At 71.8% G+C, this 50,812-nt stretch carries 40 protein-coding genes and 2 pseudogenes; 27 read left to right on the top strand and 15 right to left on the bottom strand.

What is annotated here, in order from left to right; genetic code table 11:
* Positions 1 to 51: 51 nt before the first annotated feature.
* Entirely contained in the window at positions 52 to 1,239 is a 1,188-nt protein-coding gene (locus tag UWG_RS0108960) for a macrolide family glycosyltransferase (RefSeq protein ID WP_016906866.1), read from the bottom strand.
* A gap of 357 nt (positions 1,240 to 1,596) precedes the next feature.
* On the opposite strand from UWG_RS0108960, the gene UWG_RS0108955 reads away from it, so the two are divergent.
* From UWG_RS0108955 to UWG_RS0108940, 4 genes are all read left to right on the top strand, one after another.
* Positions 1,597 to 2,463 carry a HalD/BesD family halogenase gene (locus tag UWG_RS0108955; protein WP_016906865.1) on the top strand — a complete coding sequence of 289 codons (867 nt, stop codon included), beginning with the start codon at positions 1,597 to 1,599 and terminating at the stop codon, positions 2,461 to 2,463.
* A gap of 34 nt (positions 2,464 to 2,497) precedes the next feature.
* On the top strand, positions 2,498 to 3,301 hold the full coding sequence (locus UWG_RS0108950) for a class I SAM-dependent methyltransferase (RefSeq protein WP_016906864.1): 804 nt from the start codon (positions 2,498 to 2,500) through the stop codon (positions 3,299 to 3,301).
* On the top strand, positions 3,298 to 5,166 hold the full coding sequence (locus tag UWG_RS0108945) for a choline/carnitine O-acyltransferase (RefSeq protein WP_016906863.1): 1,869 nt from the start codon (positions 3,298 to 3,300) through the stop codon (positions 5,164 to 5,166). Before UWG_RS0108950 ends, UWG_RS0108945 begins: the two co-directional genes overlap by 4 nt.
* Before the next feature lie 121 nt (positions 5,167 to 5,287).
* Positions 5,288 to 6,511 (top strand): helix-turn-helix domain-containing protein, encoded by a 1,224-nt coding sequence (locus UWG_RS0108940; RefSeq protein ID WP_016906862.1) that lies wholly within the window; start codon positions 5,288 to 5,290, stop codon positions 6,509 to 6,511.
* Positions 6,512 to 7,111: 600 nt separating this feature from the next.
* Here the strand turns inward: UWG_RS0108940 and UWG_RS0108935 are convergent.
* Complete coding sequence (locus tag UWG_RS0108935; RefSeq protein WP_016906861.1) at positions 7,112 to 9,331, bottom strand: NADP-dependent isocitrate dehydrogenase; 2,220 nt, start codon at positions 9,329 to 9,331, stop codon at positions 7,112 to 7,114.
* Positions 9,332 to 9,724: 393 nt separating this feature from the next.
* Between UWG_RS0108935 and UWG_RS0108930 the strand changes: the two genes are divergently transcribed.
* From UWG_RS0108930 to UWG_RS0108885, 10 genes are all read left to right on the top strand, one after another.
* Positions 9,725 to 11,974: a heavy metal translocating P-type ATPase gene (locus UWG_RS0108930; RefSeq protein WP_016906860.1), complete on the top strand. Its 2,250-nt coding sequence runs from the start codon at positions 9,725 to 9,727 to the stop codon at positions 11,972 to 11,974.
* A 274-nt stretch (positions 11,975 to 12,248) separates the two neighbouring features.
* Positions 12,249 to 13,898: an ABC transporter substrate-binding protein gene (locus UWG_RS0108925; protein WP_016906859.1), complete on the top strand. Its 1,650-nt coding sequence runs from the start codon at positions 12,249 to 12,251 to the stop codon at positions 13,896 to 13,898.
* The gene (locus tag UWG_RS0108920) at positions 13,895 to 14,848 is read left to right on the top strand and encodes an ABC transporter permease (protein ID WP_016906858.1); all 954 of its coding nucleotides are present in this window, start codon (positions 13,895 to 13,897) and stop codon (positions 14,846 to 14,848) included. Before UWG_RS0108925 ends, UWG_RS0108920 begins: the two co-directional genes overlap by 4 nt.
* Positions 14,845 to 15,714 (top strand): ABC transporter permease, encoded by an 870-nt coding sequence (locus UWG_RS0108915; RefSeq protein WP_016906857.1) that lies wholly within the window; start codon positions 14,845 to 14,847, stop codon positions 15,712 to 15,714. Before UWG_RS0108920 ends, UWG_RS0108915 begins: the two co-directional genes overlap by 4 nt.
* The gene (locus tag UWG_RS0108910) at positions 15,711 to 16,691 is read left to right on the top strand and encodes an ABC transporter ATP-binding protein (protein WP_016906856.1); all 981 of its coding nucleotides are present in this window, start codon (positions 15,711 to 15,713) and stop codon (positions 16,689 to 16,691) included. Before UWG_RS0108915 ends, UWG_RS0108910 begins: the two co-directional genes overlap by 4 nt.
* On the top strand, positions 16,688 to 17,695 hold the full coding sequence (locus UWG_RS0108905) for an ABC transporter ATP-binding protein (RefSeq protein ID WP_016906855.1): 1,008 nt from the start codon (positions 16,688 to 16,690) through the stop codon (positions 17,693 to 17,695). Before UWG_RS0108910 ends, UWG_RS0108905 begins: the two co-directional genes overlap by 4 nt.
* A 36-nt stretch (positions 17,696 to 17,731) precedes the next feature.
* Positions 17,732 to 19,519 (top strand): gamma-glutamyltransferase family protein, encoded by a 1,788-nt coding sequence (locus UWG_RS0108900; protein WP_016906854.1) that lies wholly within the window; start codon positions 17,732 to 17,734, stop codon positions 19,517 to 19,519.
* A 277-nt stretch (positions 19,520 to 19,796) separates the two neighbouring features.
* Entirely contained in the window at positions 19,797 to 20,000 is a 204-nt protein-coding gene (locus tag UWG_RS0108895; protein ID WP_016906853.1) for a cold-shock protein, read from the top strand.
* 291 nt (positions 20,001 to 20,291) lie between these two features.
* The gene (locus UWG_RS0108890; RefSeq protein WP_016906852.1) at positions 20,292 to 21,782 is read left to right on the top strand and encodes a DEAD/DEAH box helicase; all 1,491 of its coding nucleotides are present in this window, start codon (positions 20,292 to 20,294) and stop codon (positions 21,780 to 21,782) included.
* A gap of 47 nt (positions 21,783 to 21,829) precedes the next feature.
* Positions 21,830 to 22,252, top strand: coding sequence for a GNAT family N-acetyltransferase (locus UWG_RS0108885; RefSeq protein WP_016906851.1), 423 nt, complete (start codon positions 21,830 to 21,832; stop codon positions 22,250 to 22,252).
* A gap of 75 nt (positions 22,253 to 22,327) precedes the next feature.
* On the opposite strand, the gene UWG_RS0108880 is transcribed toward UWG_RS0108885, so the two are convergent.
* A complete protein-coding gene (locus UWG_RS0108880) occupies positions 22,328 to 23,770 on the bottom strand; it encodes a glyceraldehyde-3-phosphate dehydrogenase (protein WP_016906850.1) in 1,443 nt (480 codons plus the stop codon).
* Between the two features lie 632 nt (positions 23,771 to 24,402).
* Here UWG_RS0108880 and UWG_RS0108875 point away from each other — a divergent pair.
* From UWG_RS0108875 to UWG_RS0108860, 5 genes and pseudogenes are all read left to right on the top strand, one after another.
* The gene (locus UWG_RS0108875; RefSeq protein ID WP_016906849.1) at positions 24,403 to 25,509 is read left to right on the top strand and encodes a tetratricopeptide repeat protein; all 1,107 of its coding nucleotides are present in this window, start codon (positions 24,403 to 24,405) and stop codon (positions 25,507 to 25,509) included.
* A complete protein-coding gene (locus tag UWG_RS0108870; RefSeq protein ID WP_016906848.1) occupies positions 25,506 to 26,573 on the top strand; it encodes a polyprenyl synthetase family protein in 1,068 nt (355 codons plus the stop codon). The genes UWG_RS0108875 and UWG_RS0108870 overlap by 4 nt, the downstream gene beginning before the upstream one ends.
* A gap of 95 nt (positions 26,574 to 26,668) precedes the next feature.
* Positions 26,669 to 27,134: pseudogene (locus UWG_RS32065) on the top strand (iron chaperone).
* A 334-nt stretch (positions 27,135 to 27,468) separates the two neighbouring features.
* On the top strand, positions 27,469 to 28,254 hold the full coding sequence (locus tag UWG_RS0108865) for an ArsR/SmtB family transcription factor (RefSeq protein ID WP_016906847.1): 786 nt from the start codon (positions 27,469 to 27,471) through the stop codon (positions 28,252 to 28,254).
* A 745-nt stretch (positions 28,255 to 28,999) separates the two neighbouring features.
* Complete coding sequence (locus tag UWG_RS0108860; RefSeq protein WP_016906846.1) at positions 29,000 to 29,185, top strand: hypothetical protein; 186 nt, start codon at positions 29,000 to 29,002, stop codon at positions 29,183 to 29,185.
* Positions 29,186 to 29,194: 9 nt separating this feature from the next.
* Here the strand turns inward: UWG_RS0108860 and UWG_RS0108855 are convergent, their stop codons facing one another.
* Positions 29,195 to 29,458, bottom strand: coding sequence for a hypothetical protein (locus UWG_RS0108855; protein ID WP_016906845.1), 264 nt, complete (start codon positions 29,456 to 29,458; stop codon positions 29,195 to 29,197).
* Positions 29,459 to 29,586: 128 nt separating this feature from the next.
* On the opposite strand from UWG_RS0108855, the gene UWG_RS0108850 reads away from it, so the two are divergent.
* On the top strand, positions 29,587 to 29,922 hold the full coding sequence (locus UWG_RS0108850; protein WP_029391286.1) for an ArsR/SmtB family transcription factor: 336 nt from the start codon (positions 29,587 to 29,589) through the stop codon (positions 29,920 to 29,922).
* On the top strand, positions 29,919 to 31,031 hold the full coding sequence (gene arsB / locus UWG_RS0108845; protein WP_016906843.1) for an ACR3 family arsenite efflux transporter: 1,113 nt from the start codon (positions 29,919 to 29,921) through the stop codon (positions 31,029 to 31,031). Before UWG_RS0108850 ends, arsB begins: the two co-directional genes overlap by 4 nt.
* Before the next feature lie 87 nt (positions 31,032 to 31,118).
* On the opposite strand, the gene UWG_RS0108840 is transcribed toward arsB, so the two are convergent.
* Positions 31,119 to 31,511, bottom strand: a complete 393-nt coding sequence (locus UWG_RS0108840) for an ArsR/SmtB family transcription factor (protein ID WP_029391285.1) — start codon at positions 31,509 to 31,511, stop codon at positions 31,119 to 31,121.
* Between the two features lie 108 nt (positions 31,512 to 31,619).
* On the opposite strand from UWG_RS0108840, the pseudogene arsM reads away from it, so the two are divergent.
* Positions 31,620 to 32,437 (top strand): annotated as a pseudogene (gene arsM / locus UWG_RS32060) (arsenite methyltransferase).
* 348 nt (positions 32,438 to 32,785) lie between these two features.
* On the opposite strand, the gene glnA reads toward arsM, so the two are convergent.
* A complete protein-coding gene (gene glnA / locus UWG_RS0108825) occupies positions 32,786 to 34,201 on the bottom strand; it encodes a type I glutamate--ammonia ligase (protein ID WP_016906839.1) in 1,416 nt (471 codons plus the stop codon).
* Positions 34,202 to 34,400: 199 nt separating this feature from the next.
* On the opposite strand from glnA, the gene UWG_RS0108820 reads away from it, so the two are divergent.
* A complete protein-coding gene (locus UWG_RS0108820; RefSeq protein WP_193386432.1) occupies positions 34,401 to 34,871 on the top strand; it encodes an RDD family protein in 471 nt (156 codons plus the stop codon).
* Positions 34,872 to 35,020: 149 nt separating this feature from the next.
* Here the strand turns inward: UWG_RS0108820 and UWG_RS0108815 are convergent, their stop codons facing one another.
* From UWG_RS0108815 to lipB, 4 genes are all read right to left on the bottom strand, one after another.
* Positions 35,021 to 35,710, bottom strand: coding sequence for a DUF4191 domain-containing protein (locus UWG_RS0108815; protein ID WP_029391284.1), 690 nt, complete (start codon positions 35,708 to 35,710; stop codon positions 35,021 to 35,023).
* Between the two features lie 62 nt (positions 35,711 to 35,772).
* Entirely contained in the window at positions 35,773 to 35,958 is a 186-nt protein-coding gene (locus UWG_RS0108810; protein ID WP_193386433.1) for a hypothetical protein, read from the bottom strand.
* Positions 35,959 to 36,080: 122 nt separating this feature from the next.
* On the bottom strand, positions 36,081 to 37,022 hold the full coding sequence (lipA, locus tag UWG_RS0108805) for a lipoyl synthase (RefSeq protein ID WP_016906835.1): 942 nt from the start codon (positions 37,020 to 37,022) through the stop codon (positions 36,081 to 36,083).
* Positions 37,023 to 37,119: 97 nt separating this feature from the next.
* On the bottom strand, positions 37,120 to 37,968 hold the full coding sequence (gene lipB, locus UWG_RS0108800; protein ID WP_016906834.1) for a lipoyl(octanoyl) transferase LipB: 849 nt from the start codon (positions 37,966 to 37,968) through the stop codon (positions 37,120 to 37,122).
* Between the two features lie 532 nt (positions 37,969 to 38,500).
* Between lipB and UWG_RS0108795 the strand changes: the two genes are divergently transcribed.
* Positions 38,501 to 40,156 carry an NsdA family TPR-like regulatory protein gene (locus UWG_RS0108795; protein WP_016906833.1) on the top strand — a complete coding sequence of 552 codons (1,656 nt, stop codon included), beginning with the start codon at positions 38,501 to 38,503 and terminating at the stop codon, positions 40,154 to 40,156.
* 350 nt (positions 40,157 to 40,506) lie between these two features.
* Here UWG_RS0108795 and UWG_RS0108790 read toward each other — a convergent pair whose 3' ends face one another.
* The 3 genes from UWG_RS0108790 to UWG_RS0108780 all read right to left on the bottom strand — a co-directional run bounded on the left by UWG_RS0108790 (position 40,507) and on the right by UWG_RS0108780 (position 45,308).
* Positions 40,507 to 43,659, bottom strand: a complete 3,153-nt coding sequence (locus UWG_RS0108790; RefSeq protein ID WP_016906832.1) for an alpha-N-acetylglucosaminidase — start codon at positions 43,657 to 43,659, stop codon at positions 40,507 to 40,509.
* A gap of 64 nt (positions 43,660 to 43,723) precedes the next feature.
* A complete protein-coding gene (locus tag UWG_RS0108785; RefSeq protein WP_016906831.1) occupies positions 43,724 to 44,371 on the bottom strand; it encodes a LuxR C-terminal-related transcriptional regulator in 648 nt (215 codons plus the stop codon).
* A 49-nt stretch (positions 44,372 to 44,420) separates the two neighbouring features.
* Positions 44,421 to 45,308 (bottom strand): Gfo/Idh/MocA family protein, encoded by an 888-nt coding sequence (locus UWG_RS0108780; protein WP_016906830.1) that lies wholly within the window; start codon positions 45,306 to 45,308, stop codon positions 44,421 to 44,423.
* Positions 45,309 to 45,521: 213 nt separating this feature from the next.
* Here UWG_RS0108780 and UWG_RS0108775 point away from each other — a divergent pair, with 213 nt between their 5' ends.
* Both UWG_RS0108775 and UWG_RS0108770 read left to right on the top strand, forming a co-directional pair.
* Complete coding sequence (locus UWG_RS0108775) at positions 45,522 to 47,561, top strand: hypothetical protein (protein WP_016906829.1); 2,040 nt, start codon at positions 45,522 to 45,524, stop codon at positions 47,559 to 47,561.
* 141 nt (positions 47,562 to 47,702) lie between these two features.
* Positions 47,703 to 48,407 (top strand): TetR/AcrR family transcriptional regulator, encoded by a 705-nt coding sequence (locus UWG_RS0108770; protein ID WP_029391281.1) that lies wholly within the window; start codon positions 47,703 to 47,705, stop codon positions 48,405 to 48,407.
* Positions 48,408 to 48,791: 384 nt separating this feature from the next.
* Here the strand turns inward: UWG_RS0108770 and UWG_RS0108765 are convergent, their stop codons facing one another.
* Positions 48,792 to 49,139: a VOC family protein gene (locus UWG_RS0108765; protein ID WP_016906827.1), complete on the bottom strand. Its 348-nt coding sequence runs from the start codon at positions 49,137 to 49,139 to the stop codon at positions 48,792 to 48,794.
* A gap of 104 nt (positions 49,140 to 49,243) precedes the next feature.
* The gene (map, locus tag UWG_RS0108760; RefSeq protein WP_016906826.1) at positions 49,244 to 50,023 is read right to left on the bottom strand and encodes a type I methionyl aminopeptidase; all 780 of its coding nucleotides are present in this window, start codon (positions 50,021 to 50,023) and stop codon (positions 49,244 to 49,246) included.
* A 67-nt stretch (positions 50,024 to 50,090) separates the two neighbouring features.
* Here map and UWG_RS0108755 point away from each other — a divergent pair, with 67 nt between their 5' ends.
* Positions 50,091 to 50,390, top strand: coding sequence for a helix-turn-helix transcriptional regulator (locus UWG_RS0108755; protein WP_029391280.1), 300 nt, complete (start codon positions 50,091 to 50,093; stop codon positions 50,388 to 50,390).
* Positions 50,391 to 50,812 lie beyond the last annotated feature (422 nt).

Genomic DNA, 50,812 nt, shown 5'->3' with positions numbered 1-50,812 from the left:
GGGCCCCGGCGCCGTACCGCTTCGCTGGTGCGGCGCCGGGGCCCGTGCGGGTCAGTCGAGCAGTTCCTCGATGAGTTCCACGGCCCTCCGCGTGCCGCCCGAGGCACGGGACTCGCGCTTCAATTCCTCGCACCTGCGGGCGACTTCGGGGTCGTCCGTGAGCGCGAGGAGCGCGGCGCGGAGCCGTTCGGGTGTGGCCTCCTCGGTGTCGATCCTGCGGGCCACGCCCAACTCCGCGAGCCGGTCGGCGTTGACGGGCTGGTCGACGTCCTGCGGCACCGCGATCATCGGGGTGCCGGTGTAGAGGCCCTCGGCGCTGCCGCCCATGCCGGCGTGCGTGACGAACGCGTCGGCCTCCTCCAGAATCGCCAACTGCGGTACCCACTGCCGGACTTCGACGTTCGCCGGCACCTCGCCGAGCTCCTCGGGCTCGACGTACTTCCCGATCTGGAGCACCACGTGCCAGCCGGGCAGCCCGCCGAAAGCGGCCACGCAGCTTCGGTAGAACTCCGGCTGCCTCGTGTACGCGGAGCCGAGCGAGACCAGCAGCACCCGCTCCGCACCCTCGGGCCGCCGCCACTCCCCCTGCCCCGCACGGGCGGAGAAGCACGAGCCGACGAAGCTCACCCGCTGCTCGTCGACGCGCTCGGCGTGCGGCTGCATCGCGCGCGGGATCATCGCGAGGACCCTCGGCGGGAGGCTCATGAACTCTTCGGTTTCGGTGGTCGCCGCACCCGAATCCGCGAGCCAGGCGGCGAACTTGGCGAGGTAGGCGTCGGCGCCCGGAAGCTGCCACAGGTACGCGCCGACCTCCGCCGCATACCCTTCCCAGGCGACGTAGGTCGGGGAGAGTTGGACCTGCGGTCGGCCCTGCACCTCGGCGAGGAGGCGGCCGACGAACCCACCGATGTCGTAGAGGTAGACGTCGGCGGGGTTCTCCTCGTAGAAGGGGCGCAGTTGCGGGAGGGCGTTCCTCGCGTCGTCGAGGAAGACCTCCATCGCGCCGATGGCGTCGTCGGGCCAGTCGTTGTCGGTGACAGGGAGGGTGGAGGCGAAGGGCACGAGCTCCGCGCCGGTCTCCTCGATCAGGTCGCGTACGACGGGGTCGTTGGCGTAGGTGACGCGGTGGCCGCGGGCGACCAGCTCCCTGATCACCTCGAGGCTGGGCAGGACGTGGCTGACGGCCGGGACGCCGACCATCGCGATGTGGGCAGGGCCCCGGGGGGTACGGGCGGTCATGGACGCTCACTCGTTTCGTGTCTCGTTACTGACGGTGGGGGCGCACCGGCAGCGCCGACCGCCGCGCCGGCAGGGCCGGGGCGGTCGCGCCGTGTCCTCGGTGCGTCGGCGGGGCGGGCGAGGCCCGTCGCCGTCAGTGGTAGAGCGGGAGGAAGTCCATGGCGCCGACCGTACTCGAGCCGTGACGCCGGACGCCAACAGGTTTTCGCGCGCCCGCTGCGCACGCACACCCGCGCGGTGGAGGTCACCCGGCCGTGCGAGAAGTCACAGACAACCGGTGAACACTGTGGGAGCTTCAACTACGTTACTCGCCAGTGAAGTTGAGGAAACCGAGCCGCCGTTCCGCGGAAGGAAGCCATGAGCACTGCCGAAGCAGCGACGCTCCAGCGAGTGGTCGACACGGGGCGCTACCCGCTCACCGAGCCGGACTCCCCCGCCCGCCGCCGCCTCGTCGAGCAGGCGAGGCACGAACTCGCCGAGAGCGGCTGCACCGTCCTGCGCGACTTCGTCCGCGCCGAGCTCCACGAGGAGCTGCGCGCCGAGTGCGCGGGGCTCGCGCCCCGGGCGCACTTCGACGTGGAGACGGTCAACGTCTACAACATCGCCGTCGACGACGACCTCCCCGCCGACCATCCGGGACGCATCCCCTTCCGCCGCGGCAACGCGTTCGTACCGCGCGACCGCATCCCACCCGAGACCCTCATCAGCGTCCTCTACGGGGACGCAACCTTCCGAACCTTCCTCGCCGAGTGCTTCGAGCTCCCCCGCCTCCACGAACTCGCCGACCCGCTCTCGGCTCTCGTCCTCAACGTCGTCGAGCCGGGCATGGAGCACCCCTGGCACTTCGACACCAACGAGTTCACGGTCAGCATGCTCACCCAAGAGGCGCCGGACGGCGGGGAGTTCGAGTACTGTCCCGGCATACGCACCGCGCAGGACGAGCACTTCGACGACGTCAGGGACGTCGTCGAGGGGAACGGCGAGCGGCTCGTCCACCGGCTGCCGCTGCGCCCCGGGGATCTCCAGCTCTTCAAGGGGCGCTTCTCGCTCCACCGGGTGAGCCCCGTCGCGGGGACGACCCCCAGGCACTCCGCGATCTTCGCCTACAGCGAGCGCCCAGGGGTCGTCGGCAGCGTCGCCCGCACCAGACAGCTCTTCGGCCGCGCGCTCCCCGAGCACCTCGACGCCGAACGCCGCGTGCGCGGCGACGAGTTGCTGGACTGATCCCCTTCCGCCCTCCCGTCAGGAGCGCAGCCCCGTGCACTTCGACCGAACAGGCAAGGTCTCGCTCGACCGCATCTACGACCGCCCGGACCCCGTCGAGTTCTTCCGCGTCCTGCGCGCACTCGACTACTGCGTACCGCAGTCGGCGAAGCCGTACTTCGCCAAGCTCCTCACCGAGCACCGCGAGGCACACCCCGGCTCCGTACCGCAGGTGCTCGACCTCGGATGCGGCTACGGCGTCAACGCGGCGCTCCTCCAGTTCGACACCACCATGGACGAGCTCTACGACCGGTACGCGGCCCCCGGCACCCCTTCCGGACGCCCTCGGCTGCTGGCACGCGACCGTGACTTCGCCCGCGCGCGGCAGCCGGCCGAACACACCCGGTTCGTCGGCCTCGACACCGCGGGCGAGGCGCTCGCCTACGCCCTGGACGCCGGTTTCCTCCACGACGCCGTCCACGCGGACCTCGAGTCGCACGATCCGACGCCGGAGCAGCGGGCCGCCCTGGCCGGCGCCGACCTCGTGATCTCCACCGGCTGCCTCGGCTACGTCACCGAGCGCACCCTGGCCCGCGTCGTGCGGGCGCAGGGCGAACACCGCCCGCCCATGGCCCACTTCGTCCTGCGGATGTTCCCCTTCGCCCCCGTCGAGCAGGCGCTCGACGAACTCGGGTACCGCACCAACCGCCTCCCCGGCGTCTTCCGCCAACGGCGCTTCGCGTCGCCGCGGGAGCAGGAACAGATGCTCGACACGATGACGGCGGCCGGCGTCTCGCCCGACGGCCTGGAGGCAGAAGGCTGGCTCTACGCCGAACTCTTCCTCTCCCGCGCCGCATGACCACACCGGAGAACCGACCCACCCCGGAAGAGGACGAGTTGAACACACCCCAGGACGCACAGCGCCCGACCTTCGCGCACGAGGACCGCCTCCCCAGGGTCCCGCTGCCGCCCCTGGAGCAGAGCTGCGCCAGGTTCCTCGAATGGTGCGGCCCGCTCCTCACCGCAGACGAACGCGCCGCGACCGAGGCCGAGGTGGCGGCCTTCCTCGCCCCCGGCAGCGCGGGCCGCACCCTTCAGGCCGCGCTGGAGGAGTACGACGCGACGCCGGGCGTGCACAGCTGGCTCGACACCTTCTGGCCGTACCGCTACCTCGGCCGCAGGGACCGCATCGCGCTCAACGCCAACTTCTTCTTCCTCTTCGAGGAGACCGGCGAGGCCCAACTGGACCGCGCAGCCGGGCTCGTGGCCTCCGCCGTCGGCTACAAGCTCCGGGTCGACGAGGAGCGGCTGCCGCCGGTCTCGCAGCGCGGACAGCCGCAGACCATGGAGCAGCACAAGCATCTCTTCTCCACCACCCGCATCCCGGGCACCGAGCAGGACACCGTCCGCACGCCGTACACGCCCGAGTGGCCCGGCCCGTCGACGGCACGGCACATCGTCGTCTTCCACCGCGGGGGCCTGTTCCGCCTCGACGTCCTCGGACCGGACGGCACCCCGTACGCCCTCGACGACCTCCGCGCCGGACTCGACGCCGCCCTCGAGGCAGGCGCCGGACGCCCCGGCGCCGGAGGCCCGGGCGACACCCCGGCGGGCCACCTCACCACGATGGCGCGCGCCGAATGGGCCGCGGCACGGGAGCGCCTGCGCACCTGCGCCCCCGGCAACGCGGAGGCCCTCGACGACCTGGAGACCGCCCTCTTCTGCGTCAGTCTGGAAGAGTCGGCGCCCACCGGCACGCAGCACGCCTGCGACGAACTCCTCCACGGCGACCGCGGCAACCGCTGGTTCGACAAGGCGCTCACCTTCGTCGTCTTCGCCGACGGCACGGCCGGCATCAACGTCGAGCACTGCGAACTCGACGGCACCACCGTCCTCGCCTTCGTGGACGACCTCCTCGGCACCCCCGCCGACGAGCATTCCCACGCCTCCGGCGCCCGCAAGCAGGGCACTCCGCCGCTCCGTCCGCTGCCGCTCACCCTCGACGAACAGCTCGCCACCCAGGCGCGCAACGCAGCCGCCGCGTTCGAGGCGTACGGCGCCGCCGCCACCACCCGCGCCCTCGCCTTCGAGGACTTCGGCAGCACCACCGCGAAGTCCCTCGGCTGCTCTCCCGACGCCTTCGTCCAACTCGCCTTCCAGCTCGCCCACTTGCGCGCCAAGGGCCGCCTCGGCGCCACCTACGAGTCGATCGCGACGAGGCAGTGGCAGTGGGGCCGCACCGAGGCGATGCGCGTCATCACCCCGGAGATCCGCCGGTTCGTGGCGGCCATGGACGACCCCACGGTCGACGACGCGGGCCGACGCGAGGCGTTCCACGCGGCCGCACGGGCGCACACCACCCGCGCCAAGCAGTGCCAGTCCGGCGACGCACCCGAACAACACCTCTGGGAACTGGAGTTGATCGCCAAACGCCGCCCGGAACTCGGCGTCACCGAACAACCCTCGCTCTACCGCACCCCCGGCTGGCAGACGATGCGCAGCGACTACCTCTCCACCAGCTCGGCCCCCTCCGAACACATCCAGTACTTCGGCTTCGGCTCGACGAGCCCCCAGTGCATCGGAGTCGCCTACGTACTCCTCCCCGACCGCTTCCACCTCTACCTGAGCACCCCGCAGACGGTCGCGGAACAGATGCACACCTTCGCCGACCGCCTCGGCCAGGCCCTCACCGAACTGCGGACGCTGCTGGGCGACGGGGGGTGAAACGCCCCGTCCCGCCGGCGCGTTCGCGTCGGCGGGACGGCGGCTCCTTCATCGAGGCGGCTCGGCCTTGCCCGGTCACCCGAAACCGGGCGTAGCGTGGTGGAACATCCACCTGGCGGGGGTGACCGTGAGCGACGAGTACGCGGCGAGCATCGGAGACCGGATCGGCCGGCTCCGTGCACGTCGGGAGATGACGCAGGAAGGTCTGGCCGAGACCGCTGGCGTGTCGGTCGACACGGTGCGGAAACTGGAGCAGAACCGACGGCTGACTGCCCGCATGTCCACGCTGAACCAGCTTGCTCGTGCCCTCGATGTCGACGTGTCGGCTCTTGTGGGAGCCCCCACGACGTTCGAAGCGCGACCGCACGGTGATTCCCCTTCCGTGCTCGCGCTGCGACAGGCCGTCTCGCCCGTTTCCGATCTCCTCGGCGAGGACGACGACCCTGAAGAGCCGCCCTCCGCGGACAGCCTGCGCGCAGCGTTGCGTTCGATCGAACGAGTCCGGCGAGAAGGGCGGTTGGGGACCATCGGTGGTGTTCTGCCGCAGCTCATTCGTGACGCGCGCACAGCGGCACACCACCACCAGGGCGATGATCGACGGGCAGCATACGCGGTGCTCGCCGAGGCATATCAAGTAGCGGCAACCACACTCGCCGCACTGCGGAAAGAGGACGCCGCGTTCACCGCGATGGAACGCGCCGCCGTCGCCGCGCACCACGCTGACGAGCCGCGTCTGAAAACCATCGGGGCTTCGACCCTCGCGTGGGTCTTCACCAAGCAGGGCCGTCTTGAGGACGCACGGCGCGTCGCCCTCGCCCATGCGGACAGAGTCGAACCGGGCTTTCGCGCGGCCCCTGTTGATCTGTCCTTGTGGGGGATTCTGCTGTTGCGAGCGGCTACCGCTACCGTGAGGCAGGGCGCCGCTCAGTACGACCGGGTCGAGGAGCTGCTGAGACTGGCGACGGGTGCCGCAGCGAGCATCGGCGCGGACAGAACGGACTACGCGACTCCGTTCGGCCCATCCAACGCGGGCGTGGCAAAAGTCAACTTCCTTGTGGAGATGGAGAGGAACGCGGAGGCCGTAGCGGCTGCCCGCCTCGTTCCGGGGCTCGGAGAACTGCCTCCGACGTGGAGAGCACGCTTCCACGTCGACCGGGCGCTCGCCTTTTCGGACCTTGAGCGAGACGAATCGGCGGTCCGGGCTCTGCTCACCGCCGAACAGGCGGCTCCGGAGTGGATGCGGTACCACGCCACGGCCCGGCGGCTCGTCGGTGAATTGCGGGGCCGGGAGCGGCGCCGCACCTCGCCGGTCACAGACCTTGCGGGGCGCCTGCGTCTCGACTGATAGGACACTGCGCCCTACCGCGCTCCGAAAGTGGGACAAGCCGCCCCTGTGTCATTCGCCGAAGGGCTCGTACTTTTCCGTCGATGGACGGCAGCGGTCCTCGGTTCCTGTCGGGACGTGGCCCCTGCCGTGTACCCACGACACAAAGCGGGTGGCGCCGAAAGTGACTCAAGCCGAGACGGGACCGCGGGCCGAAACGGATTCGTCCGTACGCCCGACGCGGGTTGCGGAGGCGGCCTCCCGCGCCGAGTCCGAGCGTTTCCGACGGGCGCGGAGCATCGTGCCGTGGACCGCAGGGGGCGGGTCATGAGCCCAAGTGAGATGACCATCCGCGTGTCCAGGGACGGCGGACGGACGTGGACCCGGACGAGGCTTGTCGCTCCGGAGGAGGGACAAACCGAACCGCCGGCACGCCCCATGGCCTATCCACCGTGCCGATGCGAACGCTGTCAACGCCCCAACCGAGGTGTTGGAAGGGACTGTCCACCGGATCACCCGGCGAAGCCGCCCCCGCCAGGGAGGGATGACGACCGCAACCGCTGAACTCGACGGCGTTCCGGCCGCACCCGCCAGGCGGATGCGGCCGGTGACGCGAGAGGCTCAGTTCAGCCCTGCGAGCGCCTCGTTGAGGGTCTTCGACGGCCGCATGACGGCGCCGGCCTTGGCGTCGTCCGGGCGGTAGTAGCCGCCGAGGTCGGTCGGGGAGCCCTGGACGCCGACGAGTTCGCCGACGATGGTCTCCTCCTGGTCGCCGAGCTTCTCGGCGAGGCCGCCGAACGCCTCGGCGAGCTGCGCGTCCTCCATCTGCCGCGCCAGCTCCCTGGCCCAGTAGAGGGCGAGGTAGAAGTGGCTGCCGCGGTTGTCGAGGCCGCCGACCCTGCGGCTCGGCGACTTGTTCTCGTGGAGGAAGGTGCCGGTGGCGCGGTCCAGGGTGTCGGCGAGGATCTGGGCGCGCGCGTTCCCCGTCTTCTGCGCGAGGTGCTCGAAGCTCACCGCCAGCGCGAGGAACTCGCCGAGGCTGTCCCAGCGCAGGTAGTTCTCCTCGAGCAGCTGCTGGACGTGCTTGGGCGCCGAGCCGCCCGCGCCCGTCTCGAAGAGGCCGCCGCCGTTGATGAGCGGGACCACCGAGAGCATCTTGGCGCTGGTGCCGAGCTCCAGGATCGGGAAGAGGTCGGTGAGGTAGTCGCGGAGCACGTTGCCGGTGACCGAGATGGTGTTCTCGCCGCGGCGGATGCGGTCGAGGGAGAACCGCGTCGCCTCGACCGGCGACATGATCTCGATCTGCAGGCCCTCCGTGTCGTGCTCGGGGAGGTAGGTGCGGACCTTCTCGATGAGGTTGGCGTCGTGCGCGCGGTCCTCGTCGAGCCAGAAGACGACCGGGTCGCCGGTGGCGCGGGCGCGGCTGACGGCGAGCTTGACCCAGTCGCGGATCGGCACGTCCTTGGTCTGGCACATGCGGAAGATGTCGCCCTCGGCGACGGCCTGTTCGAGGACGAGCTCGCCCGCGCCGTCGAGGACCCGCACCTGTCCCGTGGTCGGGATCTCGAAGGTCTTGTCGTGGCTGCCGTACTCCTCGGCCTTCTGCGCCATCAGGCCGACGTTGGGCACGGAGCCCATCGTCGACGGGTCGAACGCGCCGCGGGCGCGGCAGTCGTCGATGACGACCTGGTAGACGTCCGCGTAGCTGCTGTCCGGGATGACGGCGAGGGCGTCCTGCTCCTGGTCGTCCTTGTTCCACATGTGCCCCGAGGTGCGGATCATCGCCGGCATGGAGGCGTCGACGATCACGTCGCTCGGCACGTGCAGGTTGCTGATGCCGCGGTGCGAGTCGACCATGGCGAGGTCCGGGCCCTCGGCGAGCTCCGCCTCGAAGGACGCCTTGATCTCGGCACCGTCGGGGAGCGACTCCAGGCCCTTGAAGATGCCGCCGAGCCCGTCGTTCGGGGTGAGCCCCGCCGCGGCGAGCTTGTCACCGTACGTGGCGAAGGTCTTGGGGAAGAACGCGCGCACCGCGTGCCCGAAGATGATCGGGTCGGAGACCTTCATCATCGTCGCCTTGAGGTGGACGGAGAAGAGCACGCCCTCCGCCTTGGCGCGTGCGACCTGCGCGGTGAGGAACTCGCGCAGCGCGGCGACGCGGAGCACGGCCGCGTCGACGACCTCGCCGGCGAGGACCGGGACGGCGGCGCGGAGCAGGGTGGTGCTGCCGTCGTCGCCGACGAGCTCGATCCGGAGCGAGTCGTCCTTCTCCAGGACGGCGGACTTCTCGGTGGAGCGGAAGTCGTCGCCGTCCATGTGCGCGACGTTGGTCTTGGACTCCGGCGTCCACGCGCCCATGCGGTGCGGGTTCGCCTTGGCGTAGTTCTTCACCGAGGCGGGGGCGCGGCGGTCGGAGTTGCCCTCGCGCAGGACGGGGTTGACGGCGCTGCCCTTGACCTTGTCGTAGCGGGCGCGGATGTCGCGCTCCTCGTCGGTCTGCGGGTCGTCGGGGTAGTCGGGCAGTGCGTAGCCGTGCTCCTGGAGCTCGGCCACGGCCGCCTTGAGCTGCGGGATGGACGCCGAGATGTTCGGCAGCTTGATGATGTTGGCCTCGGGCGTCTTGGCCAGCTCTCCGAGCTGGGCGAGCGCGTCCTCGACCCGCTGGTCCTCGCGGAGCCACTCGGGGAACTGGGAGATGATCCGCCCGGAAAGGGAGATGTCCCTGCTCTCCACGGCAACGCCTGCGGTCGAGGCGTACGCCTCGATCACGGGGAGGAACGAGTACGTCGCCAGGGCCGGGGCCTCGTCGGTCTGCGTATAGATGATGGTCGAGTCAGTCACCGGTACTCCGCTTCGCGTCTACATCGTCTCGATATCAAGATATCTCCTCCGCCGAGACTTCCGGCCACCAACCCCCGCCCGCGCCCGGACCATCCTCCGCCGCCCCGGGCCCGGGCGCACGGGGAGGGGGCGCGGCGGGCGGGGTGCCGCGCAACTTCCGTACCGCCGAGGCGAGTTCGCCGCTCCCCGCGCCATACCCCCGCCGGGTACGCAGCCAGGCCGCCCCGCCCTTGCATCGCATACCCCCGAGGGGTATACATGACAGCGACGGTTTCCACACCGCTCGCCTGTCCACGAGACCCCAGGAGTCGCCATGGCCCCGCCCTGCCTCAGCCCCCGCCCCGGCTCGGGGCCGACCGGCCCGGCACCCACCACCCCACGCGAGGAGCACCCATGACCAGCCCGACGACCAGCGCCCCCTCCCGGGTCGAACTCGCCATCGGCGGCATGACCTGCGCCTCGTGCGCGACCCGGGTGGAGAAGAAGCTCAACCGCATGGAGGGCGTCGAGGCGAGCGTCAACTACGCAACCGAGCAGGCCAGGGTCGTCTACGGGGAGGGGGTCTCCGTGGACGACCTGATCTCCACCGTCGAGGCGACGGGCTACAGCGCGCGCCGCCCCGAGAAGCGGGGCACGGACGACGGCGGCGAGGAGTCCGCGGCCGACGCGGAGCTGCGCACGCTCCGGCAGCGTCTGCTCACCGCCGTCGTGCTCGCGGTCCCCGTGATCGCGATGGCGATGATCCCTCCGCTCCAGTTCGAGTACTGGCAGTGGCTCTCGCTCACGCTCGCCGCCCCCGTCGTCGTCTACGGCGGATGGCCCTTCCACCGCGCCGCCTGGACCAACGCACGGCACGGCGCCGCGACCATGGACACCCTTGTCTCGGTGGGCACTTCGGCCGCGTTCCTCTGGTCGCTCTGGGCGCTCTTCTTCGGGACGGCCGGCATGCCGGGCATGGTGCACCCCTTCGAGCTGACGATCGCCAGGACCGACGGCGCGGGCAACATCTACCTGGAGGCGGCGGCCGGCGTCACCGCGTTCCTCCTCGCCGGCCGGTACTTCGAGGCGCGCTCGAAGCGCAGGGCGGGGGACGCGCTCAGGACGCTCCTGGAGCTCGGCGCCAAGGAGGTCACCGTCCTGCGCGGGGGCCGCGAGGAGCGGGTCCCGACGGACCGGCTCGCCGTCGGTGACCGCTTCCTCGTGCGGCCGGGCGAGAAGATCGCCACGGACGGCACCGTCGCCGAGGGCGCCTCCGCCGTCGACGCCTCGATGCTCACGGGAGAGTCGGTGCCGGTCGAGGTCGCCGAGGGCGACGCGGTCACGGGGGCGACGCTCAACGCGGGCGGACGCCTCGTCGTCGAGGCCACCAGGGTCGGCTCCGACACCCGGCTCGCCAGGATGGCCGAGCTGGTGGAGGAGGCGCAGAACGGCAAGGCGGCGGCGCAGCGCCTCGCCGACCGGATCTCCGCGGTCTTCGTCCCCGCCGTGATCGTGCTGGCGCTCGGAACGTTCGGGGTCTGGCTCGGCACGGGCGCCGGGCTCACCGCGGCCTTCACGGCAGCCGTCGCCGTGCTGATCATCGCCTGCCCCTGCGCGCTCGGCCTCGCGACGCCCACGGCCCTCATGGTCGGCACCGGGCGCGGGGCGCAGCTCGGCATCCTCATCAAGGGGCCCGAGGTGCTGGAGTCCACCCGCAGGGTCGACACCGTCGTCCTCGACAAGACCGGCACCGTCACCACGGGACGGATGGCCCTCTCGGGCGTGCACGCGGCGGAAGGCGCGGAGGAGGAGCAGTTGTTGCGGCTCGCGGGCGCGCTGGAGGACGCCTCCGAGCACCCCGTCGCGCGCGCGGTGGCCGCCGGCGCGAAGGAGCGCGCGGGTGCGCTGCCGACTCCCGAGCAGTTCGCCAACGTCCCGGGGCTCGGCGTCCAGGGCGTCGTGGAGGGGCACGCCGTCCTCGTCGGTCGGGAGCAGCTCCTCGCCGAATGGGCGATCGAGGTTCCGGAGGCGCTCCGGGAGGCCAAGTCGGCTGCGCAGCAGGCCGGTCGCACCGTCGTCGCGGTCGCCTGGGACGGCGAGGCGCGCGGCCTCCTGGAGGTCGCCGACGCGGTGAAGGAGACGAGCGCCGAGGCGATCGAACGGCTGAAGGGCCTCGGGCTCACGCCCGTCCTGCTCACCGGCGACAACCGCGCCGTCGCCGAAGCCGTAGCGGCGGAGGTCGGCGTCGACGAGGTGACCGCAGAGGTGCTGCCCGAGGAGAAGGTGGAGGTCGTCAAGCGCCTTCAGCAGCAGGGTCGTTCGGTCGCGATGGTCGGGGACGGCGTCAACGACGCCGCCGCGCTCGCCCAGGCCGACCTGGGGCTCGCGATGGGCACGGGGACCGACGCGGCGATCGAGGCGGGCGACCTCACCCTCGTCCGCGGCGACCTGCGCGCCGCGGCCGACGCCATCCGCCTCTCCCGGCGCACTCTGGGCACCATCAAGTCCAACCTGTTCTGGGCCTTCGCCTACAACGTCGCCGCGCTTCCGCTGGCGGCGGCGGGGCTGCTCAACCCGATGATCGCGGGCGCCGCCATGGCCTTCTCCTCGGTCTTCGTCGTCGGGAACTCGCTGCGGCTGCGCCGGTTCCGCGCGGCGGCCTGATCCCCCGCCCCTCGCCTCCCTCCTGCCGCCCGCGCGGGAGGGAGGCGGCGCGTGGACAGTCGTACGCGACGGCGGTGCACGCCCGCGCCGGCCGCCCGCAGCCACGCACCGATACGGCGGCGCGACGCCGAACCTCCCGTAACACAGGCGCAATCCAGCAGGTCAGCCGCGTACGCCGGCGCTGTCCCGACTCTTGCCATGCCGCCTTCCAGCGCATACGTTCGGCCGCACTCGATCACCGAGGAGCCCCGAACTCACCGGGAGGTGGGCCCACTTGCGTACCCCACCGCGCCATCGCCGACGCACGGCAGCCGGCGTCGCGGCCGCCGTGCTCGCCCTCCTCGGCTCGGCGTGCGCCCCGCTCAGCACCGCCGCGACCGAGGTCGGTCCCGTCCGCATGGCCGACGACCGGCCGGTCGCCGACGGCGGAACGCTCACCGTCGCCCTCAAGTCCGACCCGGACAAGCTCGATCCGAGCCTCGGCAGCACGCTCGTCGGCCGCTCCGTCTTCGCCTCGATGTGCGAGAAGCTCTACGACACCGACGCGCACAACCGCATACGTCCCCAACTCGCCGCCGGAATGCCCGAGGTGAGCCGCGGCGGCCGGCTGGTCACGATCCCCGTGCGCGAGGGCGTCCGCTTCAGCGACGGCACCCGGCTCGACGCCGAAGCCGTCCGCACCTCCCTGCTCCGCCACCGCAACCTTCCCGCGTCCGCACGCGCCAGCGAACTCGAGCCCGTCACCGCCGTCGAGGCACGCGGCGACACCGTCCGCATCCACCTGAAGAAGAGTTACGAACCGCTCCTCGGCGCGCTCGCCGACCGCTCCGGCATGGTGATGTCGCCCCGCGCCCTGCGCAAGCACGGGAAGAACTTCGCCGCTCACCCGTCCTGCGTCGGCCCCTTCCGCTTCGTCGAGCGGGTGACGGGCGACCGGATCGTGCTGGAGCGGGACCCGCGCTACTACGACGCGAAGAAGGTCCGCCTCGACCGCGTCGTCTTCCGGACGATCGTCGACGGCAACGTCCGCCTCGCCAACGTGCGTTCCGGCGAAGCCCAGTTGAGCGACCAGACGGCGCCGCTCGAGGTGCAGAGCGCACTCACCGAGAAGGGACTGCGCGTCTTCAACTCGCCGACGCTCGGCTACCAGGGCATCACCGTCAACCTGGCCAACACCCGCGGCGTCGGCGAGAAGCCGGGCGATCCGAAGGACGTCGGCGGTGCCCTCGCGGGCGACGCGAAGCTGCGCGAGGCGTTCGAGCTCTCCCTCGACCGCGACCTCATCAACCAGATCGTCTTCCAGGGCATGTACGACACCGCCTGCGGGCCCGTGGCCCCTTCCAGCCAACTCGGCACCCGCGCCGACTGCTCCGGACGCGACCTGGACCGCGCGCGCCAACTGGTGCGCGAGGCACGGTCGGAGGGGAGGGTGAAGGGCGAAGTGCCCGTCGAACTCACCATCTCCACCACCGCCGAGCACCTGCGGCTCGGGCAGGTCGTCCAAGCCATGGCGGGCGAGGCAGGGTTCGACGTCACCCTCCGCCCCACCGAGTTCGCCACCCTTCTCGAACACGCCGACCGCGGCGACTTCCAGGCCGCGGCGCTCGGCTGGTCGGGGCGGCTCGATCCGGCGGGCAACGTCGACGCGTTCGTCGGCAGCGGCGGCTCGGAGAACCGGTCGGCGTTCAGCGACCCGCGTGTCGACCGCCTCGTGAGCGAGGGCAGCAGCACCTCGGACCCGGCGGAACGCAAGCGCATCTACCGCCGACTCACCGCGGCGGCGGGCGAGAAGCGCCCCGTCATCTACCTCTACCGCGAGCGCAACTACGTGGTCGCCTCCGAGGACGTGGCGGGCCTGCGCGTCTACGGGGACGGGTTGATCCGCCTCGACCGTGCCGGCTACGTCCGGGGAGGCGGGGAGTGACCCGCTACCTGCTGCGCAGGCTCGGCCAGTCAGGCGTGACGCTCGTCCTCGTCAGCATCGTCGTCTTCGTCGGCGTCCGCGCCATGCCGGGGGACACCGCGCGGGCCCTGGCGGGCGAGGAGACGACGCCCGAGGCGCTCGCCGCGATCCGCGCGGAGTACGGCCTCGACGACAACATCGCCGTCCAGTACGCACGGTACGTCCAGCACGCGCTGACGGGCGACCTCGGCACCTCCGCACGCACCGGACTGCCCGTCCTCGACGCGATCCTCGACGCGCTCCCCGTCACCCTCGAACTCGCCCTGTTCTCCCTGCTGTTCGCCGTGGTGCTCGGCATCGGCGCCGGCGTCGTCGCGGCCGTCAGAAGGGGGAAGCCGGCGGAGTGGGCGGCGAGCACCGTGGCGCTGCTCGGGCTCTCCGTGCCGAACTTCTGGCTCGGCATCGTGCTCATCCTCGGCTTCGCCATCGCCCTCCCGCTCTTCCCCGCTTCGGGGTTCGTGCCGTTCGGCACGGACCCGGCGGAGAACCTGCGGCGGATGGTCCTGCCCGCCGTCGTCCTCGGCACCGGGCTCGCCGCCGTCGTGATGCGGCAGACGCGGGCGGCGATGCTCGAATCGCTCTCCGCCGACTACGTGCGCACCGCGCGCGCCAAAGGGCTCTCGCCCTGGCAGGTGACGGGCGGACACGCGCTGCGCAACTCCCTGATCACCGTCGTCACCGTGCTCGGCCTCCAGCTCGGGCAGCTCATCTCGGGGGCCGTCGTCACCGAGCAGATCTTCGTCCTTCCCGGGTTCGGGAAGCTGATGATCGACGCCGTCTTCACGCGGGACTACGCCATGGTCCAGGGCGTCGTCCTCTTCACCGCCACCGCCTACATCCTCGTCAACCTCGCCGTCGACCTCCTCTACTCCCTCATCGACCCGCGCATACGGCTGGGAGGCGCCCGGTGAACACGCAACTCGCCGCCGGCCGCGACACGCCGCTGTGGCGCCGACTGGCAGGAAACGGACCGGTGTTGGCGGGCGGCACGGTCGCTGTCGTCTTCGTGCTCGCCGCCGCGGCCGCGCCGCTCCTCGCGCCGTACGACCCAGCGCGCGCCGACTTCCAGGCCGCCCTCCAGGGCCCCGGCTGGTCGCATTGGCTCGGCACCGACGACCTCGGGCGCGACCAGCTCTCCCGCGTCATCCACGGGGCACGCGCGTCGATGCAGGTAGGCGTCCTCGCCGTGGTCCTCGCCTTCCTCGTGGGGGTGCCGCTGGGACTCGTCGCCGGCTACTACGAGCGGTTCACCGACTCCGTCGTCTCCCGCGTCACGGACACGCTCCTCGCCTTTCCCTTCCTCGTGCTCGCCGTCGGCCTCGCCGCCGTGCTCGGGCCCTCGCTGCTCAACGCCACCATCGCCATCGGGGTCTCGCTCGTCCCCCAAGTGGTGCGCGTGGCAAGGGCGGAGACGTTGCGGCTCAAGCATCTCGACTACGTGCAGGCGGCGTTGGCGTCGGGCGGCGGCCCCGGAACCGTCCTCTTCCGGCACGTGCTGCCGAACGCGACGTCCGCGCTGCTCGTTCAGGCGACCGTCGGCATCCCGGCGGCCATCATCAGCGAAGCGCTGCTCAGCTTCCTCGGCCTCGGCGTCCAACCGCCCGATCCCTCGCTCGGGGTCATGCTCTCCGGCGCCCAGCCGTACATCGCCGCCGCACCGTGGATGGCGGTCTTCCCCGGCATCGCCATCGTCGCCGCCACGCTCGCCTTCAACCTCCTCGGCGACGGCGTACGCGACGTACTCGACCCCAAGGGCCCCAAGAGAGGCGGCAGATGATCGACACCGAGCCGGTGCTCCGGGTGCGGGACCTCGCCGTCACCTTCGCGGGCGAGCGGACCGTGCACGCCGTCGACGGCGTCTCCTTCGACGTGCGGGCGGGCGAAGTCCTCGCCGTCGTCGGGGAGTCGGGGTGCGGGAAGTCCGTCACCTCGCTCGCCGTGCTGGGACTGCTGCCGGAGGCCGCGAAGGTCACGGGCTCGGTCCGTCTCGGCGGGCGGGAGCTCGCCGGCGCGAGCGAGGCGGAGCTGCGTGCCGTGCGCGGCAGCGAGCTGTCGATGGTCTTCCAGGAACCCATGACCTCGCTCAACCCCGTCCTCACCGTCGGGCGGCAGATCACCGAAGTCCTGCGCAGGCACCAGAAGTTGGGACGGCGCGAGGCGCGGGAGCGGGCCGTCGAACTGCTCTCGCTCGTCGGGATACCCGCACCGCGCCGACGCGTCGACGAGTACCCGCACCAGCTCTCGGGCGGCATGCGCCAACGCGTCGTGATCGCCGTCGCCGTCGCCTGCGATCCCGCCGTCCTCATCGCGGACGAGCCCACCACGGCGCTCGACGTCACCGTCCAGGCCGGCGTCCTCGACGTCCTCGACTCGCTCCGCACGAGGCTCGGCACGGCCGTCGTCCTCATCACGCACGACCTCGGCGTCGTGGCGCACACCGCCGACCGCGTCCTCGTGATGTACGCGGGGCGGCCCGTCGAACACGCCACCGCGGACGAGCTGTTCGCCTCGCCCCGCCACCCGTACACCCGCGGCCTCCTCGCCGCCGTACCGAGGCCGGGCACGCCGCCGGAGGGCGGACGGCTCACGGAGATCCCCGGCATGGTCCCCGCCCTGACCGAACGCGCCGACCACTGCACGTTCGCGCCCCGCTGCGACCGGGCCGACGAGCGGTGCACCACGGCACGCCCGCACCCCGAAGGCGAGCGCCACCTCGTCGCCTGCTGGCACCCGGAACCGGAGGGGACGCCATGACCCACGCACCGTCGGCACCCGTTGCCCCGTCCGCACTCGAACTCGACGGGCTCGTACGGCACTTCGCCGTACGCGGCGGGACCGTCCGTGCCGTCGACGGCGTCAGCCTCGCCGTCGCGCGGGGCGAAGTCCTCGGGCTCGTGGGCGAATCGGGGTCGGGCAAGTCGACCGTCGGGCAGTGCGCCGTGCGGCTGGACCGGCCGACGGAGGGCACGGTCCGCGTCGACGGGACGGACATCACACGGCTCTCCCGGCGGGCGCTGCGTCCGCTGCGTCGCGGGTTCCACCTCGTCTTCCAGGACCCGTCCGCCTCCCTCGACCCGCGGATGACCGTCGAGCGCATCGTGGCGGAGCCGCTGCGGCTCCACCGTCTCGCGCACGGTGAAGAGTTGCAGGGCCGCGTCTCCGAACTCCTCCGACTCGTCGGGCTGCGCCCCGAGTCGGCGAGGCGGCGGCCGCACGAGCTCTCCGGGGGCCAGCGGCAGCGCGTCTCCCTCGCCCGTGCGCTCTCCGTCGAACCGCGGCTCCTCGTCGCCGACGAGCCGACCTCGGCGCTGGACGTTTCGGTACAGGCCGCCGTCCTCAACCTCTTCTCCGACCTCCAGCGGGACCGCGGCTTCGGCTGCCTCTTCATCACGCACGACCTCTCCGCCGTCGAGTTCGTCGCCGACCGGATCGCGGTGATGTACCTCGGCGAGATCGTCGAACAGGCACCGACCGCCGACCTGTTCGCCTCCCCGCGACACCCCTACACCGCGGCGCTGCTCTCCGCCGTCCCCGTGCCCGACCCCGCCGTCGAGCGCTCCCGCCGGCGCGTCGTGCTCCAGGGCGACCCGCCGAGCCCGCTTGCGCCCCCCGCCGGCTGCCGCTTCCACGAGCGGTGCCCCGCGGCCGTCGACCGCTGCCGCGTCGAACCGCCGGCCCTGCGCACGCTGCCGGGCCCGGTCCCGCGCCAGGTCGCCTGCCACCGCGTCGACGAGGACGGCACACCGCCGCAGTTGTAGCCCACCCGCAACCCCCGACCAGGAGGCCACGCACCCGTGTTCACCACCCGCCCCACCCTCCAGGGCACTTTCGGCATGGCCTCGTCCACCCACTGGCTCGCCTCGCAGACCGCCATGGCGATCCTGGAGGACGGCGGCAACGCCTACGACGCGGCAGTCGCCGCCGGCTTCGTCCTCCACGTCGCCGAACCGCACCTCAACGGTCCCGCGGGAGAAGTGCCCGCGCTCCTCGCACCCGCCGGCGGCCCCGTCCGCGTCCTCTGCGGGCAGGGCGTCGCGCCCCAGGGGGCGACCGTCGCGCACTACACCTCGCTCGGCCTCTCCCTCGTCCCGGGGACGGGCCCGCTCGCCGCCGCGGTGCCCGGTGCCTTCGACGCCTGGATGCTCCTCCTCCGCGACCACGGAACCCGCAGCCTGCGCACCGTGCTCGACTACGCCGTCGGCTACGCGGAACGCGGCGTCCCCGCCGTCGAACGCATCGGTGAAACCGTCTCGACGGTACGGGAGTTGTTCACGACCGAGTGGACCGACTCCGCCTCCGTCTACCTCCCGCACGGCCGCCCGCCCGCACCCGGCGAACTGCTCAAAAACCCGGCACTCGCGTCGACTTGGCGCCGCCTACTCGCCGAGGCCGAGGCCGCGGGGCCCGACCGCGAGGAGCAGATCGAGGCCGCACGCCGCGTCTGGCGCGAGGGCTTCGTGGCCGAGGCGCTGCTCGGCGCCGCGGCCCGCCCCACGCTCGACACCTTGGGCGAACGGCACACGGGCACGCTCACCGGGGACGACCTCGCGGCCTGGCGCGCCACGTACGAGGAACCCGCCAGCCTCGACGCGGGCGACTGGACGGTCTGCAAGCCGGGCGCCTGGTCCCAGGGGCCGAGCCTCCTCCAGCAACTCGCCCTCCTGCCCGAGGACTTCGCCTACGACCCGGAGGACCCCGCCTGCGTCCACCGCCTCGTGGAGGGGACCAAGCTCGCGATGGCCGACCGGGAGGCGTGGTACGGGGACGCCTCGCCGGCCCCGCTCGACGCGCTCCTCTCCCCCGAGTACGCCGCTGCCCGCCGCGCCCTGATCGACGAGACGGCCTCCGCGCGGCTGCGCCCCGGCACCCCCGTCCCCGGCACGGAACCGCGGCTGCCTCCCTACACCGTCCCGGGCCCCGACGTCCCCGTCGAAGCGGCGGGCGCGGGCGAGCCGACGGTCGGCCGGAACGGCGCCACGCGCGGGGACACCTGCCACATCGACGTCGTCGACCGCTGGGGCAACATGATCAGCGCAACGCCGAGCGGAGGCTGGCTCCACTCCAACCCCGTCATACCCGAGCTGGGCTTCCCCCTCGGGACGAGGCTCCAAATGACGTGGCTGACACCCGGGCTGCCCGGCACCCTCACCCCGGGCAGGCGCCCCCGCACCACCCTCAGCCCGTCCCTTGCGCTGCGTGACGGGGAGCCGGTGCTCGCCTTCGGGACCCCCGGCGGCGACCAGCAGGATCAGTGGCAGCTCACCTTCCTCCTCGGCGCCATGAGCCGCCCCGCCGTCCGCGGAAGCCTCGACCTGCAGGGCGCCATCGACGCGCCGAACTGGCACACCGAGTCCTTTCCCGGCTCCTTCTACCCGCGCACCATGCGTCCGGCGTCCGTCACCGTCGAGGGACGTATGCGCGGGGACGTCGTCGAGGGGCTGCGGGAGCGGGGGCACGAGGTCACCGTGGGCCCCGCGTGGTCGGAGGGGCGGCTCTGCGCCGTCGCGCGGGACCCGAGGACCGGGGTCCTCGCGGCGGCGGCGAACCCGCGCGGGATGCAGGGGTACGCGGTGGGGCGCTGACGCCGCGACTCCCCGCGGACCTGCGGCCGCCTGTACGGAGTGTCGCCGTGTACCGCCGTTACGTACACGGGAGTTACGGGGTCGGGCCCCACCGTGCTACTGTCGAGGACAGTTGCAGTTTTGACTCCCATAGCTTGAAGTGCTTCGTTCGGGGACCGTCTGGAAAAGGCGTCTTCGAGAGGCGGACTTTTACATCCGGTACCTCCGGACGGGTTGATCATCGCGGCAACACGGAGCGCACAGTGCTCTCCGGTTACTGCCCCGAAGGAGAAAAGTTTTGGCTACCGGCACCGTAAAGTGGTTCAACTCGGAAAAGGGCTACGGCTTCATCGAGCAGGAAGACGGCGGCGCAGACGTCTTCGCCCACTACTCGAACATCAACGCCACCGGCTTCCGTGAGCTGCTTGAGGGCCAGAAGGTGACCTTCGACGTCACCCAGGGCCAGAAGGGTCCGCAGGCGGAGAACATCACTGCCGTCTGACGCCCCGGTTCGACGAGTGTGGCCCGCGCCCCAGGGTGCGGGCCACATTCTGTGCGGCGCACGCGGCGCCGCCCGCCCGGAGAGCCGGCACCGCCCGTCGCCTCCCGGGCCCACTCCCCCGCGGGCGCGGGACGTCCGGCCGCACCGAAGAGCCGGCCCGGCGAAGACGCCGCCTCCAACCCCCGCCCCGCTGGCCGCTGTTGTACCTCGGCTCGATCCTGCGAACCTCCGCACCGCGCAAAGGCGCCCCCGGACTTCCTCGATACGCGCCGCATCGAGAAGGGTTCCGCATTGAACCAGCCGCCCCGCAAGAACACCCGGTCCCCGCGCGGCGCCGGCCGCAGCCGCCGGCCGCAGCAGGCAGTTGCCGACCGGCGCCCTGCGCAGGGACGCCGGCCCGCCCCGGCCTCCGGCGAGTTCGCACCCCCCGAGACCCGCACCCCCGCGCTCCCGCCCGTCGCCTCCTTCTCCGAGCTCGACATACCGGCCCCCCTCCTCAAGACGCTCGCGCACCGCGGGATGGAGGCCCCGTTCCCCATCCAGGCGGCGACGCTGCCCAACTCCCTCACAGGCCGGGACGTGTTGGGGCGTGGACGCACCGGCTCGGGGAAGACGCTCGCCTTCGGACTCGCACTGCTCGCCCGTACCGCGGGCCAACGGGCGGAGCCGCGGCGGCCGTTGGGCCTCGTGCTCGCGCCGACGCGTGAACTCGCCCACCAGATCGCCGAGGCGCTCGCGCCGTACGCCAAGTCGCTGAAGCTGCGCACGGCGACCGTCGTGGGCGGGCTGTCGATCAACCGGCAGGCCGACGCGCTCCGAGGCGGAGCCGAACTCGTCATCGCCACCCCCGGCCGCCTCAAGGACCTCGTCGACCGCGGCGACTGCGAACTGGGGAGCGTCGCCGTCACCGTCCTCGACGAGGCCGACCAGATGTGCGACATGGGGTTCCTGCCCCAGGTCACCGGACTCCTCGACCAGGTCGACCCGGAAGGCCAGCGGATGCTCTTCTCCGCGACGCTCGACCGCAACGTCGACCGCCTCGTCCGCCGCTACCTCGACGACCCCACGGTGCACTCCGTCGACCCCTCGGCCGGCGCCGTCACCACCATGGACCACCACCTGCTCCACGTCCGCGACGAGGAGAAGCGCACGGTGGCCACCGAGATCGCTGCACGCGACGGCCGCGTCATCCTCTTCGTCGACACCAAGCGCTCCGCTGACCGCTTCGCCAAGCACCTGCTCAAGAGCGGAGTCCGCGCCGCCGCACTCCACGGCGGCCGCTCGCAGCCCCAACGCAACCGCACCCTCGCGCAGTTCAAGAACTCCGAGGTGACCGCCCTCGTGGCGACCAACGTCGCGGCGCGCGGCATCGACATCGCCGACCTCGACCTCGTCGTCAACATCGACCCGCCGACCGACCACAAGGACTACCTCCACCGCGCCGGCCGCACCGCGCGCGCCGGCGCCTCGGGCAACGTCGTCACCCTCCTCCTGCCGGAGCAGCGGCGGGAGATGACGCGCCTGATGTCGACGGCCGGCATCACGCCCCAGACGGCACGCGTCGCCCCCGGAGAGGACGCTCTCGCGCGCATCACCGGGGCACGCACGCCCAGCGGCGTCCCGGTGCCCGCGCCGACCGCCCCCGCGCCGGCCGCGCCGTCGGCGGCATCCGCCTCCGCTTCCGCGTCCGCGTCCGCTTCGAAGCCGCGCAACAGCCGCAGCAGGCGGGGCCGTTCGTCCCGCAGGCCGCACAGGCAGCCGCGGCAGGGCGCGGGAAGGTGACGTCCTCGGCGGACGGGACGACGCAGCACACACCGGGAGGGCGCGCCATGGGCGACTACCGGCTGCAGGCGGGCGTACCCACCGTCGAGGTCTTCCGGCGCCTGCGTACCGACGCCGGCCTCTCCGACAAGGCGCCCGAGGCCGCCGCCCTCGCACTGCCCCGAACCTGGTACGGCGTCGTCCTCCACCACGAGGGCGAGCCGATCGGCATGGGGCGGATCGTCGGCGACGGCGGCACCGCGTTCCAGATCGTCGACGTTTGCGTGCACCCCGCGCACCAGGGCAGGGGGCTCGGCAAGCGCATCATGGCCGCGCTCGCCGAGGAGTTGGAGCGGCGGGCCCCGGCGACGGCGTACGTCACCCTCGTCGCGGACGGCCCGGCCCGCTTCCTCTACGAGAAGTTCGGCTTCGCCGACACCGCGGTCCACGGCTCCGTCGGCATGTACCGGGTGATGGGCGCCGGATCCTGACGCGCTCCGGCGGCCGGCCGTGGCCGACTGCCCGCTTCCGGGCGCCGGTCGGCCACGGCCGTTCGCCGGAAGCGGTCAGACGACGGCCGGGTACGTCGGGTACTCCGCGTTGGAGACGTACTGCACGACGCGGACGACCTGGCACGAGTAGCCGAACTCGTTGTCGTACCAGAGGTAGAGGATGGCGTTGTCCCCCTCGACCTTGGTGGCCCCCGCGTCGACGATCGCGGCGTGGCGCGAGCCGATGAAGTCGCTGGAGACCGCGTCGGGCGCGCTGATGTAGTCGATCTGGCGCTTGAGCGGCGAGGTGAGCGAGACGTTGCGGAGGTGGTCGAGAACCTCCGCGCGCTCCGCCTCGCGGCCGAGCTGCAGGTTGAGGATGGCGATAGAAACGTCCGGCACCGGGACGCGGATGGAACTCCCGGTGATCCTCGCTTGCAGGTCCGGAAGCGCCTTGGCGACGGCGGAGGCGGCGCCGGTCTCCGTGAGCACCATGTTGAGCGGTGCCGAGCGACCGCGTCGGTCCGAGTTGTGGTAATTGTCCAGCAGGTTCTGGTCGTTGGTGAACGAGTGCACCGTCTCCACATGGCCGCGGAGCACGCCGTACTCGTCGGCCATCGCCTTCAGCGGCGGGACGATCGCGTTGGTGGTGCACGAGGCGCACGAGATGATCTGCTCGTCCTGCTTGATCATGTCGTGGTTGACCCCGTGGACGACGTTGGGCACGTCCCCCTTGCCCGGGGCCGTGAGGACGACCTTGTCGATGCCGGGGCGGAGGTGTTTCGAAAGGCCCTCGCGGTCGCGCCACTTGCCGGTGTTGTCGATGAGGACGGCGTCCTTGATGCCGTACGCCGTGTAGTCGACCGCCGTCGGGTCGTCCGCGTAGATCATCTCGATCGCGTTGCCGTTGGCGATGATCCGGCCGTTCACCTCGTCGACGGTGATCGTGCCCTGGAACTGCCCGTGGATGGAGTCGCGGCGCAGCAGCGAGGCGCGCTTGACGATGTCCTGCTCACCGCCCCTGCGCACGACGATCGCGCGGAGTCGGAGCCCGTTGCCCGACCCCGCCTTCTCTATGAGCAGGCGTGCGATGAGGCGGCCGATGCGGCCGAAGCCGTAGAGGACGACGTCGCGGGACTCGCGGCGGTCGATCTTGTTCGCGCCCGTGGCGCCCGCGACGTGTTCGGCGGTGAACTCCTCCACCGGGAGCCCGCGGTCGTCGTCCTTGTAGGTGGCGGCGAGCATGCCGATGTCGATCTGCGCGGGGCCGAGGTCGAGCCTGGCGAGAGCCTGGAGGAACGGCAGCGTCTCGGTGACCGAGAGCTCCTCCCCGGCGATCTGCCGGGCCCACCGGTGAGTCTTGAGGATGCTGACCACCGACTTGTTCACCAGGGACCGGCTGTGCAGCAGGACCGTGACGTCCCGCTCCCGATGCAGCTTGCCGATGAGCGGGATCATCGACTCCGCGATCTCCTCGCGCTGCTTCCAGTTGGTGAACGCGTCCTCATTGACAGTCACAGGATTCTCTTTCGAGCTAGGGGGTGCTCATATGCTAACCCTCCAACTCTCCCGGCCCGTACGTGCCTGCCGCCGGGGCCTCGACGGCATCGGCGCGCCTTCGTCAACCGGAGGGATTCCAGGGCGAGTTGCTCACGGCCCGGGGAGCGGAAACCGGACTGCCAAGGGTCATGAATCGGACGGAATGCTTCGACGGACCAGGAATCGTCACGTTTCTCCACGAGGATGGCCTACGAGAGACCGACAGAACCAGGAGGTGGGATGGGAAAGCAGGCGAAATGCGGATCGACCCGAACCAAGACCGGTAAACCCTGCCAGAGGCCGGCGATGATCGGCTACTCCCGCTGTCAGTGCCACCGGGGCGAGTGGACCCCGCGGCAGCGGAAGAAGACCAAGAAGCGCTGACCGACCCCGGGCCCCGTACCCGCCTCCGCCCCGCGGGGCCCCGCGCCTTCTGCATTCCGAGGACAGACCCCCGTGCCGCCCCGTACGACTCGCACATGAACGCGCACCCCTTGAGTAGCCCCCAGGTACGACGCGTTGACCAGCACCAGGGCTGATTCCACAGCCACCTGCACGCCCCTAACGTCGGTCCGGCAAGACGGAAACAGGTGTACGTGGCGGTGGATCGAATGACACAGGTGGCCCAGGAACCCGCGACAGGGGGCAACGGTGCACGAGGCAAGGCGTTCGCCCCCGAGTACCAGGGCGCCCTCGGCTCGCTCTCCGTGAACTCGTCCCTCGACGACGTGCTGGCGAAGGGCGTCGAAGAGTTGCGGGCCGCCGAAGAGGCCGGCGAACAGGCGGAGATGGCGCGCTGCGGAGTCGCCGTCGCGGAGGCGTACCGGCGGCTCGGAAGGATCGCGGAGGCCGACCGGACGTGGAAGGCGAGCTACCGGGCGGCCCGCTCGGCCGACGACGTCGGCGCCATGGCATGGGCCGTGTGGAGCGGCGGCACGCTCGCGCGCCAGCGGGGCGCCTTCTCGCTCGCGTACCGACTGCTGGGTCTCGCAGCCGAGTTGGGCGAACAGGGGGACGACGTGGTGGCCCGCGGCTACTCGCTCGCCGGCCTCGCCGAGACCGGCCGCATCCAGGGCGACTACCGGGCCGTCGGCGAACTCCACGAGCAACTCCTCGCGGAGGCCCGCAGCCGCGGCGAGGCCCGCCACACGGTCTGGGCACTGGAAGGCATCGCGCAGATGCACCGCAACACCGGCTCCTACGACACCGCGCTCGCCCTTTTCGAGGAGGCGGCCGGGACCGCCCGAACAGCCGACGACGTGCGGGGCCGCGCATGGGCGCTGCGCGGCATCGCCGACGTGGTGTCCGTACGCGACGGCGACGACGAGCGCGCCCTGGCCCTGCTCTCCGAAGCCGAACTCGACTGCCGCCGCATGAACTTGCCGAGCGCCCTGGCGTACAACCACAAGATGCGCGGCAACGTCCTCTACCGCGCCGGCCGTTACCCGGAGGCCCGCGACACGTACACGCAGGCGCTCGACGAGTTCGCCTCGATGGACGAGCCGCGGGGCACGGCGCTCTCCCGGCTGGGACTCGCCAAGTCGCTCGCCCGACTCGGCAGGGACCGGTCCGAGACCGCCGCCGAACTCGCCGCGCTCCGCGACGCGTTGGAAGGTATCGGTCTGCGACACGCACGGGAGATGGTCGGCAAGGCCGCCGCCGAACTGGGCGTCGGCCCGCTGCCCGAGGCGACGCCCGCCGCGGAGACCCCTCGATGAGCGCGCCCGGCACCGTACTCGACGGGTCCGGGACCACCTCGGCAGCCGACGTCCTGCGCCGCTGCCGCGAGTTGGTGCGCCCCGGACTGGCCACAGCCGTCGGCGAACTCCATCCCTGGACCGGCGAGATGGCCGCCTTCTCCCTCGGCTGGCGCGATGCGGACGGCACACCGGCGCCCGACGCCTCCGAGGGCAAGGGCGTACGCCAGGCCCTCGCGGTACTCGGCGCCGAGGCCGCCGGAGCGCACGGCAGCGTCGCGGTCCCCGGAGCGGTCGCCGTCGAACTGATCCACACCTTCTCCCTCCTCCACGACGACGTCATGGACGGCGACACCACACGACGCCGCCGGGACACCGTCTGGAAGGCGTACGGCACGGGCCCCGCCGTCCTCGCCGGGGACGCGCTCTTCGCCCTCGCGGTGCGGACCCTCGCCGAAGCGCCGACGGCCGCCACCGGCGCCGCAGTACGCCAACTCTCCACGACCCTCACCGAACTCGTCCGCGGCCAGGCGGAGGACCTCTCCTTCGAGGCACGCCCCTGGACGGGCCCTGATGCGGTCCACCCGGAGGAGTACCGCTCCATGGCGGAGCGCAAGACCGGCGCGCTCCTCGGCTGCGCCACCGCCCTCGGCGCACTCCTCGGCGGCGCCCCCGCGGAGACCGTCACCGCACTCGACCGCGTCGGACGCCACCTCGGCCTCGCCTTCCAGGCCGTGGACGACCTCCTCGGCATCTGGGGCGACCCGGCCGTCACCGGCAAACCCGTCCACAGCGACCTCCGCAACCGGAAGAAGACCCACCCCGTCCTCACCGCGCTCACCACCGACGACCGCGCCTCCCGCGAACTCGCCGCACTCCTGAACTCCCCCACTCCACTCGACGACCGCTCCCTCCTCCACGCCTCCCGCCTGATCGACGAGTCCGGCGGCCGCGCCGCGGCCCTGGACGAGACCCGCGAGCAACTCGCCGCCGCGCACGCCTGCTTGCACGACGTCGCCCTGCACCCGGCCACTGCACGGGAGTTGGAGACACTGATGGGCTTCCTGCTGCACCGGACGGTGTGACGACACCCGTACTCGATCAGAATCCGAGAAGCACCCGCCCCGTTCGTACCTCTAACGTGCAAGGCCGGCCGACACACGAACGGGGCGCGGAACCCATGAACACCACACCGAACTCCGACGCCTCCTCCTCGGAGAACCTCTCAGAAGAGGAGCGCGCCGCCGTACGAGAGCGCGCCGCGGAGTCGAAATCAGCCACCCGCCGCAGCCGCACCGCCGACAAAGCAGCAGCCGACGAAAGAGACGTACTCACAAAGATCGCGGAAATGCCCCAACCCGACCGCTCCCTGGCCGAACGCGTCCACACGCTCGTCACCACCGCGGCCCCGGAGCTGTCACCGAAACTCTGGTACGGCCAGCCCGCCTACGCCAAAAACGGCAAGGTCCTCTGCTTCTTCCGGAGCGCCCAGAAGGACAAGGCCCGCTACTTCGACCCTCGGCTTCACCGAGGAGGCCACCCTCGACGACGACACGGGCCTGTGGCCGACGTCGTACGCCCTGACCGAGACGAGCCCGGCGGCGGAGGCGAGGATCAGCGAACTGGTCGAGCGGGCGGTGGGGTGAGGAGAGCACTTTTTCCTGCCGGCGACCACCGACTCAATTCCCACTCGCAGCACGAGGCAGCGAAAATTACTTTGACCGAAAAGAGAAGCGGCCCTCACTTTTCTGTCGCCATCTCGGAACCGCCGACCAGCCTCCGGCACGGCCTGGAGAGTTGCGGGACAAGTGATAGGTGACCGGCACGATGATGCGCCGCCTTCCGAAGCGGGGTGCCGGCGGCTCTTGTTCTTGCGACCAGTTCGCGGGCTGTCTCGACCCGGCCGTGCTCAGCGGCACCGCTCGCCGACTTGCCACGCAACCAAGTGGTTGCCAGTTTCAGAGTGAGGGGCGGGATGACATGGACGAGGTGTTCAAGGCACTAGCGGACGCGAGCCGCAGGCGACTGCTGGACCGGCTGAACGAGCGGAACGGACAGAGCCTGCGCGAGGTGGCTACGGGGCTGGAGATGACCAGGCAGGCAGTGTCCAAGCACTTGACGATCTTGGAGAGGGCGGGCCTGGTCACGGCGCTCCGGCGCGGCCGGGAAAGGCTCCACTACCTCGACCCCGTGCCCATCCACAAGATCACCGACCGCTGGATCGGCCAGTACGAGCGGGGCCGGATGACCGCGCTCAGCAATCCGAAGCACGCCCTGGAAGGAACGGCGATGAGCAAGCCCGAGTTCGTCTATACGATCTACATCCACACCACGCCCGAGAAGCTCTGGGAGGGCCTGACCAGTCCGGAGTTTCTGCAGCAGTACCACGGCGACTGGGCGCCCTCCTCGGACTGGCGGGTCGGGTCGAAGGTGCTGTGGCCGGTCGAGGACGGCGGCGAGCCGCAGGACCTCGGGCAGGTGGTCACCGAGTCGGAGCCGGGCAAGCGGCTTGCGTACACCTGGCACACGCTGCAGCCGATGCATCAGGAGATGTTCGGCATGAGCGATGCGGAGTTCGCCGAGGCCGTCAAGGAACGCTCGAAGGTCGCCTTCGACATCGAGCCGGCCGAGGAGCCGGAACTCGGCGTCAAGCTCACCATCACCCACGACGGCTTCACCTCTGCCGACTTGAAGATGCTCGAAGGCGTCAGCGGAGGCTGGGTCATGATGATGTCCGAGCTGAAGACGATCCTCGAAAAGGCCTGATCCACCGGCCGCGAAGCCGAGGGCTCCGTCAATGTCGTCGCGCTGTTACCGGCGGATTCGAAGTCGGCGAAAGCCGAACAGCCAGGGAAGCCTGTGTCCTCCTCGAAACGGGCGATCGGCCGTGCCCGACGGATCGCCTAGGTGATCGTCTCCACCGGCCATGAAATTCGCCGCTTGGCAGCTCGCGCGACCTTCACCAGGGAAGCCCGGTGCGCCCCGCTCAACTGACATCCCAAGAGCCTCGGTTGCCCTTTCTGCCAGTCGGACGCACGAACAAAAGGAGCACCCCTGTGCCGCGGGTGCTCCTCTTGTGTTCCTTCGATTACTCGACATCAGCCATTCCCTGAGCCGGACGGCGAGCCGGACAAAAAGGGCCGCCGACCTGAACTGAGACGGATGAGTCGGACGAAGACAGAAACTGGACCCTACCGCTTCCCCTGCCGTCATGCGTCGCTCCCAGGCACCCGGCACACCTCACACTGAGCGGCTTTGCAGGAGGCAGCGGAGGAGTGGTCTTTTCGCTTCCCGCTCCACACGGTGACGCAGGACGGTGATGCCCTGCGGGGCGACCGCCTGTGCACGGGCCAGGGCGGCACGGGCATCGGCCACAAGGGGCTTGCGCTGGCGCGCAGCCCAGCGGAGGGTCAGACCCCACATGCGAGGGCATACGGGCACCCTGGAGGCCTTTGCGGATTTCGCTCGTCCATGACGGGGAGGGTGTGGATCAGTGACACAGGAACCGTGGATGGCGGATCGACTCCGGATGGCCCTGTGGATGGCTGGCGCAGTGACCGCGTTCGGCGTGGTCGGGCTCGTGCTGTCCGCCCTGAAGGCGCCGCCCACACTCACCTGGGCGGCCGCCGCCGGGGCCGCCGGGGCGGGCGGATGGGGCGCCACCCGGCTCACGGAGCGCTACATCCAACGCCCTTGAGGAGTTGCGTTAGCCGCCGAGTGCGGGCCGCAGGCGGCCGGAGATGAAGAAGCCGTCCCCGCCTGAAACGTCTTCCATCCTCCGGCCCGGCAGAGGGCAACCGAGGCACTCAGGCAGGGCCCCCGATTGAGACGCCATGTCATTCGGTGATGCGGCGGTGGCACCGCCCATCTCCTCGTCCAGATCGAAGACGACGGAGGTGGCAGCGGGGAAGAACCAGCACGGGCCGATGTTAGAGATGTGGCCGTCCGACTCGACCTTGTTCAGCGCCATCAGCGTGGCCGTTGCTGCGCGGCCGGTTCCCCGACGAATGTGCGGGCCTCTTCCTCGAGGGCGGCCGGTAGGCGCTCGTACCAGCCAGGGGCTGGTGTCAGTCAACGCTGATGTGAAAGTATCAGCGCATGATGACGTCAGCCAGCACTGAGGTGTCCCCGCCGGATGCAGACCTGCTCCGGGTGCTCGCGGACCCGCTCCGGCTCCGGATCGTGACTCTGCTCGCGCGCGAGACGCTGTGCACGACGCACCTTGTGGAGGAGACCGGTGCGCGGCAGACCAATCTGTCCAACCATCTGCGGGTGCTGCGCGAGGCCGGGGTGGTGGAGACCGCGCCGTGCGGACGGTTCACCTACTACACGCTGCGGCCCGATGTCCTCGCGGCGCTGGCCGGCTCGTTCACCGAGCTGGCCGAGGCTGCCCGCACCACGTACGAGAACGACCGGAAGAGGCCCTGCCCGTGACCCGCACCGAACCCGACACCCCGGCGGGGACCGCCACCGGTGAAGCTCCCGCCGAGGCCGGGGTCGTCGCGAAGCTGTCCGCCCTCGACCGCTTCCTGGCGCTGTGGATCCTGCTCGCCATGACCCTCGGCCTCGGCCTCGGACACGCCGTCCCGGGGCTGGGAGAGGCATTGAGCAAGGTCGAGATCGGCGGCATCTCGCTGCCCATCGCGCTCGGCCTGCTGGTCATGATGTACCCGGTGCTGGCCAAGGTCCGCTACGACCGGCTCGACACCGTCACCGGCGACAAGAAGCTGATGGCCTCCTCGCTGGTCATCAACTGGCTGGTCGGCCCCGCCGTCATGTTCACGCTCGCGTGGATCTTCCTGCCGGACCTGCCCGAGTACCGCACCGGGCTCATCATCGTCGGCCTCGCCCGCTGCATCGCCATGGTGATCATCTGGAACGACCTGGCCTGCGGCGACCGCGAGGCCGCCGCCGTCCTCGTCGCCCTCAACTCCGTCTTCCAGGTCATCGCCTTCGGCCTGCTGGGCTGGTTCTACCTGGACCTGCTGCCGCAGTGGCTCGGCCTCGGCGACGGGCAGGGCTTGGACGTGCCGGTGTGGCACATCGCCCTCAACGTGATCGTCTTCCTCGGCGTCCCGCTGCTGGCCGGGTTCCTCACCCGCCGCCTGGGGGAGAGGAAGCTGGGCCGCGAGCGCTACGAGAACCGCTTCCTACCCCGCATCGGCCCCTTCGGCCTGTACGGGCTGCTGTTCACGATCGTCGTCCTCTTCGCCCTGCAGGGGAAGACGATCACCTCGCAGCCGCTGGACGTGGCCCGCATCGCGCTGCCGCTGCTGGTGTACTTCACCGTCATGTGGGCGGGCGCCTTCCTGCTGGGCAAGGGCATCGGACTGCCCTACGACCGCACCGCTACCCTCGCCTTCACCGCCGCAGGAAACAACTTCGAACTCGCCATCGCCGTCGCCATCGCCACCTTCGGTGTCACCAGCGGCCAGGCCCTCTCCGGCGTCGTCGGCCCGCTCATCGAGGTCCCCGTACTGGTGGCCCTGGTGTACGTATCGCTGGGCTGGCGACGGAAGTTCACGCCGCAGGCCATCCACTAGCCGCCGCACCGTCCACGTGATTCGGGCCGCCCCGCTTCGCGGGGCGGCCGCACTGCGTCTCGTACAACGGGTCCTGGATCATGCTGCCTACGAAGCGGTTCCGTCGGTTGCTTCGATCTCCGCACTGGTGCCGGGGTGCGCAAGGAAGGTGGCCAAGCGGTCCGTCGCTTCCGGCAGCAGTCGGTAGTACACCCACGTCCCGCGCCGCTCGGAGGCGATCAGCCCGGCCTGCTTCAGCAGCTTGAGGTGGTGCGAGACGGTCGGCTGGGTCAGGTCGAACGCGGGCGTCAGCTCGCACACGCAGATCTCCCCGCCCTCCCGCGCGGCGATCAGCGACAGCAACCGCAGCCGCACCGGGTCGCCCAGCGCCTTGAAGACCTGGGACAGCTCCGCGGCCTCGTCCGGGTTCATCGGGGCGGCGAGGGGCGTGCAGCAGCCGCTCGTGTCCTGGCCGGTCGCCACCGGCTCGTACTTAGACATACCTCTATGTTGACGAACGTCTATCCAAGGAGCAAGCTGCCTGCATCGACAGCCATCAATGCAGAGCCGGCCCCGGGTGCCGTTCCGGAGCCGGGAGGAGGAAACGTCATGAGCGATCAGTCCACCGAGCTGCGCGAGACCGTCCGCCGCAGCTACGCCGCAGCGGCGGCCCAGGTCGCCGACGGCGACACCGCCTGCTGCGGCCCGCAGCCCGTAGAGATCGACGAAAACTTCGGTCAGACCCTCTACGCCGAGGACGAGCGCGACACGTTGCCCGCCGAAGCCGTCGCCGCCTCGCTAGGCTGCGGCAACCCCACCGCCGTCGCCGACCTGCACGAGGGCGAAAGCGTCCTGGACCTCGGCTCCGGCGGCGGCATCGACGTCCTGCTCTCCGCCCGCCGGGTCGGTGCCACCGGCAAGGCGTACGGCCTCGACATGACCGAGGAGATGCTCGCGCTCGCCCTGGCCAACCAGAAGAAGTCCGGCGCGACCAACGTGGAGTTCCTCAAGGGCACCATCGAGGACATCCCCCTGCCCGCGAACACTATCGACGTGGTCATCTCCAACTGCGTCATCAACCTCTCCACCGACAAGCCCGCCGTCTTCGCCGAGATGCACCGCGTTCTCACCCCCGGCGCATCTCCGACGTCCTCGCCGACGACGACCTCACCCCAGCCCAACGGGCCGAACGCGGCGATTACGTCGGCTGCATCGCCGGTGCCCTCTCCTTCGCCGAATACCGGCAGGGCCTGGAGGCCGCCGGCTTCACCGGCATCGAGATCACACCGACCCACGCGGTCGCGGACGGCATGCACTCCGCCATCGTCCGCGCGGCCAAGCACGCCAACGCAGCAGAAGCCGACGACGCAGCCACCAGCACTGGCGACTGCCGCGGCGTCACCGCCTGCTGCACCTCCACCGACTAAGCCGTCGCCTCGAACACAGTCGTCGCCGAGGCCAAGACCGCATCCGGCTGCGGCTGCCAGCACTAAGGAGAAGGCCATCGACGGTGCCCGGCGCCGGCAGTCCGCAGCGCACCGACCCGGCCCATCACTTGGAGACCGAGAAGCACGCATGAGGGCGGCTGTCCCATCGCTTGGATGGGACAGTCGCCCTCTTTGCCTCTGACGAGGCGTCAGCGCGCTCGGCTCCCGGTGCACACCCGGTGCACAAGGGCCTGGGAAACCGGGGTGATCCGCGAGAACCACCGAGAAGCGTTCCCGCAGGTCACGAGCCCTCTCCAGGGCTCACCCCAAGTCACCGGACCCCGACTCTTAAATGTCGAAGTAAAGCTCGAACTCGTGCGGATGCGGCCGCAGTTGCATCGGGGCGATCTCGTTGGTGCGCTTGTAGTCGATCCAGGTTTCGATGAGGTCGGCGGTGAAGACGCCGCCCGCCTGGAGGTATTCGTTGTCGGCTTCGAGGGCGTCGAGGACCGCGGGGAGGGAGGTGGGGACCTGGGGGACGCCCGCGTGCTCCTCGGGGGCGAGTTCGTAGAGGTCCTTGTCGATCGGCTCGGCGGGCTCGATCTTGTTCTTGACGCCGTCGAGGCCCGCCATCAGCAGCGCCGCGAAGGCGAGGTACGGGTTGGAGGACGGGTCGGGGGCGCGGAACTCGACGCGCTTCGCCTTCGGGTTGGAGCCCGTGATCGGGATGCGCATCGCGGCGGAGCGGTTGCGCTGCGAGTAGACGAGGTTGACCGGTGCCTCGAAGCCGGGGACCAGGCGGTGGTAGGAGTTCACCGTCGGGTTGGTGAAGGCGAGGAGCGAGGCGGCGTGCTTGAGGATGCCGCCGATGTAGTAGCGGGCGGTGTCCGAGAGGCCCGCGTAGCCCTGCTCGTCGTAGAAGAGCGGGGAGCCGTCGCTCCAGAGGGACTGGTGGACGTGCATGCCGGAACCGTTGTCGCCGAAGATCGGCTTGGGCATGAAGGTCGCGGTCTTGCCGTTGCGCCAGACGGTGTTCTTCACGATGTACTTGAAGAGCATCAGGTCGTCGGCGGCGGCGAGCAGGGTGTTGAACTTGTAGTTGATCTCGGCCTGGCCCGCGGTGCCGACCTCGTGGTGCTGGCGCTCGATCTCCAGGCCGGCGTTGGTGAGTTCGGTGGAGATCTCGGCGCGCAGGTCGGCGAAGTGGTCGACCGGGGGCGCCGGGAAGTAGCCGCCCTTGTAGCGCACCTTGTAACCGCGGTTGCCGCCGTCCTCGATGGCGCCGGTGTTCCAGGCGCCGGCTTCCGAATCGATGTGGTAATAGCCGGCGTTGGCCTTGGTCTCGAAGCGGACGTCGTCGAAGACGTAGAACTCGGCCTCGGGGCCGAAGAACGCGGTGTCGGCGATGCCGGAGGAAGCGAGGTACGCCTCGGCCTTCTTCGCCACGTTCCGCGGGTCGCGGCTGTACTGCTCGCCGGTGATCGGGTCGTGGATGAAGAAGTTGATGTTCAGGTGCTTCTCTGTCCGGAACGGGTCGACGCGCGCCGTCCTCAGGTCCGGGACGAGGGCCATGTCCGACTCGTGGATCGCCTGGAAACCGCGGATGGAGGACCCGTCGAACATCAGGTTCTCGGAGGGGTCGAACGTCGCGGCCGGCACCGTGAAGTGCTGCATGATGCCCGGCAGGTCGCAGAAACGGACGTCGATGTACTTCACATCGTTGTCCGCGATGAACTTTTTGGCCTCGTCGGCGTTCTGGAACATCCAACTCCTCCTAGTCCCGCCGCGAGGGGACGGGAATTGCTCCGGGGCACGAGCCAGTGCGGTGGCGCGTTGCTGCTCGACCATAAGCAGAGGCCATTTCTCAAGCATGACCCATTTGTTTCGCTGATGTTAACCGGACGGAGCGCCTTCTCCGGGCGCCCGCGCGTGGGCGCATCGGCCGCCGCGCTACCGTGAAGGGGTGGAGAACAGGGAAGCAATCGGGTCCTGGCTGTCCGGTCCGAGGGCCGCAGCGCAGGAGATGGGCACGGACTTCGGGTACCCCGGAGAGCGCCTCGGACTGCCGAAGACGGGCACGGGTTCCCTCGCGCCGATGGGCCGCCGGTTCGCCGCGGTCTTCGTCGACTGGGCGCTGGCCTTGGTGATCTCGTTCGGGCTGCTGGCCGGGCGCAACGTGCACGCGACCAACGACTGGGCGCTGCCGGTCTTCCTCGTGATGAGCGTGGTGCTGGTCGGGACGGTCGGCTGCACCATGGGGAAGCGACTGCTCGGACTGCGCGTCGTCTCCGTCGACGGACTGGGACGGCTGCCGCTGTGGCGGACGCTCGTGCGCACCGTACTGCTCGGTCTCGCGATCCCCGCGCTGATCTGGGACCGCGACAACCGCGGCCTCCACGACAGGCTCTCGGGCGCCGTCCAGGTCCGTATCTGAGCCGCTCCCGCAGGGCGTCAACTCCCCGCGGCGTCCGACGGCTCACCCGCACGGGCCGCGTGCGCCGTTTCGTATACGGACGCTTACACAGCACACACCGCCCCCGGCCCGCCGCGGCAGGCCGGGGGCGCACGTCCCCGAGCGGAGGCTCAGCGGCCGCGCATGCCCTTCGGCATCCGCATGCCCTTGGGCATCGGGCCCTTCGGCACCGGCATGTTGCTCATCAGGTCACCGAGCGCGCGCAGGCGGTCGTTGACCTCGGTGACCTGGCCGCCCTGGAGCGTACGCGGCAGCTTCAGCATCTTGGTGCGGAGCTTGCGGAGCGGGACCTGGCCCTCGTCGTTGCCGACGACGATGTCGTGGACGGGGACGTCGCCGACGACGCGGGTCATGCGCTTCTTCTCCGAACCCAGCAGGGAGCGCAGGCGGTTCGGGTTGCCCTCACCGATCAGGACGATGCCGGCCTTGCCGACGGCGCGGTGCACGACGTCCTGGCTGCGGTTCATCGCCACCGCCTGGTCGATGTGCCACCCCTTGCCCATGCGGTCGAGCACGGCGGCCGCGGCGCCCAACTGGCCTTCCATCTGCCCGAATGCGGCCTTCTCCGCGCGGCGTCCGAAGACGATCGCCGCCGCGAGCAGCGCCAGCACGAAGCCGAGGATGCCGAGGTAGACGGGGTGGCCGACCAGGAAGCCGATCGCGAGGAGGACACCGAAGGTGACAAGCCCCACGCCGGCCAGAATCCAGCCGATCCACCGGTCCGTGCGCCGGGTCATCGTGTATGTCTGGGCGATCTGCTTGAGCCGCCCAGGTTCCGCTGATTTTTCCTTCCTCGCCATGGGAGGAAGTTTACGTGGAGTGCGCGCCGCGCGTTCCCTCGGGCCGGTGTACGCGCCGGACGTCAGGTGGCGGGGGTGCCGGCGCGGGGCGCCGAGGCGGCGCGGAGCACGCGTTCCGCCTCGTCCCTGCCGCGCGCCCGGCGGCGGTCCTCGAGGACAGCCGTCCAGGCGTTCCGCCTCGCGCGCTGCTGACCGCTGGCGAGCAGCAGCGCCTCCAGGCTCTCCAGTGCGCGCAACCCGGTCCGCAAGGTGATCCCCTCCAAGTCGCCGTCGGACGTGAGCGGTGCGTAAGGCAACTGTCACGCACAGGTGTTACCAGGGGATGTCCGCCGGGTCAAAACCGTCGGAACGCGCTCCCCCGCGACGCGGCTCAGGCGACGCGGGTGGTCTCGCGGGCCTCGACGGCCTGCTTGTAGAGGCGGCCGGCCCGGTAGGAGGAGCGGACGAGCGGGCCCGACATCACGCCGGCGTAGCCGATCTCGGTCGCCTCCTGCTGGAGCTCGACGAACTCCTGCGGCTTCACCCAGCGCTCGACGGGGTGGTGCCGGGGCGACGGCCTGAGGTACTGCGTGATGGTGATCAACTCGCAGCCGGCCGCGTGGAGATCGCGCAGCGCCTCGCTCACCTCCTCGCGGGTCTCGCCCATGCCGAGGATCAGGTTCGACTTGGTGACGAGGCCGTCCTCGCGTGCCCTGGTGAGGACTTCGAGGGAGCGCTCGTACCGGAAGCCGGGGCGGATGCGCTTGAAGATCCGCGGCACCGTCTCGACGTTGTGCGCCAGCACCTCGGGTCGCGAGGAGAAGACCTCGGCGAGCTGCTCGGGGACGGCGTTGAAGTCGGGGATGAGCAACTCGACGCCGGTGTCCGGCATCAGGGCGTGGATCTGGCGGACCGTCTCCGCGTAGAGCCAGGCGCCGCCGTCCTCCAGGTCGTCGCGGGCGACGCCGGTGATGGTGGCGTAGCGCAGTTCCATGGTGCGCACCGACTCGGCCACGCGGCGGGGCTCGTCGCGGTCGAGCTCGGCCGGCCTGCCGGTGTCGATCTGGCAGAAGTCGCAGCGCCTGGTGCACTGCTCGCCTCCGATGAGGAAGGTCGCCTCGCGGTCCTCCCAGCACTCGAAGATGTTGGGGCAGCCCGCCTCCTGGCAGACCGTGTGCAGACCCTCGCTCTTCACCAGGTTCTGGAGTGCGTTGTACTCGGGTCCCATCTTCGCCCGGGTCTTGATCCACTCGGGCTTGCGCTCGATCGGAGTCTCGCTGTTGCGGACCTCCAGGCGCAGCAGCTTTCGACCATCGGGTGCGACAGCGGACACGTCCGGCTCCCTCAGTACTTTCGATTCCTCGACGGTTATCAGACTACGCCTGCGCTTCCCTGGCGCAGACCCCCGGTCTTCCGACGAGCGGCGCTCCTCAGGCGCGGGCGCCGAACTCGGCCTCCAGGTGCCGCTCGACGACCGGGAGCACCTCCTCGACCGTGACGTCGCGGCCGAGCTCCTCCGCGAGCGACGCGACGCCCGCGTCCCTGATCCCGCAGGGGACGATGCGGTCGAACCAGGTGTTGTCCGGGTTGCAGTTGAGCGAGAAGCCGTGCATCGTCACGCCCTTGGAGATGCGGACGCCGATCGCGGCGAGCTTGCGGTCCTCGCCTCGCTGGCCGGCGTTGGAAGGCGCGTACTCGGGGCCGCGCAGGCGCGCGTCGTACTCCTGCTGCTCGACGCCGGCCGGCGGGGACGCGAGGCCCCCGCCGAGGTCGAGGGAGAGGCCGCCCGTCCCCGACGGCACAGGGGGCGCAGGGTCACCGAGGACCCAGACGCCGCTTCGGCCCTCGACCCGCGTCGTCTCCAGACCGAACTCGGCGCAGGCGCTGATGAGCGCCTCCTCCAGCCGGCGCACGTAGGCGATCACGTCGATCGGCTGCCCGAGGCGCAGGATCGGGTAGCCGACGAGCTGTCCCGGGCCGTGCCAGGTGATCTTTCCGCCGCGGTCGATGTCGATGACGGGGGTGCCGTCGAGGGGGCGTTCGTCGTCGGTGGTCCGGCGGCCGGCCGTGTAGACCGGGGGGTGCTCCAGGAGCAGGCAGGTGTCCGGGATCTCGTCGGCGGCGCGGGCCGTGTGCACCTCGCGCTGGAGCTCCCAGGCGCGGAGGTACTCGACCGCCTCGGCGCCGAATCCGACGCGGCGGAAGACGAGTCCGGCGGCCGGGTCCTGCTGCTTCGCCGCTGCTCCGGTCGTCTCGGTACCGACCACGGACTGCGCCATCACGGCCTCCTCCTCATCGCCCTACGAGCGCCGGCGTGCGGCCGCGGGGCTGCTCCTCGGACCGCTGCCACTCTACGGGCGCGGCTCTCCGTCGTGGCAGGCGGCCTTTCCTCACACGTACGGATGAATACCGGACGAAGCCGCAGATGCCCGGTGCGCGGACCGTTACATTCGCGCCGTTCCATGAGGGCGCCTCGGGCGTCTGCCGTAAGCCGCGAGGGCACCATGGGCGCCTTTCGCCGCCTGGTCGCCCCGCAGACGAGGAGGGGGTCGCGCGGTTCGCACTCCACGCTCGGCGCGGTGCGCCGCAGCTCCTGGCTGCTGCCCGCCCGCACACCGAACTTCCGCTGACTACCCGCCGTTTCCCGCCACTTCTCGTCACCGAGTGCCGTCCGGGAGGACTTCGGTTGAGGCCCACACCAACTCCGCAGGCAGACACCGCCGGCGCGGCGGCACCTCCGGGTGTGCCGCCGGTCCGAGGACGCCCCCATCCCCGCAACCGAAGCCGGCGGTACCCCGCTAGGAGTTTCCGATGACCCTGGAACGACCTGAGGACCCCGCACCCCAGTCCTCCGCACAACGCGTCCCCAACCGCCAACTCGCCACCCTCATCGCCGAGGCGGGGTTCTCCAACGCAGGACTCGCCAGGAGGGTCGACCAACTCGGCCTGGAGCACGGCCTCGACCTGCGCTACGACAAGACGTCCGTCACCCGCTGGCTCCGCGGCCAGCAGCCGCGCGGCACGACGCCCGCGCTCATCGCCGAGGTCTTCACCCGCCGCCTGGGCCGTCGACTCACCGCCCAGGACCTGGGGTTGGACGCGTGCGCCCCCGTCTACGCGGGCCTGGAGTTCGCCGCCACCCCCGCCGAGGCGGTGGAGATCGTCAGCGGCCTGTGGCGGAAGGACTCGGGGAGCCACGCGGAGCTGCGCAAGATCGCCTTCACGCCCGCGGGCCTCGTCGTGCCGAGCCGGGACTGGCTGATCGGCCGCGCGGACGAGCGGGTGGCACGCGGCCCGGATCCCGAGAGCGGAGCCAAGGGCGGCAAGAGCGGCGAGGCCGGACAGCCCGGACAGCAGGCCGCCGCGCCCCCGGCGCACCAGCGGAGCGGTCAACTCCCCGGCGGGCGCGGCCCCGTGGGGTACCCCCGCCGCCCGGGGCAGCCCGTCCGCGTCCCCGCGCAGGCCCGCCCGGCTCCGCAGCCGGGGCTGCCGCGCTCCCCCTCCGGCGCCCAACTCGCCGGTGCGACGGGGGCGCGGCTCGACCGTGTCGAGCGCGGTCCGGGGCAGAAGGTCACCGGTGGCGACGTCGCCGCGCTCCGCGCCGTCTGCGAACTCTTCCGCGCGCTCGACCACGCGTACGGCGGCGGCCACGCCCGGCAGGCCCTCGTGCGGTACCTGGAACACGAGGCCGAGCCGATGCTCCGCGGCGTCTACGGCGAGCAGGTCGGCCGCCGGCTCTTCGCGGCCGCCGCCGACCTGACGAGGCTCGCGGGGTGGACGTCGTACGACATCGCGGCGCACGGCCTGGCACAGCGGTACTTCGTGCAGGCGCTGCGGCTCACGCAGGCCGCGGGGGACCGCGCGTACGGCAGCTTCGTGCTCGTGACCATGAGCCGGCAGGCCGTCTACCTCGGACACGGCCGGGAGGCGGTGCAGTTGGCACGCGTCGCGCAGCAGGGCGTGGGCACCTCGGCCTCGCCCGTGGTGCAGGCGCTGCTGCACTCGGCGGAGGCGCGGGGGCACGCGGTCCTCGGCGAGGTGCGCGCGTGCACGGCCTCGCTGGCGCGCGCGGAGCGGGCGATGGAGGCGTCGCGCCCCGGCGAGGAGGCGCCGCAGTGGGCGCGCTCCTTCGACGAGGCGCAGCTCGCCGACGAGTTCGCGCACTCGCACCGCGACCTCCAGCAGTTCCGCCCCGCCGCCCAGCACGCGGAGCGCTCGCTCCAGCTCCGCGGCACCGGCTTCGCGCGCAGCCGGCTCTTCTGCCGGATCGTGCTCGCCACCGCCCGCCTCGGCCTCGGCGAGGTCGACCAGGCGTGCGCTCTCGCCGCCGAGGCCGCGGGGCAGGCGGCCGAGATGCGTTCGGTCCGGGCGCACGAGTACGTACGCGACTTCGAGCGGCGCCTCGAACCGTATCGGGACGCGGCGCCTGTGAAGGGGTACCGCGAGAAGGTCGCGGCGATGGGCTGAGCGCGGCCTGCGTCCCCCCGCTCCGGTGGCCGCCCGCCCGTTGCCGTCGCACCGGCCGCGCGCGTGCGCGGCCGGTGCGGGATCTCCCGCGGCCGGTACGGGCGGTGGCCTCTTCCGGCCGGGCGGGGCGCCTCCGTCGTTCCGGGGCGGGCGGGCAGCAGTGGTTCGATGCCGCCCGCCCGGCGCCTCAACCGACGCTCACGTCACGGAAGTCGACGAGGCCGCGACGCCCACTGCCCTCCCCGGCCGACGTCCTGAGCGACGGCCCGGCTCCCCCTCCACCGGCGCCAACGGCAACTCCCGTCCCGGGAGCAGCCGTTGCGGACGGCGGACCAGGCCGCACCGCACCGTCAACCGGCACGCAGATCACGGAACTCCACGAGGCCGCGCCGCCCCAAGCCGCCGTCGGTCGCTGTCATGAAGAGGCCGGCGTCCTGGGCGGAGCCGGCTGCGGGGAGGCGCACGGTCGCGACGGTGCGCCAGGTCCGGCCGTTGTCGCGGGAGAAGGCGCCGGTCCAGTCGCCTGCCTTGCGGGTGATCCGGAGCAGCACCGGGGCGTGGACTCCGGGGACGGCGCGGTAGGTGTCCAACTCGCCGTCGCCGTCGGCGTCGTGGGAGAGGACGACGCCGTGTCCGGGGGTGAGCGCGAGGTTGGCGAAGCCGGGGGACGTGGCGGAGGCGAGGTCGTTGCGGACGACGAGGCCGGCGCGGGCCCACTCGCTCGTGTTCTCCTGCGCGTCGACGCGGACCTGCACCGAGCCGCCGTCGCGGAGCGCCCCGCTGCGGTAGACGGCGCCGAACTCGGCGGTGGCCTTCCACAGGTCCCGCCCGCCGCCGTCGACGGCGAGGCGCGCGCCCGCCTGCCCGAAGACGGCGTCGTTGGTGCTGACGGTGCGCAGCCCGTCGTCGAGCGGGCCCGCCACGTAGACCTCGCCCTCGGAGCGCGCTTCGACGCGCTTCGCGCCGCGCGACCCGTACCGGACGCGCAGCCCGTAACGCAGCGGTTGCAGCGGACGGTCGAGTTTCTTCGGGGCCGTCAGGCGCCAGGTGACCTCGGCGCGGCCTGCGGGGGCCACCTCGGGGAAGGTGAGCGGGCCGCGGGGGTCCGCGTCGTCGAGTCCGGTGAGGGTGAAGTCGACGCGGCCCGTGGGCTCCAGGCCGTTCTCGTTGCGGAAGACGGCGGTCAACTCGCCGGTGGCGCCCGGCTTCAGGGCGCGCGGGTCCGAGGTGGCGCGGACGCTGCCCTGGTAGGGGGCCTTGGCGAGGGTGTCGCGGACCTTGGTGGCGAGGGCGTGCGCGTCGCCGACGGGGCGTTCGGGGTAGGCGGGCGCGTCGTTCACCCACTTCTCCTCGCGTGCGTACCAGTCGAAGGTCTTCGGTGAGCGCTTTTCGGCGAGTGCGTCGGCGAGCTCGTCGAGGTAGTCCCGCCACTCCGGGAGGTGGACGTCGGCGAGGAGGCCGTGCCAGTCGCGGTTGCTGTAGTTGGCGAGGCGGCCCTGGTCGGCGGTGTCGCGGCCGTCCCAGGTGGTGACGAGGGCGCGGGCCGTGCGCGCGAGGGCGGTGCGCTCCGCCGCGGTGCCCGCGGCGCGGGTCGCGTCGGCGATCCAGGGGCCGAGGAGGAAGCCGCGGTGGGCGCCCGCGGTCTCGTCGGCGAGTTGGAGGAGGCGGAGCCACAGGGTGCTCAACTCGCGGAAGGCGGTGGTGTCCTTGCGGGCGTAGGCGGCGTCGAGTTGGGCGATCAGCGTCCAGGAGCGGTTGGCGAGCGCCTGCCGTGCGAGGTCGGTGAGGTCGTAGCGGTAGGTGTCGGTGGTGCGGACGCGCTCGGGGAGGCCGAGGAGCGCGTCGAGGGCGGCGTCGAAGGCGGGCAGGTCGTAGCCGGGGGACTTGGTGGCGTAGTGGGAGCCGGAGCGGGCCTTGAGGTCGGGGCGGGCGGAGAAGATGCTGTCGTGCGGGCGGCCGTCGGTGGTCTCCAGGTGGTAGGCGGTGTCGCGGAGGGCGGCGAGGGCCTTCTCGCCGGAGCCCTGCGCGGCGCGGGCCGCGTCGGCGCCGTAGCGGACGCGGGCGTACTCGCGGAACCAGTCGGTGCGGTCGATCGCCTCGCGGCGCCAGGCGAGTTCGCTGAAGAGCTCGAAGGCGGCGGGATCGCGGTCGGCGGCCTCGGGCATGTAGGCGGTGCCGGCGAGTGTGCTGCCCTTCTTGTCGCGCCACTCGGCGAAACGGTCGGTCCACATGTGGCACTTGGCGCCGAGGGTGGTGCGGCCGCCGAAGTTGGGGATGGTGCCGAAGGCGTACGGGGTGCCGTTCCAGTCGCTCTCCCGGTCGCTCGTCGCCTCCAGGTCGGAGAGGCCGTCGACGATGAGCACCTGGTTCTTGCGGGAGATGCCCTGGAGGATCTCGGGGCGCGGGTTGCTCTGCCAGCCGAGGATCACCCAGACGGCGTCCGGCTTCGCCTTCCGCATCGCCTGCTCGACGCCGTGCGCGGCCTCGGCGACGGGGACGTCGCCCGGGTCCCCGCCCTCGTGGAGCAGGTCCATCTTGAAGTGGTCCGCTTCGCCGAGGAGTTCGCGCTGGTGGCGGTAGTAGGCGGCGGCCGCGGTGCGGAAGTGGGGGGTGCGTGGGTCGAGCCAGGCGGGGCGCTCCAGGCCGTGCCAGTCGCCTTGCGGGACGGTGCGGGCGCCCTGGTTGCGTTCGGCGAAGTCGGCGGGGACGGAGCCGAAGTAGCCGGGGAGGACGGGGTGCATGCCGAGTTCGCGCAGGCGTGAGGTGATGCGCCGGCCCAACTCGGTGCGGCGGCGCAGTTGGTGGGGGGTGAGGGGGCCGCCGTACGCGGAGAGGTTCTGGAGGAGCCACCACGGCTGGTGGCTGGGTGCGGGGATCCACGCGCGCGCCTCGGCGTCGGAGTAGCCGAAGTCCTGGAGGAACCGGTGGTAGACGCCGTCGGCTCCGACGGTGACGAGGACCTCGTTGCAGCCGTGGAGCGCGAGGACGTCGAGGAAACGCTCCCACTGCGGCCAGTCCGCGTAGGCGCCGGCGTAGCCGTCGTGGGTGTCGTTGAGGACGAACCTGTGGGGTACGGTCGCGCGTTGCTCGTACGTACTGCTCGGCGCGGGGAGGGTCGCGGGGAGGTCGAGCCGCGTTCCGGCCCAGGAGATGTGGGCGTGGCAGGTGTACTTGAGGTACCAGTGGACGCCGGTGAGCATCGCCGCGGGGGTGGTGCCGGCGACGCGGATGTCGCCCCGGCTGCCCGTGACGCGGAAGCGGTCGTCGGCCCCCGCGTCGAGCAGGGTGAGGGTGAACTGCTCGGCGTGGTCGGGGAGTAGCCGTGCGAGGGCGGCGCCGGCGGGGTCCGGGGCCGCGCGGGAGGGGTCGGCTTCCCCGCCGCTGCCGCCTCCTCCGGCCGGGCCGCGTGCCGCGGCCGCCGCGGGGGGTCCGTACGCCGTCGCCGTGCCGGCGCCGAGGGCGCCTGCCGTGCCGAGAAGCCTGCGTCTGCTGATTCCGCTCACCGTACGCCCCACTCGTCGAGACTTATATGTCCGTTCTGTCGTGAGCGAGACGGTATCGGAGGGTTTAGCCTCGGTCGAGGTATGCGAGCACGGCGAGTACGCGTCTGTTGTCGTCGTCCGAGGGCGCCAGATCGAGCTTCCCGAAGATGTTCGACGTGTGCTTGGCGACGGCGCGTTCGGTGACGAAGAGCTGCGCAGCGATGGCCGTGTTCGACCGGCCCTGCGCCATCAGCTCCAACACCTCGCGCTCGCGCGACGTCAGGTTCCCCATCGGCTCGTCGGCCGCGCGGCGGGAGAGGAGCTGCTGGATCACCTGCGGGTCCATCGCCGTCCCGCCGGCAGCGACGCGGCGGACGGCGTCGACGAACTGGTCGGCGTCGAAGACGCGGTCCTTGAGGAGGTACCCGACCCCGCCGGCGCCGTCCGCCAACAGCTCGCGCGCGTACAACTGCTCGACGTGCTGCGAGAGCACCAGCACCGGCAGCCCGGGGCGCCGGCGGCGGGCCCGGAGCGCGCACTGGAGCCCCTCGTCGCTGAAGGAGGGCGGCAGCCGGACGTCGACGACGGCGACGTCCGGCTCCAACTCGGCGAACACGCGGTCGAGTTCGGGCCCGGTGCCGACGGCGGCCGCGATCTCGAAGTCGAAGGCGTCCAGCATGCGCACGAGGCCGTCGCGGAGAAGGAAGAGGTCTTCGGCGATCACTACGCGCATGGCGAAGGCTCCGGGGACGGGCGGCGCGGGGGCACCGCGCCGCTGCGGCTCAGCGGGCGAGTTCCGCCTCGGCGCGCGCGAGGACGCGCGTGACGTCCTCGGCGAAGAACGCGTCGCACGGGTGGCGCGGACCGCCGCCCGCCGCCGTCAACAGGGCGTCGACGGCGCGGAGGTACGCCTCCCCCGCGCCGTCCTGCGACTCGGGGAGCGCGACGTGCCCGGCCGCACCGTGGAGTTCGACCTGCGCCCCGTGGTCGCCGGGCGGCAGCGAGTGGCTGAGGAGCGAGGAGCCGACGGCGCCGCTCGCGTGCACCGTCGAGAGCTGCACCGCGTCCCCCGGGCCCGCCACCGCGCGGACCTCCTCGACCGCACCGAGCACCGGAACCAGCACCGAGAGCGCGTGCGGCCCCAGATCCCAGAGGGCGCCCTTCTCGTACCGCCACGGTGAGGTGTCGTACGGGACGCCGACGCCGCCGAAGAGGTCGGAGAGCCAGTCGGCACGTCCGGCCATCCAGCCCTGGCGCGCGGCCTGTTGGTCGATCCACGCGGCGGAGGCGCCGAACCGGAGCGTGAAGAAGACGACGGAGGCCGCGCCCGAACCGCGGAGCGCCTCGGTCACCGCCGCGGCGCCCTCGGGCGTCGTGGCCACCGGCTTGTCCAGGAGCAGATGGCAGCCGGCCGCGGCGGCGCGCGCCGCCAACGGCGCCTGGACGTCGGGCGGCAGGGCGGCGGCTACGGCGTCGCAGTCCGCGAAGAGCGCGTCGGGGGTGGCGTACGCGCGGGCGTCGAGTGCGGTGGCGAGCTCCTCGGCGGCGTCCGCGCGCCGTCCCCATACGCCGACGAGGTCGACGTCCGGGTGGGCGGCGAGCGCGGGACCGTGGGTGCGGGCCGCCCATGCCCCGGTCCCGAGGAGGCCGAAGCGTATGCGGTCCGTCACACGGCACCTCCGGCGGCGGCTGCCCCGGATGTACTCGGCGTGAACGCCCCTGCTGTGGCGTGGAGTTGGCGCATGGACGGAAGCGTATCCGCTCCCCCCGCGCGCTGCCCAGGCGCGGGCGGGCAGGGCCTCGACCGCCCGCCGGGCGGGCCGCGTCGCCCGTGCCCTCCAGGCCGCGGGTGACCCCGGGCGGGTTCGCTCGTTCAGCCGTGTGTGGCCCTTCCGGAAGTACAGTCCGCCAACTCGCCCGCCCCCTGGACCCCGTCCTCGGCGCCGCTCGACACCGAGGAAGCCGAATCGGTCCTGCGGGAGTACTACCCGCGGCTGGTGCGGTTCGCCTACGTGCAGTCGTCGCCGGCGCTCGGCCGCCAGCGCCGGGTGCTCGCCGCCCACTCGGCGGTGCAGCGGGCGCTTCCCAAGGGCAGGCTCCCGGCCGACGCGGCACCGCTGCCCGCGCAGCGCGACGCCCCCGACGCCGGCGCGGCGCCCGACCCGGCGTACGCCGCGCTCCGCCTCCGGGTGCTCACCACCGTCCTCGCGGACGAGCGCCGCCGCCTCGGGCGGCTGCGCCGCCTGCTCCCCGCCGCGCTGCCGCCCCTCCCCCGCGTCTGGGGGCTGCGCCTGCTGACCCGCCCCGGCGGCACCGACGAACTCGCGCTGGACCAGGCGCTCGGCGAACTCTCCCGGCAGGCACGCGCCGCCTACGCGCTCTCCCGCCTGGAGGGGCTCTCCGCCGGCGACGTCGAACGCACCCTGCGCGCCGCGGGTGTCGAGGAGCCGGCGCGTGCGCAGCGCGAGGCCGAAGGCGTGCCCGAACCCGCCGGCAGCCGGGACCGGCACCTGCTCCTCGCGCCCGAGTTCGACGCGTGCACACTCCAGGCGCGGCCGACGGACCTCGTCCGGCGCCGGCAGCACACGCGCGCCGGCCTCGCCGCGCTCGCGGCGCTCGCCGCCTGCGGCGCGCTGCTCGGCCTCCCCGGGGACGGCTGGGGCCCCGAAGGGGCCGCGGCCCCGCCGTACTCCCGCAACCCCGCGTCCGAACGGGCCCTCGACCCGGCCGCGTTGACGGTCTCGGCGCCCGACGCCTGGGAGGAGTCGAGCCGCCGCGACCTCTCCGTGTGGCCGGCGCGGGGCGAGCGGGTGCGGGACGAGGCGCTGCTGCGCCGCGCCCTCGCCGTGTGGGCGCGTCCCGGTTCCGAGGTCCGCGTCGCCACCGTGCGGGGGACCTCGGCCGCGCCACCGGCCGGCGCACCCAAGCTCCTCTACGCCGGCGAGGTCGACGGCGCCTCCGTCGTCCTCCTCTACGACGGCCTCCGCGTCGCGCGGTACGCGGAGCCGGCCGGCGCCGACGGCGGTCCCGCCGCCCTCGACCTCGTCCGCACGGACGGCGCAGACGCCGCCTCTTCCGCCGCGCTGGTGCTGGGCCGCAGCGACAGCAACGTCCGCTACCTGACGGCCCCTTGGATCTCCTCGGCCGCCACGGTCGACCTGCGCTCCCCGACGGCCGAAGAGCGCCCCCTCGGACTCGACGAGGGCGTCACCCGCACGCTCACCTCGCCGACGGCGGGCGCGAAGAGCCGGGACGAGGGCGACTGCCGAAGGTGGACCGGCCTCGTCCTGCACGAGAAGGACGGTGCCCCCGTTTTCCTCACGGACCTCGGCGAACTCACCCCGGTACACCTGACGTCGGGCCCGCCGCCGAGGCCCGACGGCACCCCCGCCGCGACGGCGGACGCCGCGCGCTCCGCGAGCCCCGGGAGCCCGGGGCGGCGCGCGCTGGCGCAGAGCGTCTGCCGGCTCCAGGGCCTCGTGGGCGGCGGCGTGCGGTCCGTCAACACCTGGGCGTTCGCGTACCAGCAGCTTCCGGACGGCGCCGGCACCGGGACCTGGCTCTGCACCCGCGCGGAGACCTGGCGGGGCCGGGGCACGCAGGCGATGGTGCAGTTCCGGCCGCCGCGCCGGCCGGACGAGGACGGTCCGGGGGACGCCGCGGTGACGGCGCGCGCGTCGGATTCGCCCGCGTGCGGACCGCGGGAGCGGCAGGTCGTCGGCGGTGTGCTGTGGAAGTCGCCGGCCGGCGAGTCCTACGTCCTCGCGGCGGGGAGCGCGGGCGTCACCGGCATCGACGCGCGCGGGGGTGTGCGCGCCACGGTCGCGGGGCGCACGGCGGAGCTTCACGCCGAGCCGAGCTCCCGGGTGAAGTTGACCGCACGCCTCGCCGACGGCGACGAGCTGCGCGCGCTCGGCTCCTGACGAGCGCCCCAAGTCGGCATGTTCGCAACGGAATCGAGCGCGCGCCCACGGCGCCCGGGCCCGCGCCGGAAGCCCCCTCACAGGAGGGGCAGACGCGACTGCCCCTGACCGGCGGCGGCCGACGCTGGTTAGGGTTGGCCCATGACAACCGGGGTGCGGCGCCGGATGGGTGTCGAGGAGCGCAGGCAGCAACTGATCGAGGTGGCGCTGGAGCTCTTCAGCCACCGCTCCCCAGAGAAGGTGTCGATCGACGACATCGCGACGGCGGCGGGGATCTCGCGCCCGCTCGTCTACCACTACTTCCCCGGCAAGCACAGCCTCTACGAGGAGGCGGTCAGAAGAGCGGCGGACGAGCTCACGGCCCGCTTCTCCGAGCCGGCCGAAGGCCCCCTCGGCGCCCGCCTGTTGCGGGTGATGGGCCGCTACTTCGACTTCGTCGAGGAGCACGGCCCCGGCTTCTCCGCACTGCTGCGCGGCGGTTCGGCGGCCGGCTCGCCGCACGCCAACGCGGTCATCGACGAGGTGCGCAGTACCGCGTACGAGCAGGTCCTCCACCACCTCGGCATCGAGGGTCCGGGGCCGCGCCTGGCCCTGGTGATCAGGTCGTGGGTCGGCCTCGCCGAGACGACGGCGCTGAGCTGGCTCGACGGCCGCGAAATCCCCCGCGCCGAGCTGGAGTTGCAGCTCGTCCACGACTTCGTCGCGCTCGCCGCCGTCGCCGCCGTCTCGGACGAGGAGACCCGCCTGCACGTCCGCCGCATCGCCGAGCACGAATCACCCGACGGACCGATCGGCGACCTGTTCGTCCGCCTCGGGGAACTGGCGGTGCCGGAGCAGGAAGGGTGAACCGGGGGTTGCCGGGGGCCGGTTGGGGCGCTCCGTCAGGCTGCGGGCGGCGCGGTGCGTCCGAGGCGCACGGCCGGCCTGTCGCCGACCTGCGGCCCGTCCCCGGTGCACCAGCACGCGCCGGCGGGGCCCCGGCAGTCTAACGGCCCCTGATCCGCCCGGAGCTGTTGCCGCGTCGGCCGCCTGGCAACGGGTGCGGGAAGGGTTGCGCCGCTGCGTCGGACGAGGCTGCCGAGCCGACCCGAAAACGCGGCAACTCCCCGCCGTACGGGCCGTCCTGGACGACCCCGGCACCGGCGACCGCGGTGAGCGCACCGTCCCGGCGGTGTCCGACGGCGGGAGCACCGGTCAGCCCGCAGCCACCCGCTTCGCCCGGAGCGCGCGTCAGCGATGGCTCAACACGTTGACCACCCGTCCATCGGGGTCGTGCACGAAGAACCGGCGCACGCCCCACTCCTCGTCCTGCAACGGGTGCACGATCTCCGCGCCGCCGGCGCGCACGGCCGCGTAGGCCGCGTCCACGTCGTCCACCTCGACGCTCATGTCGGGGACGACCGGCGCGGTCTTGTCGTCGGTCATGATGCCGACCTGGGCCGCCGGTTGGGAAGGAGAGGCGAGCGTCATGATCCACCCGTGGTTCATGACCTCCTCGAATCCGAGCAGGCCGTAGAACTCCCGGCTCTCCTGCACGGCTTCCGACCGGACATTGGGAACGGCACGGCGCACGGTCATCGACACCTCCACGCGAGAACAGAACCTCCAGAGGTACTACGGCGCAGCAGTCGCCGCACGCACTTTCCGCATCGACGGCCGCACGGCGCACATTTCCCGACCCGTTACTGCGCCCGTCCGGGCAAGGTGAGGATCTCGGCTCCGTCGTCCGTGATGGCGATCGTGTGCTCGGTGTGTGCTGTTCGGCAGCCCGTCGCGCTGCGGAGCGTCCATCCGTCGGCGTCGGTGACGAGTTCGGCGGTGTCCGCCATCACCCACGGCTCCAGTGCCAGCAGCAGCCCGGGGCGCAGCTTGTAACCACGGCCCGGACGGCCGGTGTTGGGGACGTGCGGGTCCTGGTGCATCGTCGAGCCGATGCCGTGGCCGCCGAACTGGGTGTTGATCGGGTAGCCCGCCTCGCTGAGGACCGTGCCGATGGCGTGGGAGAGGTCGCCGATGCGCGCTCCGGGCCCGGCGGCCGCGATGCCTGCGGCGAGCGCGCGTTCGGTCGCACTGATCATCTCGACGCTCTCCGGGGGCTTTTCGTCGCCCACGAGGAAGCTGATGGCGGCGTCCGCGGCGACTCCGTCCTTGGAGACGGCGAGGTCGAGGGTGAGCAGGTCGCCGTCGGCGAGCGTGTAGTCGCGCGGCAGGCCGTGGAGGACGGCGTCGTTGACGGCCGTGCAGATGTAGTGGCCGAACGCGCCGCGGCCGAAGGAGGGTGCGTAGTCGACGTAGCAGGACTGCGCGCCCGCCTCGTCGATCATGGACTTGGTCCACCGGTCGATGTCGAGCAGGCTCGTGCCGACCGCGCTGCGCCCCCTCAACGTGTGCAGGATGCGCCCCACCAGAGCACCGGTCTCCCGTGCTCTGGCCAGCAGGGTGGGGTTCAGGATCTCGATCATGCGGCGACCTTTTTCATGCGACCAATAACTATACCGGCCTTACTTTACCGGTACTAGAATCGGCGCCATGGTCAGGTTGCCGCTCACTCCCGAAGAGGTCGAGCGCGGACAGCGCCTCGGCGCCCTCCTACGTAGAGCGAGGGGAGAACGCTCGATGCTCGACACCGCGCTGGAGGCAGGCGTCTCGCCGGAGACCTACCGGAAGATCGAGTCGGGCCGCGTGGCCACCCCCGCCTTCCCCACCATCGCGTCGATCGCCGACGTCCTCGGCCTCTCCCTCGACGCGGTGTGGGCCGAGATCAACCGGCCGGAAACCGCGCTCGGGCGGGGATCAAGTCGCCGCGCACGTGGGCAGTTGGCCTCGTAGGTCCAGGTCGGGGGGCTCGTCGGCGGGGGTCGCGAAGAGCGTCGCGCCGCTCGCACGCCTCACGTTCACCCGGCCGTTGAGGCTGAGCGGGGAGGCGGCGGCGCGCTGAGCGGTCAACCTGCCCTTGCCGTCGGTATTTTGGGGACACTTCTGCGCTTCGGAGTCGGTCGCGGCCAGGTCCGACTCCGGTGCCCCAGCGGGACCCGCCAAGCGACTCTTGCCGACCGGCAAGCATCACCGCGCACCCGTCACCGACGCACGAACACCACCGGCCGAATCACGCGAAGTCAGCGACAACACTCGGGCGACGGGGCCACCTCACCGACGCAAGCCACCCTCCACCTGCGCACGCTCGCCCCACCGGCGCGAGCGGCCGCCACGAGACCGGAGGGTGCGCGGAGATCTGCCGCCGCCTCGACGGC

It is taken from the genome of Streptomyces xiaopingdaonensis, from assembly GCF_000262345.1.
In the GTDB taxonomy this organism is placed as follows: Bacteria; Actinomycetota; Actinomycetes; order Streptomycetales; family Streptomycetaceae; genus Streptomyces; species Streptomyces xiaopingdaonensis.
Note: the sequence above shows the minus strand (reverse complement) of the source record. Positions and strands in the feature narration are given on the sequence as shown.

Excerpts from the sequence above, each read along its gene's own strand:
- UWG_RS0108960 (WP_016906866.1), bottom strand. The coding sequence starts at position 1,239 with ATGACCGCCCGTACCCCCCGGGGCCCTGCCCACATCGCGATGGTCGGC.
- UWG_RS0108955 (WP_016906865.1), top strand. The coding sequence starts at position 1,597 with ATGAGCACTGCCGAAGCAGCGACGCTCCAGCGAGTGGTCGACACGGGG.
- UWG_RS0108945 (WP_016906863.1), top strand. The coding sequence starts at position 3,298 with ATGACCACACCGGAGAACCGACCCACCCCGGAAGAGGACGAGTTGAAC.
- UWG_RS0108930 (WP_016906860.1), top strand. The coding sequence starts at position 9,725 with ATGACCAGCCCGACGACCAGCGCCCCCTCCCGGGTCGAACTCGCCATC.
- UWG_RS0108910 (WP_016906856.1), top strand. The coding sequence starts at position 15,711 with ATGATCGACACCGAGCCGGTGCTCCGGGTGCGGGACCTCGCCGTCACC.
- UWG_RS0108905 (WP_016906855.1), top strand. The coding sequence starts at position 16,688 with ATGACCCACGCACCGTCGGCACCCGTTGCCCCGTCCGCACTCGAACTC.
- UWG_RS0108885 (WP_016906851.1), top strand. The coding sequence starts at position 21,830 with ATGGGCGACTACCGGCTGCAGGCGGGCGTACCCACCGTCGAGGTCTTC.
- UWG_RS0108875 (WP_016906849.1), top strand. The coding sequence starts at position 24,403 with ATGACACAGGTGGCCCAGGAACCCGCGACAGGGGGCAACGGTGCACGA.
- UWG_RS0108870 (WP_016906848.1), top strand. The coding sequence starts at position 25,506 with ATGAGCGCGCCCGGCACCGTACTCGACGGGTCCGGGACCACCTCGGCA.
- UWG_RS0108865 (WP_016906847.1), top strand. The coding sequence starts at position 27,469 with ATGGACGAGGTGTTCAAGGCACTAGCGGACGCGAGCCGCAGGCGACTG.
- UWG_RS0108860 (WP_016906846.1), top strand. The coding sequence starts at position 29,000 with ATGGCGGATCGACTCCGGATGGCCCTGTGGATGGCTGGCGCAGTGACC.
- UWG_RS0108855 (WP_016906845.1), bottom strand. The coding sequence starts at position 29,458 with ATGGCGCTGAACAAGGTCGAGTCGGACGGCCACATCTCTAACATCGGC.
- UWG_RS0108850 (WP_029391286.1), top strand. The coding sequence starts at position 29,587 with ATGATGACGTCAGCCAGCACTGAGGTGTCCCCGCCGGATGCAGACCTG.
- UWG_RS0108840 (WP_029391285.1), bottom strand. The coding sequence starts at position 31,511 with ATGTCTAAGTACGAGCCGGTGGCGACCGGCCAGGACACGAGCGGCTGC.
- glnA (WP_016906839.1), bottom strand. The coding sequence starts at position 34,201 with ATGTTCCAGAACGCCGACGAGGCCAAAAAGTTCATCGCGGACAACGAT.
- UWG_RS0108815 (WP_029391284.1), bottom strand. The coding sequence starts at position 35,710 with ATGGCGAGGAAGGAAAAATCAGCGGAACCTGGGCGGCTCAAGCAGATC.
- lipB (WP_016906834.1), bottom strand. The coding sequence starts at position 37,968 with ATGGCGCAGTCCGTGGTCGGTACCGAGACGACCGGAGCAGCGGCGAAG.
- UWG_RS0108795 (WP_016906833.1), top strand. The coding sequence starts at position 38,501 with ATGACCCTGGAACGACCTGAGGACCCCGCACCCCAGTCCTCCGCACAA.
- UWG_RS0108785 (WP_016906831.1), bottom strand. The coding sequence starts at position 44,371 with ATGCGCGTAGTGATCGCCGAAGACCTCTTCCTTCTCCGCGACGGCCTC.
- UWG_RS0108770 (WP_029391281.1), top strand. The coding sequence starts at position 47,703 with ATGACAACCGGGGTGCGGCGCCGGATGGGTGTCGAGGAGCGCAGGCAG.
- UWG_RS0108765 (WP_016906827.1), bottom strand. The coding sequence starts at position 49,139 with ATGACCGTGCGCCGTGCCGTTCCCAATGTCCGGTCGGAAGCCGTGCAG.
- map (WP_016906826.1), bottom strand. The coding sequence starts at position 50,023 with ATGATCGAGATCCTGAACCCCACCCTGCTGGCCAGAGCACGGGAGACC.
- UWG_RS0108755 (WP_029391280.1), top strand. The coding sequence starts at position 50,091 with ATGGTCAGGTTGCCGCTCACTCCCGAAGAGGTCGAGCGCGGACAGCGC.